Raw genomic sequence first — 40,575 nt, forward strand, 5'->3', positions numbered from 1 at the left:
GGCACGCCTGTTGCCTTGGGCGGCCACCGGAGCGCACGGGAAGAGCAGCTCGGCTTTCGCCATCGCCTTTGCCTCGGCTGCGCCTTCGGGTCGCCTCGCCTTCGGCTTCGGCGTTGTGGGCGTTCCCGGTGCGTGCGCTTGGGCCGCTTCGGCGTGGGGCTAGGAGGCGCTTGCCCTGGCGTAGGCGTCGGCTCCGCTGAACACGTTTTGGCCGTACTCCACGGAGTTGTTGTAGGCCATCACTGCTGACCACCAACCCTGGCCTGTGCCGAGGTCTCGGGCGCCGCCTGCGCAGAGGTAGCGGGCGGCGGTCAGGGCGGCGTCGTCGATGTTTTGCGGGTCTGCTGGTTGGCCGTCGCCTGCTGCTCGCTTCGCCCAGCGGTTCCAGGTGCCCGGGATGAACTGCATCGGGCCCACGGCTCGGTCCCATGTCGGGTCGCCGTCCAGGCGGCCGCCGTCGGTGTCTTGGATTGCTCGGACTCCTGCGGAGCCGTTGAGGGGGACGCCGATGATCGGGCGCGAGGGGAGGCCGTTGTCCTGGAGGTGGGCGCCGAAGATGCTGCCGTGGTGGGACTCGACTCGGCCGATGCCGGCGAGGGTGGCCCAGGAGATTCTGCAGGCTGGGGCTTCGCGTTGCATGGTCAGGTCGGCGTTGGCGTAGGCCTGCAGGGCGCGTTGGGGGATGTCGGTTTTTGAGGCGACGCGGGTTGCCCAGTCGGCCAGTGGGTCTGTTCGGGTGCCTGGGGCGGCGGCGTTGCCTGGGGGTGCGGAGCCTGGTTGTACGTCCTGGATTGGGACGAGGAACGGGGGTGGGCCCGGTGGGGCCGCGTCTCTGCGGTTCAGGGCGCCCAGGGCCCAGGCGCCTGCGGCCACTACGACGATCAGCAGCAGCACCAGGATGATGCGGCCGAAGATGTTGCCGTAGTTGGGGCGGCGGACCGGGGTTTTCAGGGGCGGCGGCGGGACCACGGGATCCAGGCTACGTGCTCTTCACGCGCGGTGACGGGCGTGAACGTGATGAAACCGGCACTGATGGCGGCTGGACATACAGGTGAGGCTTACCTTAAATAAGGCCGACCTAATTTGCTGGAGGCGTCGAGATGTTGTTCACCAATGGGCTGATCGGGCTGCGGGAAGGGCTTGAGGCTGCCCTCGTGGTGAGCATCTTGATCGCATTCCTGGTCAAGACCGACCGGAGGCACGCGCTCAAGTGGGTTTGGGTGGGTGTTGCGACGGCGGTGGCACTCTCCGTGGCGGCTGGGGCGATCATCACCTTCAGCGCTGCGGGCATGAGCTTTGAGCAGCAGGAAGCGTTCGGCGGGATCATGTCGATCATTGCGGTCGCGTTCGTCACCGGAATGATCTTCTGGATGCGCAAGGCGGCCAAGACGATCGCGGCCGAGTTGCGCGGCAAAATGGACGAAGCGTTGCAAATCGGACCAATTGCCGTGGCTGTGGTGGCCCTTTTGTCGGTGGGGCGGGAAGGGTTGGAGACCGCGGTCTTCTTCTATTCCAGCGTGCAGGCTGCCGGCGGGGGGACGACTGAGCCGCTGCTCGGGTTCCTGGCGGGGATCGCGGTGGCCGTGGTGATCGCGGCGCTGCTGTACCAAGGGGCAATCCGGTTCGATCTCGGGAAGTTCTTCACCGTCACGGGTGTGCTGCTCGTGTTCGTGGCCGCCGGGGTGCTCAGCTACGGGATCCACGACCTGCAGGAGGCCGCGTTCCTGCCGGGGCTCGACACGCTGGCGTTCGACGTCAGCGACACCCTGCCGGAGGACTCCTGGTACGGGGCGTTGCTCAAGGGGTTCTTCAACTACTCGCAGCGCACTTCGGTGCTGCAGGCCATCGCGTGGGTCGCCTACGTGGGGGTTGTTCTGTCCGTGTTCCTCATCCGGCCGCGCCGTCGCGCCGCCGTGGCCAACTGATCAATGGAGTAGTGACCGTGCGCAAGGCAGTGGTGATTCTCGGTTCGCTCGCGGTGCTGGCGGCGTGCAGCAACGGCGGCACGAACGACGCCGGCGGCAACATCGCCGTCGAGGCGAGCGACGACGCGTGCAAGGTCGCGAAGACCGAGGCGGCGACGGGCAACGTCACGTTCGAGGTGACGAACAAGGGCAGCAAGGTGACCGAGTTCTACCTCTACGCGGAGGGCGACCGGATCCTCGGCGAGGTCGAGAACATCGGGCCGGGGTTGAGCCGCAAGCTGATCGTCGAGGTCGGTGAGGCCGGGAAGTTCCAGACCGCGTGCAAGCCCGGCATGAAGGGCGACGGCATCCGCGGTGACTTCACGGTCACCGGTGACAGCAAGAAGTCCACTGACGGCAACGCGTTGCTGGCCGAGGCGACCAAGAGCTACCAGCGTTACGTGAGCTCGCAGGCGGACCAGCTGCTGGTGAAGACCGAGGAGTTCGTCAACGCGGTCAAGGCCAAGAAGGTCGACGACGCCAAGGCGCTGTTCCCGGTGTCGCGGACCTACTGGGAGCGCATCGAGCCCGTCGCGGAGAGCTTCGGCGACCTCGACCCCAAGATCGACGGCCGCGAGGACGTCATTGAAGAGGGAATGGCGTTCACCGGCTACCACCGCCTGGAGAAGGACCTGTGGGAGTCCGGGCTGCAGGCCGACTCCGAGAAGATCGCGGACCAGCTCCTGGTCGACGTCAAGGAGATCGTGGCCAAGGCGAAGACGGTCGAGCTGACGCCCGTGCAGCTCGCGAACGGCGCCAAGGAGCTGCTGGACGAGGTCGCCACCGGCAAGATCACCGGTGAGGAGGACCGCTACTCGCACACCGACCTGTGGGACTTCCGGGCCAATGTGGACGGTTCGCAGGCGGCCATCGCGGCGCTGCGCCCGGCGGTGGAGCAGAAGGACAAGGCGCTGGTGTCCACTCTGGACGCGAAGTTCAAGGCGCTCGACGAGGCGCTGGAGAAGCAGCGCAAGGGCGACGGCTTCAAGTCCTACAAGGAGCTGACGCAGGACGAGATCAAGGCGCTGGCCGAAGCCGTCGACGCACTCGGCGAGCCGGTCAGCAAGGTTGCGGAAGTGGTGTCGGCCAAGTGAGCGAAGGGGTTTCGCGACGGAGGCTGCTGGGGTACGCGGGCGCCGGTGTGGCGCTCGCGGGCGCGGGTGCGACCGCTGGTGTGCTCGCGACCAGGCAGTCGCCGGAGGTGGAGAACGTTGCCGCGGCGAAGGTTCCGTTCCGCGGTGACGTGCAGGCGGGCATCACCACGCCCGCGCAGGACCACATGCACTTCGTCGCGCTGGACGTGAAGACGACCAGCCGCGACGAGCTGATCGACCTGCTCAAGCAGTGGACGCTGGCCGCGGAACGGATGACCGCGGGCCAGGAGGCCGCCGAGAACGGTGCGGTGGGCGGCAATGCCGAGGCGCCGCCGAAGGACACCGGCGAGGCGCTCGACCTGCCCGCGTCCGCGCTGACGATCACGATCGGCTTCGGGCCGTCGTTGTTCGACGACAGGTTCGGGCTCAAGGACAAGCGGCCGGAGGCGTTGATCGACCTGCCGCGCTTCCCGCAGGACGACCTGGATCCCGCGCGCAGCAACGGGGACATCTGCCTGCAGGCCTGCGCGAACGACCCGCAGGTCGCCGTGCACGCCATCCGCAACCTCGTCCGGATCGGGTTCGGGCGGGTCGCGGTGCGCTGGTCGCAGCTCGGGTTCGGCCGCACGTCGTCGACCACGCGCGCGCAGGCCACGCCGCGCAACATGTTCGGGTTCAAGGACGGCACCCGCAACATCAAGGCCGAGGACACCGACCACCTGCGCGACCACGTGTGGGTCACCGAAGGCCCCGAGTGGATCCGCGGTGGCACGTACCTGGTGGCGCGCCGCATCCGCATGCACATCGAGATCTGGGACCGCACCTCGCTGAGCGAGCAGGAGCAGATCATCGGCCGCACCAAGGGCGAGGGTGCGCCGCTGGGGCAGCAGAAGGAGTTCGACGAGCCCGACCTGCACGTCCGCGGCGCGGGTGGAGTTCCGTTGATCGGCGAGGTCTCGCACATCCGGCTCGCGTCGCCGGAGTCGTTGAACGGCGTCAGGATCCTGCGCCGCGGCTACAACTTCACCGACGGCTCGGACGGGCTCGGGCACCTGGACGCCGGTCTGTTCTTCCTGGGCTTCAACCGCGACTCGCGCACGCACTACGTGCCGATGCAGCAGGCCCTGTCCACAAAGGACGAGATGATGGAGTACGTGGAGCACACCGGTTCCGCGCACTTCGCCATACCGCCGGGCGTGAAGAAGGGCGGGTTCTGGGGCGAGGGACTGTTCCGCTGATCAGTTCCCCAGGGCCAGCCGGGCTTTGACCTCGCCGAGCGCTTCCTGGTACTCGGGTGACGGGTTCATCGCGACCGCCATCCGCAACTGGGCGAGCGCCTCGGTGAGGCGCCCGAGCCGCTGCAGCGTCTTGCCGAGCGCGAACCGGGCGTAGTGGTCGCTCGGATCGAGGTCGAGCACCTTCCGGAACGCTTCCTCGGCCCGGTTGAGCTGCGCGGACCCGAGATACGCGCGGCCGGCCAGCAGCTGCACGGACGGAGCCTCCCCGGCCTCGGCCAGCACCTGTTTCAGCTCGCGGAGCGCATCGAGAGGGCGGCGCTGTGCCATCAGCGCCTCCGCCTTCCTGAACGCCTCGAAGGTGCTGTCCGTCATTCGATCAACGTTACCTACCGCTCGCCGGTTCTTCGACTGCCGTCCGGGCGACAGCACTCTTCGGGGTGGCGGTTCCGAGCCAGCACGCGCAGAAACCGAGCACCAGCCCGGCCACGACACCGGCCGTCGGCGCCTGCCCGAGCAGCGGCCACGCGATCAACGCCGTGACCGACGGAACCACAGAGGACAGCGTGGTCATCGCCGCCGCGCCCCCGGTGCGGACGCCGACCAGGAACAACGACGCGCCACCCATCGAGTTGACCAGCACCAGGAACACCATGGTCAGCCAGAACTGCCGCCAGTCGGTCACGCCGGCGTTCTCGGTGAGCGCCAGCAGCCCGACGACCGGCACGGACACGGCGTGCTGCACCGCGTTGCCGCTGCGGAAGTCCGTGTCCCGGCAGAACTTCTGCTGGTAGACGCCGCCCGCGACGAACCCGAGCATGCCGAGCACGGTGAAGACCGCGCCGGACCCGAACGATCCCAGCCGGTCCCACAGCGCGGCGAGGACGGCGGCGACCCCGAGTGCGAGCCCGAGCACCTGTTTGAGTCCAATTCGGACACCGAACACCCCTGCTGACACCACGGCCGTGAGCACCGGTGTGCACGAGATGATCAACGCGGTGACCGACGCGGGTACGCCGAGCCGCAGTCCCAGGTACACGCCGGAGAACTGGCAGGCCTGCACGAGCAGCCCCGCCACGCACGTGTGGACGAGCGGCCAGCCACGCGGCCAGCGCGCGCTCGTGACGAGGGCTACGAGAGCCATGAGCACGGCCGCGAGGGTGAAGCGGATGGTGGTCATCAGGAACGGCGGGGCCACGGCGACGGCGAGCGCGCCCACCGGATAACCGGAGGCCCAGACCAGCACCGTGCCCGCCGCGAAGCCTGGTTTGATCCGCACGGGTCTCAGAACTACCAGGTGTTTTCGTTCCGCACGAGGTTTCGTTCCGGATCTACCGGCTCGCCGCCATCCTGCGGACCGCCTCGGTGATGATCTCCGGCGAGGTCGCGAGGTTCATCCGCACGAAGCCGTTGCCGCCGGTGCCGAAGGTGGTTCCGCAGTTCACCGCCACCCGGCCCCGGTCGAGGAAGGTCTTGGCGGGGCGATCGCCGAGGCCCAGTTCGCGGCAGTCCAGCCAGGCGAGGTAGGTGCCCGGCGCCGGTCGGTAGCGGACGCTCGGCAGTTCCTCGGCCAGCAGGTCCTGGAGGAGTCGCCGGTTCTCGTCGAGTGCTTCGAGGAGCGCGTCCAGCCAGTCACCGGCGTGGTTGAACGCTGCCGTGTGGGCGAGGATGCCGACGTGGCTGGGGCCGTGGCTCACCTCCTCCGGGAGCTTCGCGAGGTCGTCCGCGGCGTCCGGCCCGGCGATCGCGAGCGCGGCCTTGAGCCCGGCCAGGTTCCAGGCCTTCGACGCCGACATCAACGACAGCCCGTCGTCCGCGACGCTCAGGTAGGGCACGAACTTCGCGGTCGTGAGCGGCGCGTGGATCTCGTCGGCGACCACGCGGACGCCGTGCCTGCGGGCCAGTTGCGCGACTTGTGCGAGTTCGGCCTCGGTGTGGACGGTGCCGGTCGGGTTGTGGGGGTTGCACAGCAGGTAGACCGCGCCCTTGCCGGCTCGGGCGAACGCATTTTCGAGGATGTCGAAGTCGATCCTGAACGTCTCGTCGAGCGGTGCCTCGACGACGGTCCGGCCCAGCGACTCGATGAACTGGTAGAAGGGCGGGTAGACCGGGCAGTTGACCACGACGGGCGCGTCCCGGTGCGAGACCAGCCGGAACATCTCGACGACGCCGAGCATCACGTCCGGCACGATCGCGGTCCGCTCGACGGCCGGTGCCCAGTCCCACCGCTTCTTCGCGAACTCGGCCAGCGCCTCGGCGTAGGCCGTCCCCGCGGGGTAGCCGGTGTCGCCTCGTGCGACCGCGTCGGTGATCGCCTTCGCGACGGGTTCCGCGAGGTGGACGTCCATCTCGGCGACCCACACCGGCAGCACGTCCTCCGGGTAGTACCGCCACTTCATGCTCGTTCGTTGCCTCAGCTGGTCCAGGGTGAGCTGACGTAACGGGTTCATGGGGCAAACCTAGGCTCGTTCGTGGAGGAAGTGTTTGCGATTCTTTGCTGCATGGACGCCCTGGACCGCAAGATTCTTGCTCACGTGCAGGCCGACGGCCGCCTGACCATCACCGAGCTCGCCGACCGGGTGCAGCTGAGCGTCTCCCGCGTGCAGCGCCGCCTGCGCGAACTCGAACGGGCAGGCGTGATCCGCGGCTACCGGGCCGTGGTGGACGCGGCCGCGATCGGCTTCGGCTTCGAGGCGCTGGTGTTCGCCAAGCTGCGGATCGAGTCGATGGACGACTTCGACCGCGCGCTGGTGGACGTGCCGAACGTGGTGGAGGCGCAACGGCTGTTCGGCAGTCCCGACTACCTGCTGCGGGTGGTCACCGCGGACCTCGCGTCGTACCAGCGGCTGTACGAGGAGACGCTGGCCAAGCTGCCAGGGGTGCGCGGGCTGACGTCGACGATCGTGATGAAGCAGGTGATCGAGCCGCGCCCGTTGCCGACCCACCCGTGACGAGGCGGGAAGCGGGGAATGCGTGCGGGCGTTGTGCTGTTGCATGAGCCTGCGCTTCTCACTGATGGGTCCGGTACGAGCCTGGCGGAACGACGAGGAGATCGAACTGGGGCCGCGCCAGCAGCGGGCGGTGCTGGCGGCGTTGCTGCTGAACAACGGCATCCGGCTGAGCAACGACCAGCTGATCGGCATGGTCTGGGACGACCCGACGCCGAGCGCGGTCATGGCGTTGCGGACGTACACCTACAAGATCCGGAAGCTGCTGCCCGAGCTGGACCTGAAGTCCCGCAACGGCGGGTACACCCTCAAGGCCGAGATCATCGACGACTGCCGCGGCGAGCCTCTCGAGGGACTCGACAGCACCTACTTCGAAGCGCAGCGCACACGCCTCGCCCAGCACCGGCTGAAGTCCCGCGAGGACTGGCTGGAACGCGAGCTCGACATCCTCGAGCTGCAGAAGCACGTCGCCACCTTCCCGCTGAGGGAACGCCCGCGCGCCCTGCTGATGCACGCTCTCTACCGCGAGGGCAGGCAGGCCGAGGCGCTCGACGAGTACCACCAGGCGCGCGCACTCCTCAACGATGAACTCGGCCTGGAACCCGGACCGGAGCTGCGCAAGGTCCACGCCCAGATCCTCAAGGGCGACCTCCACCTCGAACGCCGCCCGGAACAGCTGCCACCGAGCCTTCCCGACTTCACCGGCCGCACCGCCGAGATCGCGCTGGCACTCCGCACGTTGCCGAAAACCGTTGGCATCACCGGGATGCACGGCAGCGGCAAGACGGCGCTCGCCACCCAGATCGCGCACACCGTCAAGCACCACTACCCGGACGGCCAGATCTTCGTCAGATCCAAGGACGTCGCCAACGAGCTGTTGCGCGCGGTCGGCGTGGAGAACCCCAACGGCGACAAAGCCGCGCTGTGGCGGGACAAGGCGCGTGGCAAGCGGTTCCTGATCGTGGTCGACGACGTGCAGGACCCGGCGCAGGTCGCGGAGCTCCACACGCCCGGCAGCGCCATGATCCTCACGAGCCTGCGGCGGTGGAACGAGCTGCCCGGCGTCACGTGGGTGAAGCTCGCCGGGCTGACCGAGACCGAGGCGCGCGAGTTCCTGCGCGAGGTGCTCGACCCGGCGCGGATCGAGGCCGAGCTCGACGCGGCGGACGAGGTGCTGGACCGCGTGTCCCGCATGCCGAACCCGATCCGCGTGCTCGGCGGCAAGCTCACCGGCCGGCCGCACTGGACCGTCGCGATGCTGCTGGCCCAGATGGAACGGGAGACGCAGCTCGGCAGCGCCATCCCGTCCGACTGCCAGGCCGTGCTGGCTCCGATGATCAAGGCGGAGGAGCGGCTCAGCGAGGCGGAACTGCACCTGCTGCAGTGCTTCTCCAAGCGGCGGGCCGACGTGATCGACGTGTGCGAGGCCGCGGAGATGGCCGGTGTCGAGGCGGGGGCGATCGAGTACGTGCTGGAGTCGCTCGCGGACGTGCACCTGATCGAACCGATGGTGCTCGGCCGCTACCGGCTGCCGCGGTTCGTGCGGATGTACTTCGGGTGGCGCTCGCCGGTCCTGACCAGCTGATTCATTCGGAATTTATGGCCTGACGATGTGCCGGGGCCAGGTTCGTAGACATGTCAACCAAGGAGCTTGAAGGCAAGAAGGCACTCGTCACCGGCGCCACGTCGGGCATCGGCCGTTCGATCGCGGTCAAGCTCGCGGAGGCGGGTGCCACCGTCTACCTCACGGGGCGCAGGGCCGAACTCGGCAAGGAGACCGTCGAGCTGATCGAGCAGGCCGGCGGCACCGGTCACTTCATCGTCTCGGACGTCGCCAGCGTCGACGACGTCCGCAAGCTGGCCGAGGAGGTCGGCGAGGTCGACGTGCTCGTCAACAACGCGGGCATCTTCCCGTTCTCGCCGACGCCAGAGCAGTCGCTCGACGGCTACCAGCAGGTGTTCGACGTCAACGTGCGCGGCACCTACTTCCTCACCGCGGCTCTGGCTCCGGCGATGGTCGCGCGGGGCCGCGGCTCGATCGTCAACGTCTCCTCGATCGCGGCCGTGATCGGCACCCCGGTCGGTTCCGTCTACAACGCCTCCAAGGCCGCGATGGACGCGCTGACCAGGTCGTGGGCCGTCGAGTTCGGCCCGGCGGGCGTCCGGGTCAACTCGGTGGCGCCCGGCCCGATCCACACCGACGCCGCCGTCGAGGGCGCCGGCGAGATGTTCACCGCGATCACCGAGCTCACCGCGCTCAAGCGCACCGGTGCGCCCGAGGAGATCGCGGAGGCGGTGCTGTTCCTCGCGTCCGAGAAGTCCAGCTACATCACCGGCTCGGTCATCACGGCCGACGGCGGTTACGTGGCGAGCTGAGCCAGCAGCGCGGTGATCGACGAGGGCGACTCGACGTGCACGTTGTGGCCCGCGCCGGGGAACTCGACCGGCTCGGGCACCAGCTCCTTCAGGTGCTCCTGGGGGCTCATCGGGTCGTTCTCGCCGGCCGCCAGCACGATCTCGGCCTCGGCGGCCATGATCAGGCCCGGCATGTCCGGCCTGCCGACCCCGAACGCCTTCATGTCCAATGAGGGAGTCCAGCCGCCGTCCACTTCGGACACGCCGTGTTGCAACGGCACACCCGCCATCTTGGAGGCGCGCTCGACGGCTTCTTCTTGTGTGGCGAAGACCTTGCCGGGTTTCGCGGCGAGTGCCGCGGCCTTCTCCAGCTCCTCGTCGGTCCACTGCACCTTGATCCCGACGCCGACGCAGGTCGTGACCTTCACGCCGAACCAGCCGCTCGCCAGCGCCAGCCCGACGACGCCGCCGAGAGAGTGGCCGACGACCGTGACGGGTTCGCGCGGGATGACGTCGGCGATGGCGGCCGCGAGCGAACCGAACGAGTAGCGCTCGATGGGCGCGCTGCGGCCGTGACCGGGCAGATCCGGCACGAGCCAGCTGCCGTGCCACTCGCCGACGACGTCCTGCCACACCTCGCCGGTCGCGCCCAGCCCGTGCAGCAGCACCAGCAGCGGCCCGTTCCCACCTCGTTCGACATGGAGCACGTCAGAATCCTGTTCTATGCGAACCGATGCCGAGCTGATCGTCGACCCGGACACGTATACCTCGGGTGTCCCGCACGACGCACTCACCCGGCTGCGCGAAAAGAACGTCGTGCGCATCGACGACTTCTGGGCGGTCTTCCGCCACGCCGACGTCCGGACGGTGCTCCGTTCGCCTCACACCTTCTCATCACACCGCGGCGCCACGCAGATCCGCGACCCGCAGCCGGCCGACCTGGCGTACGTGCAACGCATGATGCTCAACCAGGACCCGCCCGAGCACACGCGGCTGCGACGAATGCTGACCAGCGCTTTCACGCCACGCGCGGTCGCTCGCCTCGAAGACGGCATCCGCGCGAACGCCCGCGAGATCATCGCCAACCCGTCCGGCGACTTCGCGCACGACGTGGCCGACCTGCCGTTGCTGACGCTGGCCGACGTCTTCGGCGTGCCCCGGCAGGACCGCGCGTTGCTCTACGACTGGAGCAACCGCGTGATCGGCTTCCAGGACGCGGAGTACGCGTTGTCGTCCAGCGACACCACCGGCATGACCGAGATGGCTCTGCAGGCATTGGAGCTGCGTCCTTCCGATGGCCGTGACCCGCGCGCACGTGACGGCATGCCTGATCTCTACGCCTACGCGCACGCGCTCGGTGAGCACAAGCGGAAGTATCCGACCGACGACGTCGTCAGCAACCTCATGCGGGAGGACATCACGGTCGAGGAGTTCGAGAACCTCTTCTGGCTGTTCTCCGTGGCAGGTAACGAAACCCTGCGCAACGGCATCCCCGGCGGCATGATCGCATTGCTCGAACACCCCGACCAGTACGAGCGGCTGCGTGCCGACCGAACGCTGCTCGGCACCGCCGTCGAGGAGATGCTGCGGTGGTGGACGCCGGTGATGCACTTCCGCCGCACGGCCGTCCAGGACACCGAGCTGAGCGGGCAGCAGATCAAGGCGGGGGACAAGGTCGTCGTCTGGTTCTCGTCGGCCAACCGCGACGAACGGGTGTTCACGGATCCGGCGAGGTTCGACATCGGCCGGCGCGAGGCGGACCACCTGAGCTTCGGGCACGGGCCGCACTTCTGTCTCGGTGCGCAGCTGGCTCGGGCGCAGCTGCGGGCGATCTTCGACGCGGTGCTGGACCTGCCGGGCAGACTGCGGCTCGACGGCGAGATCAGCCGATTGAGGTCGAACTTCCAGAACGGCGTCAAGCACCTTCCGGTTCGTCTAGCCTGAGCGCGCTACTCGCACAGCGTCCTGGGGGACTGAAGTCATGCGTCATGCCATTACGCTCGTTTCCGTCGGGCTGTTCGCGCTCGCCGGCTGCAGCCAGCCAGTCGCGGCGCCCGCACCCGCAACCACCACAACCACCACGACGACGACGACTGCGCCGCCGAAGCTGAGCGCCGCCGAGGTGGAGGGAAAGATCGACCAGGCGGTCGCGGCCACGACGTTCGAGGCGCTGGGCGGAACACTGCGCAGCGGCCCCGACAAGTACGTCAAGACGCAGCTGCTGACGGTGACCTGCGGAGGCGAACTGCCGTCCAACCGCCTGATCACCAAGGAAAGCGGTGTGCAGTGGGGCGTCACGGGGTCTCTCGTCAAGAGCAGCTTCGTGCACTACGACGACATCAAGGCCAGCGAGATCTTCGAGAGCCTGCGCAAGCTCACCTCGTGCGGCACGTACGTCGAGACCTGGTCGAAGGACCAGGCGACGGTGACCGTCAACGGAGAAGTCCCCCTGCCCAAGGCCGCGGAGGCTGACGGGCAGTTCTCGTGGTGCGAGACGGTGTCGCCGACGTTCGCCCGGTGCTATGCCGTGCTGTCGCGTGGTGCTTTCGCCGCTTCCGTGCAGGTCGCCACGGGCAGCGCGGACCAGGGGAAGGCAGCGCTCGGCGATGTTGTGCCGGTCGTCGCGAAGGCTCTTGCGACCGTCGGGTGAGAGTCGATCTACGGAGTGATCGACGTGACCAGCGCTGTCGTGACCACCAAACAAGCCTTCACGGGAGGCGAATGCGTGGGCGGCGAATTCACCTACTGACTGGTGTGTGTTGTGGCGATTGAGCAGCTGCCCGATTCGGGGTGGCCGACCACCGAAACTTCCCCGCTGCTGTTGATGCTGTTCAGCCCGGAGGAACTGGCGGAGAAGTTCGGGCTCGTCTTCGCCGATGACCTGGACGACCTCGGTCCGCTGAGGATCGCCGTGGTGAGGGCGTCATTCGGGACCGCGGGCTTGGTCAGATACGTCGACGCGCCGTTCGAAGGAACGACCGTTTTCGTCGACTCGGCCGCTGATCTCGAACTCGCTCATCGCGCGGTGGTCAGCGAGTTCGGTTTGTCGAGCCTGGACCTCGGCTGGGCGATACGTTCCGCTGGTCTTCTGGACGTTGTGCGGGACAACGCGCGCCTGAAGGAACTGCTCGCGGTTTCCTTCGAGTTCGACGTCGCACGCACCGAGAGCGAAGGGGCCGCAGCGATCGATTGCGGGCTCTCGCTCCAGCTGCTGGCAGGCGACCCCGCGGGAGGACGGTTCTACCTGTGTGGCGAGACGGGGTTGGAGGGGCCGATCCTCTACGCCAGTTCGGAGGGGCAGGCGGGCCTCATCGCGGACAGCTTGCGTGAAGCCCTCGAACTGGTGGTCGGACTGCCGTACTGGCGGGACTGCCTCACTTACGCCGGTGGGGGCCGCCTTGACGTGATGGCGGATGCCATGCGGCACCTGCAGGCCGAGCACGACAACTCCGCACTGCCCTCGCTGCAGGCGCAGGTCTCGGAGCTCCTCTGCGTCGACCTCCCCGCGCCGGAGATCCCGCTGGCCCGCTTGCACGCTGCCGGCCTTCGGTCTGAGCCTGGGTTCGTCTTCCGTGACGAAACCGGGGAGTACGAAGGGCTCTTCGGGTCGTTCCACCCTGACCGGAATCCGCGTTGGAGTCGTGGCTGACGGCAGTCGAGCCACGGGAGATGGGCAGAGCGGCGCCCGTCTGGCACGATTCAGACGACCAGAGCTGGCGGCCCACTGTGATCTGAAGGTGGCGAGCCCCAGCCGGTCACCTGGCCCAAGTAGGCTCGTCGCGAGACGAGACGCAGGAGAAACAGGGAGCGCAAGTGGCGGTCATCGAGCAGGTCGGAGCACGCGAGATCCTTGACTCGCGCGGCAACCCCACCGTCGAGGTCGAGGTGGCGCTGGACGACGGCACGCTGGAGCGCGCGGCCGTTCCGTCGGGCGCGTCGACCGGTGAGCACGAGGCGGTGGAGCTGCGCGACGGCGACGCCAAGCGGTACCTGGGCAAGGGTGTCGAGCGCGCGGTCACCGCGGTGCTCGACGAGATCGGGCCCGAGCTGGTCGGCATCGAGGCCGTCGAGCAGCGCGTCGTCGACCAGAAGCTCGTCGACCTGGACGGCACGCCGGACAAGGGTCGTCTCGGCGCCAACGCGATCCTCGGTGTGAGCCTCGCGGTCGCGAAGGCGGCGGCGACGAGCTCCGGCCTGGAGCTGTTCCGCTACATCGGCGGACCGAACGCGCACGTGCTGCCGGTGCCGATGCTGAACATCCTCAACGGTGGCTCGCACGCCGACACCGAGGTGGACATCCAGGAGTTCATGATCGCGCCGATCGGCGCGGAGACCTTCCGCGAGGGCCTGCGCTGGGGCACCGAGGTCTACCACTCGCTGAAGTCCGTGCTGAAGAGCAAGGGTCTCGCCACGGGCCTGGGTGACGAGGGTGGTTTCGCGCCGTCCCTCGGCAGCAACCGCGACGCGCTCGACCTGATCCTCGAGGCCATCGAGAAGGCCGGTTACCGGGCGGGCCGCGACATCGCGCTCGCGCTCGACGTGGCCGCCACGGAGTTCTTCTCCGACGGCGCCTACACGTTCGAGAAGAACAAGCGCTCGGCCGAGCAGATGATCGGCTACTACTCCGAGCTCGTCCGCGACTACCCGATGGTCTCCATCGAGGACCCGCTGTCCGAGGACGACTGGGACGGCTGGGTGCAGATGACCGCCGAGCTGGGCGAGAAGGTCCAGATCGTCGGCGACGACCTGTTCGTGACGAACCCGGAGCGTCTGGAGGAGGGCATCTCCCGCCGCGCCGCCAACGCGCTGCTGGTGAAGGTCAACCAGATCGGCACGCTGTCCGAGACGCTCGACGCGGTCTCGCTGGCCACGTCGTACGGCTACAAGTCGATGATGTCGCACCGCTCGGGCGAGACCGAGGACACGACCATCGCCGACCTCGCCGTCGCGACCGGTGCCGGCCAGATCAAGACCGGTGCCCCGGCACGTGGTGAGCGCACCGCGAAGTACAACCAGCTCCTGCGCATCGAGGAGTCGCTCGGTGACGCGGCGCGCTACGCGGGTGAGCTCGCGTTCCCGCGCTACACGCCGGAGAGCTGAGAAGCTTCAGCCATGGCCGAGCGCGCGCGTCGTCCCCGCCGCCCCCGCGAAGAGCGGGAGGCGCGGCCCGCGCGCGTGCGCAAGCCACCTCGTCCGAAGGCGCCGTCGCGTCGTGGTGACGGCACGGGCGGCGCGTTCGGCATGACCGGTACGCGGCGGGCCGCGATGTTCGCGATGGTGCTCTGTGCACTGGCGTTGAGCGTCGCGGTCCCGTTGCGGACCTACCTGTCCCAGCGCGACGACCTGCGGGACGTGGGAGCCGAGCAGCAGAAGCTGCGGGAGCAGGTGGCCGCGCTGGAGCAGCGCAAGGCGCAGTTGAACGACCCGGCGTACGTCGAGATCGAGGCGCGCAAACGGTTGCACTGGGTGCGGCCGGGCGAGACCCCGTACATCGTCCAGTTGCCGGGCGACGAGAAGCGAAACACTGAATCGGAGAGGCCGTCGGGCAAGCCCGCGGCACAAAGGTCTTGGTACGAGGAACTGTGGGAATCGGTGACGCACAAGTAAGTGCTGCTGACCTGGAAACGGTCGCGAAGCAGCTCGGCCGCACGCCGCGCGGGACACGTGCGATCGCCTCGCGGTGCCCCAGCGGGCACCCGAACGTCGTGCAGACCGCCCCGCGGCTGCCCGACGGGACGCCGTTCCCGACGCTCTACTACCTGACCTGCCCGAAGCTGAACTCGCTGGTCAGCACGCTGGAGGGCGGCGGGCTGATGAAGGAGCAGCAGGACCGGCTGGCTGAGGATCCCGAGCTCGCCGCGGCCTACCTGCGCGCACACGAGGCGTACCTCGCGGAGAGGGACGCCATCGAGTCGTTGGGCACGCAAGTCACCGCGGGCGGCATGCCGAGCAGAGTTAAGTGCCTTCACGTGCACGTCGCTCATGCCCTCGCGAAGGGCCCCGGGGTCAATCCCATGGGCGACGAGGCCCTGGCACTCTTGACCGGGCAGGGCCTGTGGCCGACGGGTGAATGTTCGGCGAGTTAACAGTCAACGGAACCGAACAGACGCTTCACTCCGTCTTGGGTACACCTAGGCTCTGGAGTGGGGCAGGGTGGAACGGGTCAGCGGATGGGGGCGGCGCCGTAACTGCCGGGCGGCGCGCCGCGATGACGCACGAGAGGTGAGTATTCGTGGCAATGGCAAAACTGCGTGGTCCGCAGCGGCTGTCCCCCAGGCAAAAGGGGTTCGCCGTCGCCGCGCTGGCCGCCATGCTCGCGCCCACCATGATCGTCGGCACCAAACTGGTCGACTGGGTCAACCTCTCGAAGCACAACGACATCGCTGTCAGCCTCGGCCCGGCCGACGTCTACGGAGCCCTCCGCTTCGACCCGGCAGCCCTCGGCGCGACCGGCCGCCTGCCGCTCTCCGACGAGCTGAGCGCGGCCCTGCTCGCCGACCTCGAGGACGGCAAGCTCGACGACCTCGACAACGACCCCGGCGACGTCATCGACGAGTTCCCGGGCAACTACGACATCCCCGGCGTCGTCTTCGAGGCCTACCTCCGCGCCGAGGACAAGATGGCCGAGCTCGTCCCGGGCTGCAAGCTCGACTGGGCCCTGCTCGCCGGCATCGGCAAGATCGAGTCCAACCACGCCAACAACGGCCGTGTGAACGCCGTCGGCGACGCCACCCCCAAGATCCTCGGCCCGGTCCTGAACGGCTCCCTCAACGTGAGGGCCGTCCACGACACCGACGGCGGCCGCCTCGACGGCGACAGCACCTGGGACCGCGCGGTGGGCCCGATGCAGTTCATCCCCAGCACGTGGGCGAGCTTCGGCGCCGACGGCAACGAAGACGGCAGCGTCAACCCGAACAACGTCTACGACGCCGCCCTGGGCGCCGGCCGCTACCTCTGCGCGGGCGGCGGCGACATGACGAAGCAGGAAGACCGCGCCAAGGCCGTCTTCCGCTACAACAACGACACGAAGTACGTCCAGACGGTCCTCAAGTGGGCCCAGGAGTACAGCCAGAACGTCAACGCCCTCCCGTCGCTGCCGGCCAACGGCAACAACGTGCAGAACCCGCAGCCGGGCAACAACAACCCGGGCTCCAACGACCCCGGCACGCAGAACCCCGGCAACAACAACCCGGGCGGCACGACCACCACCACGACGACGACGACCACGACGCCGCCGAACTGCCCGACGACGACCACCTCGACGTCGACCACCACGTCGACCTCGGCCCCGACGTCCACCTCGTCCTCGTGCCCGACGACCTCCACGACGACGTCGACCACCACGACGACAACGACCACCACGACCACGACGACGACCACCACGTCCTCGAAGCCGGCCGACCCGCCGCAGTCGACGGGTGGCACCTCGCAGTCGACCGGTGGCACGTCGCAGCAGTCCAGCACGTCGTCGACCGAGAAGTCGTCGACGGACGCGAACAGCGCGACGCCGAGCAGCCTGGTCACGATCACGCCCAGCTAGCCCGCAGTATCTGTGCTGGCAGAAGCCCCTGATCGTCAGCACGCACAGGAAGCTCGTCGGCGCACCGAGCTGTGATCGAGGGTTCGCTTAACGAGATCCGCGATCTGCCTCCAGCATGACCGCGTCGAGGTCGCTGCGCGTGCGTCTGCGTGGTGCGAGCGCCTGGTTCGCACGCAGGTGAAATTTCACTGGCTGGCCTATTCCCTTTCCCAGGGAACTCGACCATAGTGCTGCATCACGGGTCAGGGGACAGGACCGTGTGGATCGGCTGCTGGTGGGGACCGGCAGTAGGGGGAAGTTCTAGATGTTCAACGCCAAAGGGCGGAGCCTTGCTCTGCCCGCAATCAGTGCTGCCCTCGTGTTGGCAGGCACACTCGTCAGCTCGGTCGGGGTGGCGACAGCCGCGGTGCCGAACGAGGCAGCGGACGCCACAAGCGCGGAGAAACTCGCGAAGCAGAGTGGTAAGCCGATCGTCATCGGGTCGGAGACGACCGAGACGTCGCAGGTCACGGCCAACCCAGATGGGTCCCGGACCTGGACCAACTACACGCATCCGGTGCGCGTCAAGCAGAACGGCGCCTGGGCCGCGGTCGACCTGAGCCTCGTGCGTCAGGCCGACGGCACGCTGGCGCCGAAGGCAGCGCCGGTCACCATGTCGTTCACTGCCGGCGGTTCTGGATCCGCGGCGAAACCTGTTGCCCGGCTGGTGAAGGGAGAAGCAGAGGTCGGGTTCGGCTGGGACACCGACCTGCCGCCGGCGCGAATCTCCGGCCAGACCGCCACCTACCCGGACGTGTTGCCCGGTGTGGACCTGGAGGTGCAGGCGTCGCTGACCGGTTTCGCGCAGAACCTCGTGGTCAAGACAGCCGAGGCGGCGAAGAACCCGAAGCTGAAGAAGGTCACCTTCAAGTCCCACACCAAGAACACGAAGATCAGCAATGCCGGTACCGCAGGAGCTGCCGCGAAATCGGCGGCAACTTCGCGGGCCGACGGGCTCGTGGTAACTGGCCCTGACGGCAACCAGGTGTTCAGTGGCGACGCGTCCCGCATGTGGGACTCCGCCGAGGCGGCACGCCAGGGAGTCATGGGCGTCGAGGTCGGTGCGGACACGATCTCGGTCACGCCGGATCAGGCATTCCTCGCTGATCCGAACACCACCTATCCGGTGCGACTTGATCCGGACTACACCTGCACGACGTGCGGAAAGCAGCACCACGCGGTGGTGCAGTCGCCTGCGGACTGGGCGAATTCGCCAAACTACGACAAAACCGATGGTCAGCTCGGTGACCTCAAGGCCGGGTACCTGAACAAGGCCTCGCTGGGGGCGAAGTCGAACGGCATCTCCCGGACCTACCTCCAGCTGAACACGAGCGAGCTCGTCGGCAAGAAGATCAACTCGGCGACCTTGCACGCCGACGTGATCAGTTCCTATGCCTGCACCACGGCCTCTCCGACGGAACTGTGGCTCACCAAGTGGATCGACCAGAACACCACCTGGAACAACCAGCCTGGCTGGGAGTGGGGCGGTGCGCTGTCGGAGAACAACAAAGTGAACAACCCCGGTCATTGCCCGACTGACGGTGGTGCGGACTTCGACGCGATGTCTGCGGTGGTCGCCGCCGCGAATGGGAGCTGGACCACCACGACGTTCATGCTCAAGGCCAAGAACGAGGCGGATCTCGACAACTCGTGGCGACGGTTCAACCTCAACCCGTACCTCGTGGTGAAGTACAACTCCTACCCTGGGGTGCCGGCCGACATGGGCATCGAAGGCTGGGGCCCGAACAAGGAAGACGCGCTGCCCTGTGTCACCGGTGTCAACCGGCCGCACGTCGGTACACGCACTCCGCGGGTACGTGCACGACTGTCCGATCCGGACGGTGGATTCCTGAACGCGGGCTTCCAGTTCTACGGAGGTATACCGTCAACCCATCCGTGGAGCGGACCCGAGATCTACGTGGACAAGGTGCAGGCGGGCTCGTTCGCCGAGGTGCGTGTGCCCGAGAGCTGGACTTTGGGCGACGGGATCTACACCTTCTTCCTCAGATCAGGTGATGGGCAGTTGCCCAGCCCGCCATCGCCGGACTGCGAGTTCGTCATCGACACCGTGGCGCCGAACAAGCCAGCCGTGGCGTCCACCGACTACCCGACGACAGGATTCAACGGCAGCGTCGGCCGCACCGGCAATTTCACGTTCTCGCCCAACGGCAACACGGGCCCGAACGGTTCGATGGACGTGGTGCGCTACGGCTGGTCGCTGAACGTCGACACCATCGACAACCAGGTCAACGTGTCCGAGGCGACCGGTGTCGTCAACGTGCCGATCACGCCGATGCAGGCGGGTACCAACACGTTGTACGTGCAGGCGTACGACAAGGCGGGAAACCGTGCGGCGGCACCGCAGACCTACGTCTTCAACGTCGCTGATCCCGCTGCTCCTGTGGCGGCGTGGAACTTCGACGAGACCGGTGGCACGACCGCGGCCGACAGCACTGGCAAGGGCCACCCGCTGACATTGAACGGCGCGACCTTCGGTTCCGGCTATGCGGGCAACGGCCAGGTCAACACCACGAGTTCGTTCTCGTCCGCGTCGTCCGCTGTGGTGGACACGTCGAAGGCGTTCTCGGTGTCGGCGTGGGCGAAGCTCGACAACACGGGGGCCTTCTACTCGGTTGCGAGCCAGGACGGGACCCGCGGGAGCGGCTTCTACCTGCAGTACAACAAGACCCTGGACCGCTGGGTGTTCAACGGTGGCTCAGCCGACACAGATACACCCGTTCCGTATCGCGCGGTCTCGGCAGCACCGCCGCAGACCGGCGTGTGGACCCACCTGCTCGGCACCTACGAGCCGAATTCGCACAAGTTGTCCTTGTACGTCAACGGAAAGCTCGAAGGAACGGCCGACGGCACGTTGTGGAACGCACCTGGCCAGTTCGTGGTGGGTGCGGCCAAGTGGCTGGGCGGGCGCGTCGACCAGGTCGAGGGCACGATTGATCACGTCCAGGTGTGGGATCGTGCGGTGAGCGCGGCCGAAGCGGCGAACCAGAACAACTTCGTCGTGCTGCGTGCGCGCTACAACCTCGATGAACGCGAGGGCACCACGACCAAGGACGAGGTGACACGGCAGAACGGCACTCTCTCCGGTGGCGTCTCGTGGGCCGGCACGCCGGCCGATCCTGATGATCCCAACCAAATCCTGACCAGCAAGGACAAGTGGCTGAAGTTCGACTCGTCCGAAACGGGTCAGGTAGCGGGGCCGCATCCGGTGAACCTGCGAACGGATCGGTCGTACACCGTGTCCGCCTGGGTTCGCCACAGCGGGTTCGACAACGCCCCGCGGGCCGCGGTCGGGATGGGTGACAACACGTTCTCGCCATTCCTGCTGGGGTATCGGCCCGAGACTGGTAAGTGGAGCTTCCTGCTGACGCATACCCCATCGGGTGGTGGGTCGTTCGCACTGTCCGACGTGCCGGCCGAGGCGAACAAGTGGGTTCACCTCGCAGCGACGTTCGATGCGACTACCGGCACGATCACGTTGTACGTCAACGGAATCAAGCAGCACGCGTTCAGCGGCGACAGCACCTCGGGGACTGGGCTCCAGGCCTTCAACGGATCCGGTGAGTTCTGGATCGGACGCGGCCTCTGGGACGGGCATCGCTCCGACCCTTGGAAGGGCGACATCGATGACGCCCGCATCTATTCGGGCGTTTCTTCTGCCCAGAACATCACCGATATGTACTTGGCCACGAAGCACTTCTGACCACTTGGGGACTTTGCTGTGAGAAGAAGAAAGTGGACGGCGCTCTGCGTCGTGCTGTCGTTGTTGCTCGTGTCTGGCCAGGACGCGTTTGCCGCTGGCTCGAACCAGTACGGTTGGAAGCTTCCAGAGCTGCAGAAGGACAAGTCGGTTCCGACAACGGCTGTCCCCCCGGTGCAGAGGAAGTCTGGCGACCAGGCGGCGAAGGCCGCTGTGACTAAGGCTGATCCGGTGTCGTGGCCGACTGAATCTCAGGCTGAGGTCGAGGTCGGCGAGTCCGCAGTCAAGGCCGGCGTGGTTTCTCTGCAGAGCAAAAAGAATGCTGCCGCTCTATCGGCGAAGCCCGTGAAGGTGCGGGTGAACGTCAAGGGGCAGGACGCAACGAAGAAGCTGGGGCTGAGCGGTGTTCTGCTGACAGTCGCGGATGCCGGCGGTGCGGCAGATGCTCCGGTGAGGGTTGAGGTCGACTACCGGTCGTTCGCGTCGGCTTTCGGCGGTGACTACGCCTCGCGATTGCGACTGGTCTCACTGCCCGCGTGTGCACTGTCCACTCCGGACAAGGCGGAATGTCGGCGGACCACAGCTCTTCCTGGCGGTAGCAACGACCGCAAGGCGGGCAAGGTCTTCGCGGATGTGACACCGTCCGCCTCCACAGCGTCGACCGCCGCGCACAGAGCCGACTCCAGTCCGATGGTTCTGGCCGCGACCGCGGCGCCGTCGAGCGGCAACGGTACCTACACCGCGACATCGCTCGCTGCCGCGGGATCGTGGAACGCCGGCGGTTCCTCAGGCGATTTCAGCTACGGCTACCCGCTTCGCCTTCCTCCGGCTGTGGGAGGCAAAGCCCCGTCGGTGTCACTGGGCTATTCGTCGCAGAGTCTGGACGGCAGGACTTCGTCGACGAACAACCAGGCATCGATCGTCGGTGACGGCTGGGACGTCTCGCCTGGCGGTTTCATCGAGCGTCAGTTCAAGCCGTGCAGTCTTGATCTAGGTGGCAACAACGACCAGACCAAGACGGGCGACCAGTGCTGGGCCAATGACAACGTCACGATCAGCCTCGTCGGCGTGTCCGGCCAGCTGGTCAAGCACAAGGACAAGGTGAACGGCCAGGAGGTCTGGCGGGCGAAGAACGACGACGGTGCACGCGTCGAGCACTTGTTCGGAGCCTCGAACGGAGACAACGACGGCGAGCACTGGAAGGTCACCACGACCGACGGCACCCAGTACTTCCTCGGTCTCAACAAGCTGCCCGGCTGGTCGGCGGGCAAGCCGGAGACGCAATCGGCGTGGACCGAGCCCGTGTTCGGCAACAACGACGGTGAACCGTGCAGGCAGACCACATTCGACGCGTCGTGGTGCCAACAGGCATATCGGTGGAACGTCGACTACTCGGTCGATCCTCATGGCAACGTCACGACGTACTACTACGAGCCGGAGACCAACTTCTACGGCCGTAATGCGGATGCCGCGAAGGGCACGCAGTACGTACGTGGTGGTCAGCTGAGGCGCATCGAGTACGGGCTGCGCGACAACAGCGTTTATGGCAATGCCGGGGCACGAGTGTGGTTCGACACCGCCGAGCGCTGTCTGCCCAACGGGCAGATTACCTGTGACCCCGGCCAGCTCAACGCTTCGACCGCCTCGTCCTGGCCGGATGTGCCGGCGGACCAGATCTGCAACGCGGGTGAGCAGTGCACGAACCGGTTGACGCCCACGTTCTTCACCCGCAAGCGACTCACCAAGATCACTACGCAGGTGGGCAACGGAAGTGGCGGGTTCAACGACGTCGATTCGTGGTCGCTGACCCAGGACTTCCCTTCCACCGGCGATGGCACGTCACCGGCGATGAACCTGAAGTCGATCGTCCACACCGGACTTCGTGGAGGCTCGATCTCGCTACCGCCGACCACGTTCGACCGCAAGGCCATGGACAACCGGGTGGACAGCGGTCACGACGACCTGCTGCCGTTGACCAGATACCGCATCACCGGCATCACCAACGAGGCCGGTGCACACACGGAGATCAAGTACAGCGACGCGGACTGCGTACCAGGCTCGCGCATGCCCTCGCCGACCGCGCTCGCTTCGAACAACCTGCGCTGCTACCCGACGTGGTGGACGCCGAACGGTGCGTCCAAGGCGATCCTCGACTACTTCCACAAGTACGTCGTGACCGATGTCGTCGATGACGATCGCACCGGCGCCTCGTCGCTGGTCAAGACGCACTACGACTACGTCGGTGATCCCGCTTGGCACTTCGATGAGAACGACTTCGCCGAGGCCGACAAGCGAACGTGGTCGCAGTGGCGTGGTTATGGCACGGTGCGCACGATCAAGGGTGACCCGTCGGAGAAGCAGAGCGTCACGGAAACCTCGTACCTGCGCGGCATGGACGGCGCCACGGTGTCCACCAGCGAAGGCGAGCCGATCCAGGACGCGCAGCGTCTGCAGGGCTTCGTACGTGAGAACCGGCAGTACAACAACGGTCAGCTCGTCTCGGCGTCGGTCAACGACCCGTGGGTGAGCGGGGCCACCGTCACTGGCGCTGATGGCAAGGAAGCCAAGCTCAGCAACGTCGAGGCCGTGCGTGGCCGCACGCTGCTGGAAAACGGCCAGTGGCGGCGGACCAAGGTCGTCAAGACGTACGACTCGATCGGCATCGTGACGAAAGCCGAAGATCACGGTGACCTGGGCGTCACCGGCGACGAGTCGTGCACCCGGTCCACATTCGCCCGCAACGACGCGGCCTGGATGCTGACCTACGCCTCACAGGTGGAGACCGTCAAGGGCCTGTGCGACGTGCAAGCGTCTTCCACTTCGGTGCTGTCCATCGCGAAGTCGTATTTCGATGGCAAGGCGTGGGGCGAGGCACCTGCGAAGGGCGACATCACCAAGGCCGAGGTGCTCGACCGGTGGGACGGCGGCGGCCAGAAGTGGGTCACCGCTTCGAGTTCGACGTTCGACACCTACGGCCGTCCACTGGAGGTCGTTGACGCAACCAACGCAAAGACGACCACGGCCTATTCGCCATCCGATGGCCCGCTGACCCAGATCACCAGCACCAACGCGCTGGGGCACGTTTCCACTGGTTATGTCGACCCGGCTTGGGGCGCGTCCACGGCGTCAGTCGATCCGAACGGGCGGCGTGCGGATCTCAAGTACGACGCGCTGGGCAGGCTGGTGAAGGCGTGGACGCCGGGGCATCCCAAGGAGTCTTGGCAGGCTGACGCTGAGTTCGAGTACACCTACAACACCAACGCTCCCAGCGTCGTGGCGGCGAAGCGCCAGCAGGACGACGGGACTTATCTGACCTCGTACACGCTATATGATGGTTTGTTCCGGGAGCGGCAGACTCAAACGCCCTCGCCTTCGGGTGGCCGACAGATCTCAGACACGTTCTACGACTCGCGTGGCCTGCCGTACAAGACGAACGGCGCTTACTGGAACGACCAGGCGGCGTCGGGTTCATTGGCCGGAGTGTTCGACAACGCCGTGCCGAACCAGACCATCACTGAGTACGACGGGATGGAGCGGCCGACCGCGTCGATCTACCGCAAGCTCGCGGTAGAGCAGTGGCGCACCACCACGGCCTATGGCGGTGACAGGGTGCACACGACTCCGCCGCAGGGGTCGGCGGCCACGACGGTGATCAGTGACGCGCAGGGCCGGACTACCGAGAAACGTCAGTACACGGCTGGTTTGGGCACCGCGTTCGACACGACGAAGTACGTGTACACGCCTGCGGGTCAGCTGGCGTCGGTGATCGACCCGGTGGGCAACGCCTGGCGCTACGGCTACGACCTGCGCGGCCGCAAAATCACCGCGGATGATCCAGACACCGGGCATTCCGAGACGGAATACGACGCAGCCGGTCGGGTCGTGTCGAGCACAGATGGCCGAAACCGCAAGGTCACGTTCACCTACGACGCGCTGAGCCGCAAGACCGCTTCGTTCGACGGAACCACGAAGCTCGCCGAGTGGCAGTACGACACGTCCGTCGACACGAGCGGTCGGCTCAACGGCCGCGGCATGCTGACGCTGTCCCGCAGATGGGTCAATGGCCAGGCTTACCTGCGCAAGGTCATCGGCTATGACGAGGCCGGCCGCCCGATGGGCGAGAAGGTCTCCATCCCGTCGGCGGAGGGCGCGCTCAGCAACGGTTACGAAACCCGGACGGACTACACCACCAACGGCAAACCAAAGTCCGTGTCCTATTTGGACGTCAACTCCGGCGGCACAACGATCGTGCCCGGCGAGTCAGTGGAGACGTTCTACAACGCCTTTGGTCTGCCCGACCGCACCACCGGTGGCCTGTACACCGGAGAGGCGGGGCACTACGTCACCGGCACGAACTATTCCGCATTGGGTGAGGTGCTGCAGGAGACGTACGACAGCGAGGACAGCAAGAACAACCTGTGGGTGACCAACTTCTACGAGGAAGGCACTCGCAGGCTAGAGCGCACGATCGCGGATCGGGAAACTCCGACCGCGTATCGCATCGCTGACCGCAACTACAGCTACGACGCGGCTGGCAACATCAGCCGCATCGCGGACACCCCTGAGGGCGGCCCGTCGGACATCCAGTGCTTCGCCTACGACTACCTGCGTCGCATGACCTCGGCGTGGACTCCTGGTTCCGGCGATTGCTCTGCCGCCAAGTCAACGTCCACTTTGGGCGGTGCGGCGCCGTACTGGATGTCGTGGACGTTCGACAAGACCGGTAACCGCCTGACGCAGACATCGCACGCGACTGCGGGCAACACGGTGAACTCCTTCACCTATCCCGCCGCGGGTGCTGCTCAGCCACACACGGTGTCGAAGGTGGACACGACCGGTCCGAACGGTACGTCGCAGGACACGTTCGGCTACGACACCGCGGGCAACACGACGTCGCGCAGGATCTCCGGCAACACGCAGACGCTGGAGTACGACGTCGAGGGTCGCGTGTCGAAGGTGAAGAACGCCGACGGCAAGGAGTCGACGTACCTCTACGACGCGGACGGCAACCGGCTCATCGCGCGTGAGCCTTCAGCCACCACGCTGTACGTGTTCGGACAGGAGATCCGGCTGGAGGCAGGCACCTCGACGCCGTCGTGGACGCGCTACTACAGCCACAACGGACACGTCGTGGCCCAGCGGAACTCGATCTCGGGCCTGAAGTGGTTGGTGACTGATCACCAGGGCACGGAGATCGCCGCGGTGACTGCCGGGAATCTGGCGGTGGCTTCGCGTCGGCAGACCCCGTTCGGTGAGTCGCGTGGTAGTGCTGCGTCGTGGAATCAGCACGGGTTTGTTGGTGGTACGCGGGAGGAGTCGGGTCTGACGCGTGTGGGTGCGCGTTTGTACGACTCTTCTGCTGGTCGGTTCTTGTCTGCTGATCCGATCATCGACAACAACGATCCGCAGCAGTTGAACGGTTATGCGTACAGCAACAACAGTCCGGTGACGTTCAGCGATCCGACGGGTTTGTTGTCGGGTGGGCAGTGCGGCCCGGATGGCATCTTGTGTGGTGGTGGCCGGGAGAACTACCAGAGCGAGCAGCAGTATCGCGGTGTTCAGAACTTCTTCAAGGGTCAGCGTTCTGCTCAGGTGCAGGCGGACTCAGCCAAGCGTCAGGCGACTGAGCAGGGCTTGCGGGATGCGGGGATCAGTCAGGCTGAGTATGAGGAGGCTTTGAAGACTGCCCACAGGTCGAAGTGGGATGTGATCAAGGATGTTGCCTGGGAGTTGTTGAAGGACATCTCCGGGTGGAACGACATCGTGGATTGTTTCACCAAGGGTGATATCTGGGCCTGTGGTGGGCTGGTGATGAACCTGGTGCCGTGGGGCAAGGTCGGCAAGGTTCTGGAGGCCGGCTACAAGGCTGTGCGGGCCACGGTGACGATGGCGAAGGTCATCGAGAAGGCTCAGGGGTTGTTGCGGCGGGTCGAAAGGATCACTGCGGCGGCACAGGAGATCGCGCAGAACGCGATCCGCAAACTGGGCGGCAGAGCCGACGGCGTGGGTAATTCCTGCCTGCTGCACAGCTTTGTAGCTGGCACACGTGTGTTGATGGCCGATGGGTCGTCCAAACCGATCGATGAGATACGGGTTGGGCACAAGGTCAAGGCCAGTGATCCTTCTACAGGTGTGACGTCGGATCTTGAGGTGGTGGGCACGATCGTGCACACCGATGAGGGCGACATGACCCGTGTCTCGGTGGCTGGAGGGACTGTCGACGCGACGTCATGGCACCCGGTCTGGGTAGAGGAGCGCGGCGACTTCGCCAAGATCGGCACGCTCCAACCGAACGAACATCTGCGGTCGATTGATGGCTCGTCGGTCGTGGTGTCGACGGTTGAACACCACAGCCAGGTGCAGCCGGTCTACGACCTGACGATCGATGCAGTGCATACCTACCATGTTGTGGTAGGCGACACGCCTGTCCTTGTGCACAACTGCGGTACGGGCGGTGCAGATGTCGATCACCTTGTTGATCGAGTGGATGAACTGCATGATTTGCTGCCTGAAGGTGCGCAGGGGCGGAGGACAACTGGCCTGTTGCATGCAGAAGGCGCCGAGGGCGGCCTAGACATCGCCGCAGTCGGAGCCCGTAGCAACCTGACGCGTGTTCAACGGACGAGCGTGATTGATGCCGGAGAGTTGGCGGTGTCCCTGAGCAGTGGAGCACATGCTGAAGTGAAACTTCTGGCCGCAGCTGATCATCTTGGGTTGAGTCCGAGCGCTATCGTCGCGAGTCGGCCGTTCTGTGCAGCCTGCCGAGAGGCGCTCACAAAGGCCGGCGCGGTCATCACGGGACGACGAACCGCTGTCTGGGAATGACCCGGCACGCTGGAAAGGATGAATTGTTGTCCTCCATGGAAGAGATCGAATACATCAAGAACGCGTGTGCTGAACTTGGTGAGCACTCTCGTGCCGTATTTGCCTTGGCAGCGGCTTCGCGGGTGATGTCCGTGTATCAGGTGTACGGGGAAGTGCGCCCAGGGTTGCGCGGGGCGGACTCGTCGCATGACGCCATCGTGGCTGTTGTGCGATTCATTCGGGAGTTGCCAAACGCGACGCGGGAGAAGGCATTGCGTAAGGTAGAAGCGGCGCTTATTGACTTGGCGCATGATTTGCCCTTGGTGCAAGATCGTGAGGAGTTCGATCTAGCAGAGGCTGTCACGGTTGAGGCGATCACGTCGATGTCGTTGGCGTTGACCGGATGGAAGGACTACTCGGCTGAAGCTTGCTTCCAGGCGGTGATGGGAGCATTGGAAGTGGATGCGGTGTGGTCAGAGGGGGTCGCGCTGGAGGCGGTGTCTTGGGATCGGGTGACGGCTCAGCAGCGGCAACAATTCCGTGACATTGAAGAGCTTCGCTCGGCCGTCGGGATTGGTGCTGCCGATGTGTACAGGTCGATTATGAATCGCGCCGAACGTGAGTGCATGCCGTATCTCGCAGGTATGGAAAAACTTATGGAGACCTGACGCCTTGTAATTCGTTGGCCCGTTGTCTTGAAGTGAAGTTAGTTCAACCCGCGAGATTCTGAGGCGCCCTGTCAGATTATCGACAGGGCGCCTTGAGCTGGTCAGCATGGGTGTCGTCGTAGGTGCTGGTGGTTAGGTCGCGGCGGATCGACCGGGCAGGTCGTGTTCGCGAAGGGGCTGCCATCGGAGCTGCGCCAGCCGTAAATCGCGAGGCACGGGCGGCAGTTCTTGGCAAGGTGGTGGGCCTGCGCCCTGTCTATCCCTTGATGACCGACTGCCTCCTCCTCCGCCCGTACGAACCCGCGTACTTCGATGACTTCTACACCACCCGCTCCCGCCCCGACGTCTACCGCTACCTCTTCGCCGACCACCTCGACGACCGCGCGAAAGCCGAGGAAGCGTTCGCCAAGAAGATGACCCAGTACGAGGTGACCGAAGAGGACCAGTGGCTCGTGCTGGCGGCTTACTGGCCCGAGGCTGGCCGGGTCATCGGCGACGTCGTCCTCAGCTGGCTGAGCGAAGAGCACCGCCAGGGCGAGATCGGCTACGTCTTCAACCCCGAGTTCCACGGCAAGGGCCTGGCTCGCGAAGAGCTGAAACTGCACCGCGTCCAGGCCGAGAGCGACGTGCGCAACGAGCCGTCGTGGCGGCTGATGGAACGCCTGAAGATGTGCAGGGAGGCGCACTTCAGGCGTTCCATGATGGTCAAGGGCGAGTGGTGCGACTCCTACGTCTACGCGCTGCTGAAGGAGGAGTACGAAAGTGCCTGACTTCCCGATCAGGACCGCGCGCCTCGTCCTGCGTCCCTTCGAACCGCACGACCTTGACGACCTGCACGCCTACCGCTCGCAGCCCGAGGTGCACCGCTACCTCTACAGCGATGCCCAGGACCGCGAGCAGACGAGAGAACTGATCGCCGAGCGGATGGCCTGCACCGAGCTGACCGACGAGGGCCAGAAGGGACATGGCAGGGTCGTCGGCGACGTGGTCCTCAAGTGGCTCAGCGAGGTCAACCGCCAGGGCGAGATCGGCTACGGCTTCAACCCCGAGTTCCAGGGCAAGGGGCTGGCCACCGAGGCGGCTGAGGCGCTGCTCGAGTTTGGGTTCGACCACCTGAACCTGCACCGGATCATCGCCCACCGCGACCCGCGCAACGAGCCGAGCTGGCGCCTGATGGAACGCCTGGGCATGCGCAGGGAAGCGCACTACCGCCACAACGAGCTCTACAAAGGCGAGTGGTGCGACGCCTTCATCTACGCGCTGCTGGAGGACGAGCGTGCTGAGGCCTGACTACCCGATCAGGACCGCGAGACTGGTCCTGCGCCCGTTCCAGGAAGACGATCTCGACGTTTTCCACGCCTACCGCTCGCTCCCCGAGGTCCACCGCTACCTCTACAACGACACGGCGAGCAGGGAAGGCGTCGCGGAGCTGCTCGCGCGGAGGATCAACGAGCACGAGCTGACCGAAGAAGGGCAACGGCTTGCGCTCGCGGTGTGTCTCGATGAAGAGGTCATCGGCGATGTCGCCCTCAAGTGGACGAACGAGGCCAACCGGCAGGGCGAGATCGGCTACAGCCTCCACCCCGCCTTCCAGGGCAAGGGCTACGCACAGGAGGCCGCCGCGCACATGCTGAAGCTCGGCTTCGAGGACTTGGGCCTGCACCGCATCCAGGCCGAGTGTGACGCGCGCAACGAGCCGAGCTGGCGGGTCATGGAACGCCTGAACATGCGCAGGGAGGCGCACCTGAGGCACCACGAGCTCTTCAAGGGCGAGTGGGGCGACAGCTACGTCTACGCCATGCTTGCCGAGGAGTACCGAGAACCGATCTAGGGGTGATCATGTCGCGGGTTGCGGCCATCGACTGCGGGACCAACTCGATCAGGCTGCTGATCGCCGACGTGACCAAAAGGGACGACGGCACGGCGTGGCTGCGGGACGTGCACCGCGAGATGCAGATCGTCCGGCTCGGGCAGGGGGTCGACGCGACCGGCCGGCTGCACCCCGACGCGATCGAGCGGACCGAACAAGCGCTGCTGGACTACGCGCGCACGATGCAACGCAAGGGTGTCGAGCGGGCACGCATGGTTGCCACGAGTGCCACGCGCGACGCGAGCAACCGGGACGAGTTCTTCGGCATGACCGAGGCGATCCTCGGCGCGCCCGCGGAGGTGATCACCGGGGACGAGGAAGCACGCCTGAGCTACCTCGGTGCGGTGGCCGACCTTGACCCGGAAGAGGGACCCTTCCTCGTCACCGATTTGGGTGGAGGTTCGACCGAGTTCGTCCTCGGCGGCGGCACGGAGGTCGAGGCCGCGCGGTCGATGGACATCGGGTGCGTGCGGCTGACCGAGCGGTTCATCAAGTCTGACCCGCCCACTCCCGAAGAAATCGCCGCGGCGGAAGCGTTTGCGCGGGCGCAGATCAAAGAGGCGTTCGAAGTCGTGCCCGTCGAGAAGACGAAGACGTGGATTGGCGTCGCCGGGACCGTCACGACGTTGTCAGCCCTGGTCCAGGGGCTGGAGGTGTACAACAGCGACGTTATTCACCTCAGCCGAATCACACTTGACAATGTAGAAGAAATCACCGACCGTATCCTGTCGATGACTCATGATGAGCGTGCCTCGCTCGGGCCCATGCATCCCGGTCGGGTGGACGTGATCTGCGGTGGAGCCATCGTTCTGCGTGCGATTGCCGAGGAGCTCTCGAATCGCGCGGGTATTCGCACGCTCGTGTGCAGTGAGCACGACATCCTCGACGGCATCGCGTTTTCGCTGGTCTAGCGGAGAATTAAGGTCGACTTGAGGTGATCGTGACGAGTTTGTGACCGCTTTCGATGCGCGTACTCCTGGACACCCCGGTTAACGTCCTCTCACGTTTTGGGAGGTGGACGAGACCTCCCGGGGAGGCGTGCGTGCGCAATAACTGCGCCGACGCCGGGGAAAGGCGGGAGAGACTGATGTCGCGATCACGGGTTGCGTGGGTGGCACTGCCAGCCGCGCTGGCCATGACGCTCAGCGCGTGCGGCGGCGGTGGGGGTGGCTCCACTGCTACCGGCAAGGACAACCCGGACGGCACGGTGTCCATCTACGGCACCGAGCCCAAGAGCACGTTGTTCCCGGCCAACACGACCGAGGCCGGCGGTGGCAAGGTCACTGACTCGCTGTTCTCGCGGCTGGTCGGTTACAAGGCCGAGGACGGCGCGCCCTACAACTTGATGGCCGAGTCGATCACGTCCTCGGACGCGAAGGTCTACGACATCAAGCTCAAGCAGGGCTGGAAGTTCCACGACGGCACCGAGGTCAAGGCGAAGAACTTCGTCGACGCCTGGAACTGGGCCGCGTACGCGCCGAACGCGCAGCAGGCGGCATCGTTCTTCGCCCCGATCCAGGGCTTCTCGGACGTCCACCCGGAGGACGAGAAGGCCAAGCCGGCCAAGGACAAGATGTCCGGCCTCGAGCTCGTGGGCGACTACGAGTTCAAGGTCACCCTGAACGGCCCGACCTCGGTCTTCACCACGATGATCGGCTACACGCCGTTCTCGCCGATGGCGGACTCGTTCTTCGCGGACCCGAAGGCGGCCGAGGCCAAGCCGATCGGCAACGGCCCGCTCAAGTTCGTCTCCCGCACGCCGAACGCGCTGATCAAGATGGAGCGCTTCGACGACTACAAGGGCGAGGACAAGGTCCACTTCAAGACCTTGGACTACAAGATCTACTCCTCCCAGGAGACCGCGTACCAGGACCTGGTCGCGGGCAAGCTGGACTTCATGGAGGCCCTGCCCCCGTCGGCCAAGGTCGGCGAGAAGTACAAGGCAGACCTGGGTGACGCGGTCGTGACCGCGAACCTGCTGGGCCAGAGCGCGATCGCGTTCCCGCAGTACATCCCGGCGTTCCAGAACGTCAAGCTGCGCCAGGCCGTCTCGATGGCCATCAACCGGGAGCAGATCACGAAGACCGTGCTGGCCGGCTCGTACGTGCCGTCCACCAGCTTCGTCTCGCCCGGCATCAAGGGCTACCGCCCGGACACCTGCGGTGAGTACTGCAAGTACAACCCGGAGAAGGCCAAGGAGCTGCTGAAGGAGTCCGGCTTCACCGGCAAGCTCACCATCCAGTCCAACCAGGACGGTGGCCGCAAGGAGCCTCTCGAGGCCGCTTGCAACAGCATCAAGCAGGCGCTGGGCGTCGAGTGCGAGTTCGTCGGCGCCACCAACTTCGGTGCGTTCCGTCAGATCGTCGACGGCAAGCAGCTGACCGGCATGAGCCGTTCGGACTGGTCCGCCGACTACCCGTCGATCGAGAACTTCCTCAACCCGCTGTACCGCACGGGTGGGTCGTCCAACGACTCGAACTACTCGAAGCCCGAGGTCGACGCGCTGCTGAAGAAGGCGGACGAGACGGCCAACGAGGACGAGGCGATCAAGCTCTACCAGCAGGCCGAGGACATCATCGCCAAGGACCTGCCCTCCATGCCGACCTGGAACGAGAAGGGCATCGGCGGCCGCTCGAAGAACCTGCTCGAGGCCAAGATGTCGTTCAAGCGCCAGGCCGTTCTGGAGTCGTTCCGAGTCAAGGCCTGATTGCCGAACACCTGAGTTCTGATTGATCCGTCCGGCCCCGCGTCCCTCAAGCGTTACGGGCGCGGGGCCGGAGCGGTGTTCAGGCTCAGGGCGCCCCCACCACGCAAGGAGCCGACCTCATGGGTCGCTATGTGCTGCGCCGTCTGCTGCAGCTGATACCGGTCTTCCTCGGGACCACTTTTCTCATCTACGCCTTGGTCTGGGCGATCCCCCAGGACCCCTTCGCCGGCAAGTGCGGCCAGCGGCCGTGCGACCCGAACTACATCGCTGAGATGAGTCAGAAGCTCAACCTCAACGACCCGTTGCTCGTCCAGTACTTCAAGTACCTGGGCAACCTCATCACCGGTGACTTCGGCACCACCTTCAACGGCGTGTCCGTCGGTGAGCAGATCAGCACCTCGTGGCCGATCACGCTCAAGATGGGCCTCATCGCCCTGGTCATCGAAGCCATCATCGGCATCACCGCCGGCATCCTCACCGGTCTGCGCAAGCAGGGCTTCCTGGACAACCTGGTCCTGGTCTCGACCCTGTTCCTGATCTCGCTGCCGGTCTTCGTCACCGGCTTCGTGCTGCGGCTCTACCTCGGCCCGCAGGGCTTCGACATCATGGACACCTCGGTCAGCTCCGATCCGACGATCGGCGAACTGATACTCCCCGGCTTCGTGCTCGGCAGTCTCTCGATGGCCTACGTAGCCCGGCTGACCCGCACGAGCATCGTCGAGAACCGTCGCGCCGACTACGTGCGCACGGCGATCGCGAAGGGCCAGCCGCAGACCCGCGTCGTCGGCATCCACCTGCTGCGCAACTCGCTGATCCCGGTGATCACGTTCCTCGGCACCGACCTCGGCAGCCTCATGGGTGGCGCGATCGTCACCGAGGGCGTCTTCAACATCAACGGCATCGGCGGCCTGATCTTCCGCGGCATCCAGGAGAAGGAAGGCATCATGGTCACGGGCATCGTGACCCTGCTGGTGCTGGTCTACCTGCTGGCGAGCCTGCTCGTGGACCTCCTGTACGCCGTTCTCGACCCGAGGATTCGCTATGAGTGACCCAGGATCCGTGTCCGGCGGTTCCGGACTCGAGGCGGCTGCCGCGGCCGGTGTCGACCAGCTCAGCCACGTCGACGACTCGTCGCAGAAGCAGCGCAAGCCCCGGTCGCTCTGGAGCGACGCGTGGGGCGAGCTGCGCACCAAGCCCACGTTCATCATCTCGCTGGTGATCATCGCGGTCATCGTGCTGATGGCGATCTGGCCGACGCTGTTCACCTCCGTCGACCCGCGCCACGCCGACCTCGACAAGTCGCTGCAGCCGCCCTCGGGCGACGCGTGGTTCGGCTACGACCTGCAGGGCTACGACGTGTACGCCCGCGCGATGCACGGCGCCCGCGCGTCGTTGCTCGTCGGCATCTTCGCGACCCTGCTGACCGTGCTGATCGGGTCGACCGTCGGCATCATCGCCGGGTACGCGAAGACCTGGCTCGACAGCCTGCTGTCCCGGTTCGCCGACATCTTCGCCGGCATCCCGTTCGTGCTCGGCGCGATCGTCATCCTGACCACGCTGAACGCGCCTTCGGAGAACCCCGGCGTCGTCCGGATCGTCACGCAGGTGGTGCTCTCGATCGCGGTGCTGTCCTGGCCGGTCGCGATGCGCATCATGCGTTCCGCGACGCTGGTGGCGAAGCAGCAGGACTACGTGAAGGCCGCGCGTGGCCTCGGTGCCTCGCCGCTGCGGATCGTGTTCCGGCACCTGCTGCCGAACACCGTGGCACCCGTGCTGGTGTACGCCACGATCGCACTGGGCGCCTTCATCGGTGCCGAGGCGACGCTCGCGTTCCTCGGCATCGGCCTGCGCCCGCCGGTCGTGTCGTGGGGCGTGATGATCTCGGAGTCGCGCGACTACTTCCAGTCGGCACCGCACATGCTGCTGTTCCCCGCCGGCTTCGTCACCGTCACCGTGCTGGCCTTCGTCATGCTCGGCGACGCCGTGCGCGACGCCCTCGACCCCAAGTCCCGATAGGGGAATCCTGTGACTCAGCCATTGCTGGAGGTCGAGGATCTCCACGTGGAATTCCGCACCCGCGACGGTGTCGCGAAGGTGCTCAACGGTGTCTCGTACCACGTCTCGGCGGGCGAAACCCTTGCGGTGCTGGGTGAATCCGGCTCCGGCAAGTCCGTGACCGCGCAGACGATCATGGGCATCCTGGACATGCCGCCGGCGTTCATCACCAAGGGCACCATCAAGTTCCGCGGTGAGGATCTGCTGGAGAAGTCGGCCGACGAGCGTCGTGAGGTTCGTGGCGAGGGCATCGCCATGATCTTCCAGGACGCGCTCTCGGCGCTGAACCCCGTGTTCACCGTCGGGTTCCAGATCGAGGAGCAGCTGAAGGTCCGCCGCGGGATGTCCAAAGCGGACGCCCGCAAGCGCGCTGTCGAGCTCCTGGACCAGGTGAAGATCCCGAACGCCAAGGGACGGATCTCCGACTACCCGCACCAGTTCTCCGGCGGTATGCGGCAGCGCGCGATGATCGCGATGTCGCTGGCACTGGACCCGGAGCTGCTGATCGCGGACGAGCCCACGACCGCGCTGGACGTCACCGTGCAGGCCCAGATCATGGACCTGCTGGCGGAGATCCAGAAGGAACGTGACATGGGCATGATCCTGATCACCCACGACCTCGGCGTGGTCGCCGACGTCGCGGACCGGATCTCGGTCATGTACGCGGGCCGCATCGTCGAGCACGCCGACGTGTACGAGCTGTTCCGCGCGCCGGGCCACCCGTACACCGAGTCGCTGCTGGAGTCGTTGCCCAGGCTCGACTTGAAGGGCCAGGAGCTCAAGACCATCAAGGGTCTGCCGCCGTCGCTGACCAACATCCCACCCGGCTGCCCGTTCAACCCGCGCTGCCCGCGCGCGTTCGACCGGTGCGTGTCGGAGGTCCCTGCCGTGCACAACCTCGGCATGGGCCGCACCAGCCGGTGCCACATCGCGGAGGAGGTCGTCGCTCGTGGCTGAGCCGATCCTCGAGGTCGAAGGCCTCGTCAAGCACTTCCCGGTCCGCGTCGGCGTGCTGTTCAAGCGCACCGTGGGCCACGTTCAGGCCGTCGACGGCGTCTCGTTCACGTTGAACAAGGGCGAAACCCTTGGCGTCGTGGGCGAGTCCGGTTGCGGCAAGTCCACTCTGGCCCAGGTGCTGATGCGCCTGGAGCCGCCGACCGCGGGCGTGGCCAGGTTCGAGGGCCGCGACATCTTCGGCATGAAGGGCGCGGAGCTGCGCAAGCTGCGCCGCGACATCCAGATCGTGCTGCAGGACCCGTACACGTCGCTGAACCCGCGCATGACGGTCGGCGACATCGTCGGTGAGCCGTACGAGATCCACACCGAGGTGGCGCCGAAGGGCGACCGCCAGCGGAAGGTCCAGGAGCTCCTGGAGATCGTGGGTCTCAACCCGGAGCACATCAACCGGTACCCGCACCAGTTCTCCGGCGGTCAGCGTCAGCGCATCGGCATCGCGCGTGCTCTGGCGTTGAAGCCCAAGGTGATCGTGTGCGACGAGCCGGTGTCCGCGCTCGACGTGTCGATCCAGGCCCAGGTGATGAACCTGCTGGGCGAGCTGCAGGCCGAGATGGGCCTGTCGTACCTGTTCATCGCCCACGACCTGTCGGTGGTCCGCCACCTGTCGAACCGCGTGGCGGTGATGTACCTCGGCAAGATCGTGGAGATCGGCACCGAGGACGACATCTACGAGCGGCCGATGCACCCGTACACGCAGGCGCTGCTGTCCGCCGTGCCGGTGCCGGACCCGACCCAGCGCGGCCGGCGCGACGTCATCCGCCTGACGGGTGACGTGCCGTCGCCGATCGACCCGCCGTCGGGCTGCCGGTTCCGCACGCGGTGCTGGAAGGCGCAGGACATCTGCGCCACCGAGGTGCCGGAGCTGGTGCCGCGCAACGGGGGCCACCCCGCGGCGTGCCACTTCGCCGAGGAGCGCGCGGTCGTCTGATTTTCACCTGAATGAGGGGTCACACCGCTGGTGTGGCCCCTTTTTCGTTGTGCTGGGCGTTCTAGCGTTGACGGTGTGCGGCGACACTCTGCTGGTGGCTTGTCGTCACTCTCTCGGCCCAGTTGGTGACTATCCAAGTAGTCCTGTGCGTCGTTGGTCGCTGCTCTTCCGGCGGTATCCCGGTCACGGACGCATGGCTAATTTTCATCGCGTTCTTCCAGTCACCTCTACTGGGGAGGAAATTCGATGAAGAGAAAGATGTTCGTCGTCGCGGTCGGTGTGATCGGCGCGCTGGTCGCCACCGCGATGCCTGCCAGTGCTTCTTCGTCCGGTCTTTCCGGAAATCTCCGCAAGGGCGAGTGGGTCAACTACAGCACCGCGCGGACCATCACCGTCGGCGGCACCAACATCTACGTCAACAAGACGGACGGTCCCGAGATCGGCGTGAAGTGGCGCCGCTGTTCAGGTGGTGCCGAAGGCTCCGAGGTCCGCCTGCAGAACGCCGACCCGACGCCGCGCGTCCGCATCGGCTCGAACTTCCGCGCGAGCACCGTTTTCTGCCTTTCCGCGAAGTCGTACGGCAGCAACTCGACGGACACGTGGAACGGCAACGTCTGGTGGAACGTGAACTAATGCGTTTCGTCTGCCTGCTGTTGTTGTTCGTGGCCGGGTGCGGCGCCGCGCCTGCTGCGCCTGTTTCGTCAGTCGGATATCCGGATGAGGTTCGTTCGCTCTATTCGACGATGAAGTGGCCCGCGGACGTCCGGCCCGATCTGGAGGCGCTGATCAAAGCGACCGCGCCTCCAGCCGGTGAGCAAGGCTTCGCACGCCAGGCGTTGGCGGTCGTGAACACGTGCGCCTGGTACCGCTCGTGGGACGCCGCGGTCACCCGTGGCGACTCGGCAGCGGCGGGGCCGGCGCTCGACGCGATCACGAACCTCGTGACGCGTTATCCGCCGGAGGACGACAGGGCAGGCCGCCAGTTCGTGCGGGACGCGGCAGTTCGCGCCGCGGCCGGCGATCCGGCACCGGTTCGCGACTACGTGGACGCGAACTGCTTCGACACCAAGTGGGCCTAAGGCTTCGCGAGGTGCGTGATCGTCACCCCCGGGGCGATCAACTCCTGGCCCGTCTCGGCGAACCCGCGCTTCCGGTACAGCCGGAGCGCGGGTTCGTTCTTGGTGCCGGTGCTGACGGTCTGCGACCCCTCGGGGAGTGCGTCGAGGAGCTTCGACGCGATGCCCTTCCGGTGTGCGCGTGGGTGCACGACCAGTCTGCAGATGTCCACCGTGGACCCGTCGAGCTGGTACGAGACCGCGCCGGCGAGCCCCTCCTCGTCGTACAGCCCTTGGAAGGTCTCGCCGCAGTTCCGCAGTTCTTCGAGCGACTCGTGCAATGGCGGGATGCCGTCGAAGCCGATGAGCTCGGCCTCGACGGCATAAGCCAGCCGCTGCACCGTCCACAGCTCGTGCAGGACGGCGTCGTCGGACAAGTCCAGGATCACGTGTTGGACGAGTTCCGCACGAACGCGGCCAGGTCCTCGGACTGCTGGATCCTGCTGGGCTCGTGCACGTACATCATGTGGCCGGCCGGGTAGTAGGCCGACTCGATGTTCGCGGTGAGCTCCTTCGGGATCTGCAGGTGCGCGATCAGGTGCTCGGCCGCGAAGTACGGCGTGGCGCCGTCGTACCAGCCGAACGCGACGTGGACCTTCAGGTGCGGGTTCGCCCGCATCGCCGCCGAGAGCTTGCCCGCCGTGGTGACGTGGCGGCCCTCGAACTCCTTGTACGACCACTGCTCGATCGCCCGCGAGAGCGTCTCGTACGGCAGGTCGTTGGAGTAGCCGAGCTCGGCGTGCAGGTAGTGGTTGATCGACGCCGCGTACGGGCCGAGGATCGCGTCGATGGACGGGTCGGCGGAGATCTCCTCGCGGCCGTAGTCCTTGTCCCACCCGGTGAAGCGGCCGTCGATGCGGCCGACGGTCTTGCGGTCGCGGCGCAGCAGTTCGGTGAAGAACCGGATGTGCTCGATGCGCAGGTCGACCGCGTCCACGTACTCCTCGGACAGGCCGGTCAGCCGCGCGAGCTTCTCGACCGTCGCGGCGCGTTCGACGTCGGAGAGCCTGTTGCCGCGGGCGAGCGCGTACGGGTAGTCGCGGGAGGCGAACTCCTCCGCCTCGGCGAGCACCTCCTCCAACGGCCGCTCGCCGTGCAGGCCGTGGTAGTGCGCGATCGCCGCGTAGGTGGGCAGGAAGAGCGTGTAGCCCAGGTCGTGGCCCTCGTTGAACTCCAGCGTCGCGAAGTCCAGCACCGAGGAGATCAGCATGAGCCCGTTGAGGTACATGCCGTACTTCTTCTGCAGGTGCTCGGCCAGACCGGCGGCGCGCAGCGTGCCGTACGACTCGCCGCAGATGAACTTCGGCGACATCCACCGGCCGTTGCGGGACGTCCACAGCCGGATGATCTCGGCGATGGAGTCGATGTCGGGCTGGTAGCCGTGGTAGCTGCCGGGCTTCTCGCCCTTCGCGGCCCGGGAGAAGCCGGTCGACACCGGGTCGATGAACACGAGGTCGCTCTCGGCGAGCAGACTTTCCTCGTTGTCCGCGAGGCCATACGGCGGCGCGGTCAGGTTGCCGACGTCGCCGCTGAGCACCCGGCGCGGCCCGAGGACGCCCATGTGCAGCCAGAGGCTCGCGGATCCGGGGCCGCCGTTGAACGCGAACGTCACGGGGCGCTTCAGCGGATCCGCACCGTCCAGTGTGTACGCGGTGAGGAACACCTCGGCCTTGGGCTTGTGGCCCTCGAACACACCGTCCTTGATCACCTCTTCCTTGAGCACGACACGCCCGGCGGTGGCGGTGTAGTTCAGCTCGCGGCCCTTGACGGTGATGCTGTGCTGGGTGGTGACCAGGTCATCAGCGGGAGACTCGGGCTTCTCTTCGGTCTTCTCCTCGGACATAGGAGCAACACTACGGAACTCGACGAGCGGATTACGGCCTGCCGAGCGTGCCCGCGCCTGGTCGCGTGGCGCGAGTCCGTGGCCTCGGTGAAACGCGCCGCGTTCCAGGACTGGGAGTACTGGGGCAAGCCGGTACCGGGCTTCGGCCCCATGGACGCATCGCTGCTGATCGTGGGTCTGGCGCCCGCTGCCCACGGCGGAAACCGGACAGGCCGGATGTTCACCGGTGACGCCTCCGGGGACTTCCTCTTCCGCGCCCTGTACGAGGTGGGGCTGGCCTCTCAGCCCGAGGCCTGGTCGAGGGACGACGGCATGGAGCTGCGCGGCGTGCGGATGGCCTCACCCGTGCGGTGCGCGCCGCCGGAGAACAAGCCGACGTCCGAGGAACGGGACCGGTGCTCGCCGTTCCTGCGCGAGGAGATCGGGCTGATGAAGAACCTGCGGTCCGTCATGGTGCTCGGCGGGTTCGGGTGGAAGGCGTTCCTGCCGCTGCTGGGGCCGGAGCGGCCGAAGTTCGGGCACGGGGTGGAGGTGGAGATGGGCGGGCTGCGGGTGTTCGGGTGCTACCACGTGTCGCCGCACAACACCTACACCGGGAAGCTGACCCAGGAGATGCTGCAGGACGTGCTTCGCAGGGCTAGTGGCGCGACCCGGCACGTTGGCGGGTGATTCACG

The 40,575-nt window shown here is 66.3% G+C and carries 35 protein-coding genes; 28 read left to right on the forward strand and 7 right to left on the reverse strand.

Annotation, left to right across the window (positions count from 1 at the left end):
* Window positions 1–159: 159 nt before the first annotated feature.
* Window positions 160–969, reverse strand: coding sequence for a murein transglycosylase (locus tag UK23_RS14190; RefSeq protein ID WP_156213094.1), 810 nt, complete (start codon window positions 967–969; stop codon window positions 160–162).
* A 131-nt stretch (window positions 970–1,100) separates the two neighbouring features.
* Here UK23_RS14190 and efeU point away from each other — a divergent pair, with 131 nt between their 5' ends.
* From efeU to efeB, 3 genes are read left to right on the forward strand one after another with little or no spacing between them, the layout of a single operon-like run.
* Window positions 1,101–1,925, forward strand: a complete 825-nt coding sequence (gene efeU / locus UK23_RS14195; RefSeq protein ID WP_045311962.1) for an iron uptake transporter permease EfeU — start codon at window positions 1,101–1,103, stop codon at window positions 1,923–1,925.
* An 11-nt stretch (window positions 1,926–1,936) separates the two neighbouring features.
* The gene (gene efeO, locus UK23_RS14200) at window positions 1,937–3,058 is read left to right on the forward strand and encodes an iron uptake system protein EfeO (protein WP_045311963.1); all 1,122 of its coding nucleotides are present in this window, start codon (window positions 1,937–1,939) and stop codon (window positions 3,056–3,058) included.
* Window positions 3,055–4,296 carry an iron uptake transporter deferrochelatase/peroxidase subunit gene (gene efeB, locus UK23_RS14205; RefSeq protein WP_045311964.1) on the forward strand — a complete coding sequence of 414 codons (1,242 nt, stop codon included), beginning with the start codon at window positions 3,055–3,057 and terminating at the stop codon, window positions 4,294–4,296. The genes efeO and efeB overlap by 4 nt, the downstream gene beginning before the upstream one ends.
* On the opposite strand, the gene UK23_RS14210 is transcribed toward efeB, so the two are convergent.
* The 3 genes from UK23_RS14210 to UK23_RS14220 are packed head-to-tail and all read right to left on the reverse strand — an operon-like array spanning window position 4,297 to window position 6,743.
* Window positions 4,297–4,668, reverse strand: coding sequence for a tetratricopeptide repeat protein (locus tag UK23_RS14210; protein WP_045311965.1), 372 nt, complete (start codon window positions 4,666–4,668; stop codon window positions 4,297–4,299).
* Window positions 4,669–4,678: 10 nt separating this feature from the next.
* Complete coding sequence (locus UK23_RS14215) at window positions 4,679–5,572, reverse strand: DMT family transporter (protein ID WP_045311966.1); 894 nt, start codon at window positions 5,570–5,572, stop codon at window positions 4,679–4,681.
* 52 nt (window positions 5,573–5,624) lie between these two features.
* Window positions 5,625–6,743 carry a MalY/PatB family protein gene (locus UK23_RS14220; RefSeq protein ID WP_045311967.1) on the reverse strand — a complete coding sequence of 373 codons (1,119 nt, stop codon included), beginning with the start codon at window positions 6,741–6,743 and terminating at the stop codon, window positions 5,625–5,627.
* 51 nt (window positions 6,744–6,794) lie between these two features.
* On the opposite strand from UK23_RS14220, the gene UK23_RS14225 reads away from it, so the two are divergent.
* Genes UK23_RS14225 through UK23_RS14235 form a run of 3 tightly spaced genes read left to right on the forward strand, consistent with a single transcriptional unit; the run spans window position 6,795 to window position 9,617 of the window.
* The gene (locus UK23_RS14225; protein ID WP_045311968.1) at window positions 6,795–7,244 is read left to right on the forward strand and encodes an Lrp/AsnC family transcriptional regulator; all 450 of its coding nucleotides are present in this window, start codon (window positions 6,795–6,797) and stop codon (window positions 7,242–7,244) included.
* Window positions 7,245–7,287: 43 nt separating this feature from the next.
* A complete protein-coding gene (locus UK23_RS14230) occupies window positions 7,288–8,826 on the forward strand; it encodes an AfsR/SARP family transcriptional regulator (protein WP_082114648.1) in 1,539 nt (512 codons plus the stop codon).
* 50 nt (window positions 8,827–8,876) lie between these two features.
* Entirely contained in the window at window positions 8,877–9,617 is a 741-nt protein-coding gene (locus UK23_RS14235) for an SDR family NAD(P)-dependent oxidoreductase (protein WP_045311970.1), read from the forward strand.
* Here UK23_RS14235 and UK23_RS14240 read toward each other — a convergent pair.
* A complete protein-coding gene (locus tag UK23_RS14240; protein WP_045311971.1) occupies window positions 9,602–10,303 on the reverse strand; it encodes an alpha/beta fold hydrolase in 702 nt (233 codons plus the stop codon). The two genes, UK23_RS14235 and UK23_RS14240, sit on opposite strands and share 16 nt — an antisense overlap.
* Window positions 10,304–10,319: 16 nt before the next feature.
* Between UK23_RS14240 and UK23_RS14245 the strand changes: the two genes are divergently transcribed.
* The 21 genes from UK23_RS14245 (at window position 10,320) to UK23_RS14345 (ending at window position 38,021) form a co-directional block, all read left to right on the forward strand.
* On the forward strand, window positions 10,320–11,540 hold the full coding sequence (locus UK23_RS14245; RefSeq protein WP_045311972.1) for a cytochrome P450: 1,221 nt from the start codon (window positions 10,320–10,322) through the stop codon (window positions 11,538–11,540).
* 37 nt (window positions 11,541–11,577) lie between these two features.
* Window positions 11,578–12,246 carry a hypothetical protein gene (locus tag UK23_RS14250; RefSeq protein WP_045311973.1) on the forward strand — a complete coding sequence of 223 codons (669 nt, stop codon included), beginning with the start codon at window positions 11,578–11,580 and terminating at the stop codon, window positions 12,244–12,246.
* Between the two features lie 111 nt (window positions 12,247–12,357).
* On the forward strand, window positions 12,358–13,245 hold the full coding sequence (locus tag UK23_RS14255) for a hypothetical protein (protein WP_052684657.1): 888 nt from the start codon (window positions 12,358–12,360) through the stop codon (window positions 13,243–13,245).
* Between the two features lie 164 nt (window positions 13,246–13,409).
* Window positions 13,410–14,696 (forward strand): phosphopyruvate hydratase, encoded by a 1,287-nt coding sequence (gene eno, locus UK23_RS14260; RefSeq protein ID WP_045311974.1) that lies wholly within the window; start codon window positions 13,410–13,412, stop codon window positions 14,694–14,696.
* Window positions 14,697–14,708: 12 nt separating this feature from the next.
* Complete coding sequence (locus UK23_RS14265; protein WP_082114649.1) at window positions 14,709–15,203, forward strand: FtsB family cell division protein; 495 nt, start codon at window positions 14,709–14,711, stop codon at window positions 15,201–15,203.
* A complete protein-coding gene (locus UK23_RS14270) occupies window positions 15,179–15,682 on the forward strand; it encodes a DUF501 domain-containing protein (protein WP_045311975.1) in 504 nt (167 codons plus the stop codon). Before UK23_RS14265 ends, UK23_RS14270 begins: the two co-directional genes overlap by 25 nt.
* 152 nt (window positions 15,683–15,834) lie before the next feature.
* Window positions 15,835–17,136: a lytic transglycosylase domain-containing protein gene (locus UK23_RS14275; RefSeq protein ID WP_045311976.1), complete on the forward strand. Its 1,302-nt coding sequence runs from the start codon at window positions 15,835–15,837 to the stop codon at window positions 17,134–17,136.
* A 358-nt stretch (window positions 17,137–17,494) separates the two neighbouring features.
* On the forward strand, window positions 17,495–20,896 hold the full coding sequence (locus tag UK23_RS14280; RefSeq protein WP_052684658.1) for a LamG-like jellyroll fold domain-containing protein: 3,402 nt from the start codon (window positions 17,495–17,497) through the stop codon (window positions 20,894–20,896).
* Between the two features lie 342 nt (window positions 20,897–21,238).
* Window positions 21,239–27,718 (forward strand): RHS repeat-associated core domain-containing protein, encoded by a 6,480-nt coding sequence (locus UK23_RS14285; protein WP_156213095.1) that lies wholly within the window; start codon window positions 21,239–21,241, stop codon window positions 27,716–27,718.
* A gap of 35 nt (window positions 27,719–27,753) precedes the next feature.
* On the forward strand, window positions 27,754–28,365 hold the full coding sequence (locus tag UK23_RS14290; protein WP_156213096.1) for a hypothetical protein: 612 nt from the start codon (window positions 27,754–27,756) through the stop codon (window positions 28,363–28,365).
* A 266-nt stretch (window positions 28,366–28,631) separates the two neighbouring features.
* Complete coding sequence (locus UK23_RS14295) at window positions 28,632–29,135, forward strand: GNAT family N-acetyltransferase (protein WP_045311979.1); 504 nt, start codon at window positions 28,632–28,634, stop codon at window positions 29,133–29,135.
* Window positions 29,128–29,655, forward strand: a complete 528-nt coding sequence (locus tag UK23_RS14300) for a GNAT family N-acetyltransferase (protein ID WP_045311980.1) — start codon at window positions 29,128–29,130, stop codon at window positions 29,653–29,655. Before UK23_RS14295 ends, UK23_RS14300 begins: the two co-directional genes overlap by 8 nt.
* Window positions 29,642–30,196, forward strand: coding sequence for a GNAT family N-acetyltransferase (locus tag UK23_RS14305; protein ID WP_045311981.1), 555 nt, complete (start codon window positions 29,642–29,644; stop codon window positions 30,194–30,196). The genes UK23_RS14300 and UK23_RS14305 overlap by 14 nt, the downstream gene beginning before the upstream one ends.
* Window positions 30,197–30,204: 8 nt before the next feature.
* Window positions 30,205–31,146 (forward strand): Ppx/GppA phosphatase family protein, encoded by a 942-nt coding sequence (locus UK23_RS14310; RefSeq protein WP_045311995.1) that lies wholly within the window; start codon window positions 30,205–30,207, stop codon window positions 31,144–31,146.
* 176 nt (window positions 31,147–31,322) lie between these two features.
* Window positions 31,323–32,942: a peptide ABC transporter substrate-binding protein gene (locus tag UK23_RS14315; RefSeq protein ID WP_045311982.1), complete on the forward strand. Its 1,620-nt coding sequence runs from the start codon at window positions 31,323–31,325 to the stop codon at window positions 32,940–32,942.
* A gap of 119 nt (window positions 32,943–33,061) precedes the next feature.
* Complete coding sequence (locus UK23_RS14320; RefSeq protein ID WP_045311983.1) at window positions 33,062–33,991, forward strand: ABC transporter permease; 930 nt, start codon at window positions 33,062–33,064, stop codon at window positions 33,989–33,991.
* On the forward strand, window positions 33,984–34,958 hold the full coding sequence (locus tag UK23_RS14325; protein WP_045311984.1) for an ABC transporter permease: 975 nt from the start codon (window positions 33,984–33,986) through the stop codon (window positions 34,956–34,958). Before UK23_RS14320 ends, UK23_RS14325 begins: the two co-directional genes overlap by 8 nt.
* Before the next feature lie 9 nt (window positions 34,959–34,967).
* Window positions 34,968–35,954, forward strand: coding sequence for an ABC transporter ATP-binding protein (locus UK23_RS14330; RefSeq protein ID WP_045311985.1), 987 nt, complete (start codon window positions 34,968–34,970; stop codon window positions 35,952–35,954).
* Entirely contained in the window at window positions 35,947–36,942 is a 996-nt protein-coding gene (locus UK23_RS14335) for an ABC transporter ATP-binding protein (protein WP_045311986.1), read from the forward strand. Before UK23_RS14330 ends, UK23_RS14335 begins: the two co-directional genes overlap by 8 nt.
* 246 nt (window positions 36,943–37,188) lie before the next feature.
* Complete coding sequence (locus tag UK23_RS14340; RefSeq protein WP_045311987.1) at window positions 37,189–37,575, forward strand: hypothetical protein; 387 nt, start codon at window positions 37,189–37,191, stop codon at window positions 37,573–37,575.
* Entirely contained in the window at window positions 37,575–38,021 is a 447-nt protein-coding gene (locus UK23_RS14345) for a hypothetical protein (protein WP_045311988.1), read from the forward strand. Before UK23_RS14340 ends, UK23_RS14345 begins: the two co-directional genes overlap by 1 nt.
* Here UK23_RS14345 and UK23_RS14350 read toward each other — a convergent pair.
* Window positions 38,018–38,446 (reverse strand): GNAT family N-acetyltransferase, encoded by a 429-nt coding sequence (locus UK23_RS14350; protein ID WP_045311989.1) that lies wholly within the window; start codon window positions 38,444–38,446, stop codon window positions 38,018–38,020. The genes UK23_RS14345 and UK23_RS14350 overlap by 4 nt on opposite strands.
* Entirely contained in the window at window positions 38,443–39,900 is a 1,458-nt protein-coding gene (locus UK23_RS14355; RefSeq protein WP_045311990.1) for a S10 family peptidase, read from the reverse strand. The genes UK23_RS14350 and UK23_RS14355 overlap by 4 nt, the downstream gene beginning before the upstream one ends.
* Before the next feature lie 30 nt (window positions 39,901–39,930).
* Here UK23_RS14355 and UK23_RS14360 point away from each other — a divergent pair, with 30 nt between their 5' ends.
* A complete protein-coding gene (locus tag UK23_RS14360; protein WP_052684660.1) occupies window positions 39,931–40,569 on the forward strand; it encodes a uracil-DNA glycosylase in 639 nt (212 codons plus the stop codon).
* Window positions 40,570–40,575 lie beyond the last annotated feature (6 nt).

The organism is Lentzea aerocolonigenes, assembly GCF_000955955.1.
GTDB lineage: Bacteria > Actinomycetota > Actinomycetes > Mycobacteriales > Pseudonocardiaceae > Lentzea > Lentzea aerocolonigenes_A.

What these genes read in the sequence shown, in the direction of transcription:
- UK23_RS14345 (WP_045311988.1), top strand. Translation starts at nt 37,575, where the DNA reads ATGCGTTTCGTCTGCCTGCTGTTGTTGTTCGTGGCCGGGTGCGGCGCC.
- UK23_RS14275 (WP_045311976.1), top strand. Translation starts at nt 15,835, where the DNA reads ATGGCAAAACTGCGTGGTCCGCAGCGGCTGTCCCCCAGGCAAAAGGGG.
- UK23_RS14325 (WP_045311984.1), top strand. Translation starts at nt 33,984, where the DNA reads ATGAGTGACCCAGGATCCGTGTCCGGCGGTTCCGGACTCGAGGCGGCT.
- UK23_RS14265 (WP_082114649.1), top strand. Translation starts at nt 14,709, where the DNA reads ATGGCCGAGCGCGCGCGTCGTCCCCGCCGCCCCCGCGAAGAGCGGGAG.
- UK23_RS14245 (WP_045311972.1), top strand. Translation starts at nt 10,320, where the DNA reads ATGCGAACCGATGCCGAGCTGATCGTCGACCCGGACACGTATACCTCG.
- UK23_RS14310 (WP_045311995.1), top strand. Translation starts at nt 30,205, where the DNA reads ATGTCGCGGGTTGCGGCCATCGACTGCGGGACCAACTCGATCAGGCTG.
- UK23_RS14225 (WP_045311968.1), top strand. Translation starts at nt 6,795, where the DNA reads ATGGACGCCCTGGACCGCAAGATTCTTGCTCACGTGCAGGCCGACGGC.
- UK23_RS14320 (WP_045311983.1), top strand. Translation starts at nt 33,062, where the DNA reads ATGGGTCGCTATGTGCTGCGCCGTCTGCTGCAGCTGATACCGGTCTTC.
- UK23_RS14340 (WP_045311987.1), top strand. Translation starts at nt 37,189, where the DNA reads ATGAAGAGAAAGATGTTCGTCGTCGCGGTCGGTGTGATCGGCGCGCTG.
- efeU (WP_045311962.1), top strand. Translation starts at nt 1,101, where the DNA reads ATGTTGTTCACCAATGGGCTGATCGGGCTGCGGGAAGGGCTTGAGGCT.
- UK23_RS14210 (WP_045311965.1), bottom strand. Translation starts at nt 4,668, where the DNA reads ATGACGGACAGCACCTTCGAGGCGTTCAGGAAGGCGGAGGCGCTGATG.
- UK23_RS14295 (WP_045311979.1), top strand. Translation starts at nt 28,632, where the DNA reads ATGACCGACTGCCTCCTCCTCCGCCCGTACGAACCCGCGTACTTCGAT.
- UK23_RS14250 (WP_045311973.1), top strand. Translation starts at nt 11,578, where the DNA reads ATGCGTCATGCCATTACGCTCGTTTCCGTCGGGCTGTTCGCGCTCGCC.
- UK23_RS14315 (WP_045311982.1), top strand. Translation starts at nt 31,323, where the DNA reads ATGTCGCGATCACGGGTTGCGTGGGTGGCACTGCCAGCCGCGCTGGCC.
- UK23_RS14220 (WP_045311967.1), bottom strand. Translation starts at nt 6,743, where the DNA reads ATGAACCCGTTACGTCAGCTCACCCTGGACCAGCTGAGGCAACGAACG.
- UK23_RS14290 (WP_156213096.1), top strand. Translation starts at nt 27,754, where the DNA reads ATGGAAGAGATCGAATACATCAAGAACGCGTGTGCTGAACTTGGTGAG.
- UK23_RS14235 (WP_045311970.1), top strand. Translation starts at nt 8,877, where the DNA reads ATGTCAACCAAGGAGCTTGAAGGCAAGAAGGCACTCGTCACCGGCGCC.
- UK23_RS14355 (WP_045311990.1), bottom strand. Translation starts at nt 39,900, where the DNA reads ATGTCCGAGGAGAAGACCGAAGAGAAGCCCGAGTCTCCCGCTGATGAC.
- UK23_RS14230 (WP_082114648.1), top strand. Translation starts at nt 7,288, where the DNA reads ATGAGCCTGCGCTTCTCACTGATGGGTCCGGTACGAGCCTGGCGGAAC.